Consider the following 53,874-nt stretch of genomic DNA (forward strand, 5'->3'; position numbering starts at 1 on the left):
ATGAAAATCAAAGAGCAAACTAGGAAGCTAGCCGCAGGTTGCTCAAAACACTGTTTTGAGGTTGCAGATAGAGCTGACGTGGTTTGAATTTGATTTTCGAAGAGTATCAGTAAATACTTTTATTCTGTTCTATCCATGAAACCAACATACTTACGTTTCAATAGGTATCCTTCCAATTGTTTGATTCCTTCAATACCTGTAGAGATAATGATCAAGAGGCTTGTTCCTCCAAAAGCGACCGCTTCTGAAAGTCCGAAAACATCTTTTGCCACAATCGGTAAAATAGAAATCACACCAAGGAAGAGGGAACCAACAGTTGCAAGACGGCGAAGAAGTTTAGACATATATTCTTCTGTACCTTTACCAGGACGAACTCCGTGGATATAGGCACCGCTCTTTTGTAAGTTCTCTGCTGCTTTTTCAGGATTAATCTGTACAAACGTGTAGAAGAATGTAAAGAGAATAATCAACAAAGCATACATAGCAATACCAGTTGGTGAAGTTGTTGCCAGCATTTCTTGTGCTGTTCTTACCCAAGCCCAATCATGTCCTGTAGCGCTCAAAAACTGAAGAATAGCCGCCGGCGCTGCAGTAATCGAACTTGCAAAGATAACAGGGATAACTCCAGCAGGGTTTACCTTCAAAGGAAGGTAAGAGCTAGATGGAGCACCTTGTGCAACCTTAGTATATTGGATTGGAATTTTGTATTCTGCTTGTTGAACATAAGTTGTAAAATAAATGATCAACAATACAGTAATAATCAAAATGATTACGAAAATGATAGATGAAGTGATACGGCTACTTGGCACGTTCACAAAGTAGTCTACATAGATGCCCTGAATCATCTCTGGAATTGAGGCAACAATCCCGGCAAAGATAATCATGGAAACACCGTTTCCGTATCCCTTATCTGTAATTTGCTCTCCCAACCACGTGACAATCATACTACCAGCTGTTAAGATGATACCAATCGTCAGAAAAACTTGTGGAGTTAAAGCAGTTTTAATCAATTGAGCTCCAGCCAAGGTATTAAAACCAGCTGTAATCCCGATAGATTGCACAAAAGCGAGAACTAGAGCAATATAACGAGTAGCTTGATTCAATTTTCTTCGGCCTACTTCCCCTTGTTTACCCCACTCTACAAATTTGGGTAAAATATCCATTTGCAAGAGTTGGACAACGATAGAGGCCGTAATGTAGGGACTAACACCAAGAGCAAAAACTGAGAAGTTTTTCATGGCATTCCCTGACACCAAGCTCAACATGTTTAAGAAGGATAATCCACTTAAAGCATTCAAGCTATTGGCATTCACACCAGGAACTGTAATACTAGTTCCGATACGAAAGACCAAAACGATAAAAATTGTAAATAAAATTTTTGATCGAACCTGCTTGACTTTAAGAGCTTCTCTTAATAATTTAAAAAACATAGGTCACCTCTCTTAGATGACTTCTACTGAACCACCTTTAGCAGTGATAGCTTCTTCAGCTGATTTAGAGAATTTAGCTGCTTTCACAGTCAATTTCTTAGTCAACTCACCGTTACCAAGAACTTTAATACCTGATTTTTCAGCTTTAACAATTCCTGCTTCGATAAGAACAACTGGAGTAACTTCAGCACCATCTTCAAAGACGTTCAATTGGTCAAGGTTCACAATTGCGTATTCTTTAGCGTTGATGTTAGTGAATCCACGTTTTGGAAGACGACGGAACAATGGAGTTTGTCCACCTTCAAAACCAAGGCGAACTCCGCCACCGCTACGAGCTTTTTGACCTTTTTGACCACGACCAGATGTTTTACCGTTACCTGATGAAGTACCACGACCAACGCGGTTACGTACTTTACGAGAACCTTCTGCAGGTTTCAATTCATGAAGTTTCATTTTATTTTCTCCTCTTTTGTAAAATGCTAGCGCCGATAAGGGAGAAAAGGTTGTCTCCCCCATCAACTCGCCTATACGACGTCATCATAGATGACTATATCTAGTTTTAGGGGATGGTATAGTGCACATCCCCTAAAAATTCATTAGTTTACTTCTTCAACTGTTACCAAGTGAGATACTGCTGTGATCATACCACGGATAGCAGCGTTGTCTTCTTTAATAACAGAGCTGTTCAATTTGCCAAGTCCAAGTGCTACAACAGTTTTACGTTGTGATGGAATGCGTCCGATTGGAGACTTAGTCAAAGTAATTTTAATTTGAGCCATTTTATCCCCTTTCTTATGCCAAATCAGAAACTGAAATACCACGAAGGGCAGCAACTTCTTCAGCGCGTTTCAATTGTTTCAAACCTTCAACAGTTGCACGAACAATGTTGATTGGAGTGTTAGAACCAAGTGATTTAGATGTAATATCTGCCACACCTGCCAATTCCACAACGGCACGAACTGCACCACCAGCGGCAACTCCAGAACCTTCTACAGCAGGTTTCAACAATACTTTAGCTCCACCGAATTCTGAAAGAACTTCGTGTGGGATTGTTGTTCCAACCATAGGAACTTCGATTAAGTTTTTCTTAGCATCATCTACTGCTTTACGGATTGCTTCTGGAACTTCTTGAGCTTTACCAGTACCAAATCCTACGCGACCGTTGTGGTCACCAACAACAACAAGAGCTGCGAAACGAAGACGACGTCCACCTTTAACAACTTTTGTAACACGGTTGACAGCAACTACGCGTTCTTCTAATTCAACTGCATTGTCTTTAAATGCCATTTTCTAGTGTCCTCCTATTAGAATTTCAATCCGTTTTCACGAGCTGCATCAGCCAAAGCTTTCACACGTCCGTGATATAGATATCCACCGCGGTCGAACACCACTTCTGAAATACCTTTAGCGTTTGCACGTTCTGCAACGAGTTTACCGACAGCAACGGCTTGTTCAGTTTTAGTTCCTTTTGAAACTTCTTTGTCAAGAGTTGAAGCACTTGCGAGCGTTACACCCGCTACGTCATCAATCACTTGAGCGTAGATGCCTGTATTAGAACGGAATACGTTCAAACGTGGGCGATCAGCAGTTCCAGAGAGTTTTCCGCGAACGCGACGGTGGCGTTTTTGGCGGAGTTTGTTTTTATCTGGTTTTGAAATCACAGTTTTCACCTCTTTAGTTTTAAATCGTGTGCTATGCACAAAGTTGGAAAATAGGTTGGTGGTTGAGAATCAACCACTCAACATTATTTACCTGTTTTACCTTCTTTACGGCGAACGAATTCACCAACGTAACGGATACCTTTACCTTTATATGGTTCTGGTGAACGAAGGCTACGTACGTAAGCAGCTGTTTGACCAACTACTTCTTTTGAAATTCCGCTAACAACAATTGTTGTTGGGTTTGGAAGTTCAAAAGTAATTCCTTCTGGAGCTTCAACTTCGTCTGGATGAGATTTACCAACAGCCAAAACAAGTTTAGATCCTTGAAGTTGTGCACGGTAACCAACCCCGCGCATTTCAAGTTCTTTCTTGAATCCTTCTGATACACCAACAACCATGTTGTTCAAAAGGGCACGAGTAGTTCCGTGGATAGTTTTCATTTCTTTTGAATCGTTTGGACGGTGAAGACTTACTTCAGTACCTTCCACACGGATTTCAATATCTTTTGAGAACTCACGAGTAAGTTCTCCTTTAGGTCCTTTTACAGTTACAACGTTGTCATTGTTAGTGAGTTCAACACCAGCAGGCAACACGATAACTTTATTACCAATACGTGACATGTTTATTTTCTCCTGTTAGATTGTCAGGCCAGAACGGCCAGTTTTCACGGGGTTCAGATACTTATTTAGTTCAAGAGCTGAACTGAACACGCTCTAAGAACTGTGCAAAATAGATAAGTTGGCTTGTTTGTAAACAAACTTCTCCAACTTTCTAATTTTGCTTTGTTCTTTACGAGCTTTTTATCTTGATTTTACCAAACGTAAGCGATAACTTCTCCACCAACATTCTTTTGGCGTGCTTCTTTATCAGTAAGCAAACCTTCAGAAGTTGAAAGGATAGCAATTCCAAGTCCGTTAAGAACTTTTGGAAGGTCTTCACGTTTTTTGTAGACACGAAGTCCTGGTTTAGAAACACGTTTCAAGTTAGTGATAACTTTTTCACCGTTTGGTCCGTATTTAAGGAATACACGGATGATGCCTTGTTTGTCATCTTCGATGATTTCAACGTTTTTTACAAAACCTTCGCGTTTAAGGATTTCAGCAATCCCTTTTTTGATGTTTGATGCAGGTACTTCAAGTACTTCGTGTTTCGCTTGGTTAGCGTTACGAATACGAGTTAGGAAGTCTGCGATTGGGTCAGTCATAACCATTTTATTTTTCTCCTCTTACTAGTAGTTTGCAAGTTGCACTTGCTAGTTAATACATGATACAAAGAGCGTAAGAGCAAGAGCAAAAATAGGCAATTTGATGTAGGAGCGATGCTCCAAAGAAAATTGGTCTTTTTTGCCAAAGCTCTAGCTCGTGTTCAAATTGGCAAGTCCAACTGAACCCGGGCTAAACTCTGTGTGAAAAAGATAAACTATCCAAGAAACTTCAGTTTCTTCGTCAAATTTCCTATTTTCACTTAGAGTTTTGACGTCCTTGATATCTTAAATTACCAAGATGCTTTTGTTACACCAGGGATTTGTCCTTTGTAAGCTAATTCACGGAAGCAAACACGGCAAAGTTTAAATTTGCGGTAAACTGAATGTGGACGACCACATTTTTCACAACGAGTATAAGCTTGAGTAGAGAACTTCGCTGGACGTTTGTTCTTAGCAATCATTGATTTTTTAGCCATTAGATTTACCTCCTATATTATTTTGCAAAAGGCATTCCAAGGCCTGTAAGCAATGCACGTGACTCTTCGTCAGTGTTAGCAGTTGTTACGATAACGATGTCAAGACCACGAGTTTTGTCAACGTCATCGAAGTTGATTTCTGGGAAGATCAATTGTTCTTTCACACCAAGTGTGTAGTTTCCGCGTCCATCAAATGATTTTGTTGGAACACCGTGGAAGTCACGTACACGTGGAAGTGAAACTGAAACCAATTTATCCAAGAATTCGTACATACGTTCACCACGAAGGGTAACTTTTGCACCGATCGCAACACCTTCACGAAGACGGAAGCCGGCGATTGATTTTTTAGCTTTAGTGATAAGTGGTTTTTGACCTGAGATAAGTGCCAATTCTTCAGCAGCTTTTTCAAGGCTTTTAGCGTTTGATACAGCTTCACCAACACCCATGTTCAAAACGATCTTATCTACTTTAGGCACAGCCATCACTGATGAGTAGTTGAATTGTTCTGTCAAAGCAGGAACTACTTCATTAAGATATTTTTCTTTTAAACGATTTGCCATTATACTTCTCCTTTCCTTCGTGATTAATCAAGCACTTCGCCTGATTTTTTGTTGTAGCGAACTTTTTTACCGTCTACAAATTTGTAACCAACACGACCAGCTACACCATTTTTGTCCAAAACTTGAACGTTTGATACGTGGATAGCTGCTTCTTTCTCGATGATACCACCTTGAGGAAGCTCGTTAGTTGGACGTTGGTGTTTCTTAACGATGTTAACACCTTCAACGATAACTTTGTTTACTTTTGGAAGGGCAGTAAGGACAACAGCTTCTGTTCCCTTATCTTTACCAGCGATTACGCGAACTTTGTCGCCTTTTTTTACAAACATTAGGTTTCTCCTTGATTTTTCTTACGCCCATAAGGGCACCCTGGAGGTAAATCCAGGGGACTAGTTTGTTTCTAAAAATTAAAGTACTTCTGGAGCAAGTGACACGATCTTCATGAAGCCACCTTCACGTAATTCACGTGCAACTGGGCCAAAGATACGTGTTCCGCGAGGAGTTTTGTCTTCACGGATGATAACTGCTGCGTTTTCGTCAAATTTGATGTATGAACCATCAGCACGACGAGCACCTGATTTAGTACGAACGATAACTGCTTTAACAACGTCACCTTTTTTAACCGCACCACCAGGAGTAGCTTGTTTTACAGATGCCACGATAACATCACCGATGTTTGCAAATTTACGTCCTGAACCACCAAGAACTTTGATAGTCAAGATTTCGCGAGCACCGCTGTTGTCTGCGACTTTCAAACGAGTTTCTGTTTGAATCATTTCAGTTTTCTCCTTTCAGGTTTGATTAGATGATGACCGCTTCTTCAACAACTTCTACAAGACGGAAACGTTTTGTAGCTGAAAGCGGGCGAGTTTCCATGATACGTACGATATCGCCTTCTTTGGCAACATTGTTTTCATCATGAGCTTTGTATTTTTTAGAGTAGTTAATACGTTTACCATAGACTGGGTGGTTACGTTTTGTTTCAACTACAACTGTGATTGTCTTGTCCATTTTGTCAGATACAACACGTCCAACAAGAACTTTACGATTATTGCGTTCCATTGAAATTTCTCCTTCCCTAGTCTATTATTTCGCTTCAGATTGAACTGTTTTGATACGAGCGATTTGTTTTTTAACTTCTTTCAAGCGAGCTGTTTGTTCCAATTGACCAGTAGCAGCTTGGAAACGAAGTTCAAACAATTCTTTTTTCAATTCGTTTTCGCGCTTCGCGAGTTCTTCTTGAGAAAGACCACGAAGTTCTTTAACAAATTCTTTTACTTCATTAAGTTTCATGCCTTCTCCTTATTCTGCTTCACGTTTTACGAATTTACATTTAACTGGCAATTTGTGGCTAGCAAGACGAAGCGCTTCGCGAGCGATCTCTTCAGATACACCAGCGATTTCGAACATCACTTTACCACGTTTAACTGGTGCTACCCAACCTTCAGGTGCCCCTTTACCAGATCCCATACGCACACCGATAGCTTTAGCAGTGTATGATTTGTGTGGGAAGATTTTAATCCAAACTTTACCACCACGTTTCATGTAACGAGTCATGGCGATACGAGCAGCTTCGATTTGGCGGTTAGTGATCCAGTGGCTAGTTGTAGCTTGAAGACCGTATTCACCGAATGCTACTTCTTTTCCACCTTTTGCTTCACCGCGCATTTTTCCACGGAATTCACGACGGTGTTTAACACGTTTAGGTACTAACATTGGTTATTTACCTCCTTTAGTGTTTTTGCGAGCTGGAAGAACTTCACCACGGTAGATCCATACTTTAACACCAAGTTTACCGTATGTAGTATCTGCTTCTTCCCAAGCGTAATCGATATCTGCACGAAGTGTGTGAAGTGGAACAGTTCCTTCAGAGTATCCTTCAGCACGGGCGATATCTGCACCGTTCAAACGACCTGATACTTGAGTTTTGATTCCTTTAGCTCCAGCACGCATTGCACGTTGGATTGCTTGTTTTTGTGCACGACGGAAAGCAACACGTTGCTCCAATTGACGAGCAATACCTTCACCTACAAGGTGAGCATCCAAATCAGGTTGTTTGATTTCGATGATGTTGATGTGTACTTGTTTTCCAGTCAATTTGTTAAGTTTTGCACGGAGTGCATCAACGTTAGCACCACCTTTACCGATTACCATACCTGGTTTAGCAGTGTGAAGTGAAACGTTAACTTTGTTTACTGCGCGTTCGATTTCGATAGTTGAAACTGCTGCGTCAGCAAGTTCTTTTTGAACGAATTTACGGATTGCAAGATCTTCATGAAGGTAATCCGCGTATTCTTTTTCAGCATACCATTTGGCATCCCAATCACGGATGATGCCGACACGCATACCAATTGGATGTACTTTTTGACCCACGATTTTACCTCCTTATTTTTCTGCAACAGCTACAGTGATGTGAGCTGTACGTTTGTTGATTGGTGAAGCTGAACCTTTCGCACGTGGACGGAAACGTTTCATAGTTGGTCCTTCGTTTGCGAATGCTTCAGATACTACCAAGTTAGCTTTATCCAAACCAAAGTTGTTTTCAGCGTTAGCTACAGCTGAGTTCAAAACTTTCAAGATGATTTCAGCAGCTTTGTTTGGAGTGAATGTCAAGATTGCGATTGCATCGGCTACGCTTTTACCACGGATGTTATCAAGAACAAGACGTGATTTACGAGGTGAAACACGTACTGTACGAGCCATTGCTTTAGCTGAAGTAATTTCTGCCATTTATGTTCTCCTTATTTTCTACGTGTTTTCTTGTCGTCTGCAGCGTGACCTTTGTAAGTACGAGTTGGTGCAAATTCACCAAGTTTGTGACCTACCATGTCTTCTTGGATGTAAACAGGTACGTGTTTACGTCCGTCATAAACTGCGATAGTGTAACCAATGAAACTTGGGAAGATCGTTGAACGACGTGACCAAGTTTTAATAACTTTTTTCTTTTCGTCGTTAGCTTGAGCTTCAACTTTTTTCATCAAATGCTCATCGACGAAAGGTCCTTTTTTAAGACTGCGTCCCATTTTTATATTTTCTCCTTTAAATGTTGTACCACAGCGGCTTGCGCTCACATGGAGCGCTACCGAGCTGGCGGATTTACTAGTTACTTAAGCGACTAGTTTAATATTATTTCTCGTTGCGACGACGAACGATAAGTTTGTCAGATTTCGCTTTCTTGTTACGAGTTTTAAGACCAAGAGCAGGTTTGCCCCATGGAGTAGATGGTGCTTTACGACCAACTGGTGCTTTACCTTCACCACCACCGTGTGGGTGATCGTTAGGGTTCATTACAGAACCACGAACTGTTGGGCGGATACCTTTCCAACGGCTACGTCCTGCTTTACCAAGGTTTACAAGTCCATGTTGTTCGTTTCCGACAACACCAACTGTAGCACGGCAAGTTCCAAGAATCATACGAACTTCACCTGATTGAAGACGAACAAGAACGTATTTACCTTCTTGACCCAATACTTGAGCAGATGCACCAGCAGCACGTACCAATTCACCACCACGACCTGGTTTCAACTCGATGTTGTGGATCAAAGTACCAACCGGGATGTTAGCAAGTGGAAGAGCGTTTCCGACTTTGATATCTGCTTCTGGACCTGAAACGATACGTTGACCTACTTCAAGACCTTTTGGAGCGATGATGTATGCTTTCACACCGTCAGTGTAGTGTACAAGAGCGATGTTTGCAGAACGGTTTGGATCGTACTCGATTGTTTTAACAACTGCTTCAACGTTGTCTTTGTTGCGTTTGAAGTCAACCAAACGGTAGAAACGTTTGTGTCCACCACCTTGGTGACGAACTGTGATACGACCGTTGTTGTTACGACCAGCCTTGCTCTTCAATGCAACAAGCAATGATTTTTCAGGAGTGCTTGTTGTGATTTCAGCGAAATCCAAAGAAGTCATATTACGGCGACCGTTTGTTGTTGGTTTATAAACACGAATTCCCACGATATTTCCTCCTTAGATTATTCAGCTTCAGCAGCAAACAACTCGATTGCTTTTGAATCAGCTGTAAGTGTGATGATAGCTTTTTTAGTTTTGTTAGTAAAACCAGTGTAACGTCCAACACGTTTAGCTTTTGGTTTTACGTTGATTGTGTTAACGTTGGCAACTTTAACACCTTCGAAAGCAGCTTCAACAGCTTGCTTGATCAAAAGTTTGTGTGCACGAGTGTCAACTTCAAATACATATTTCCCTGCTTCAAGTTGAGCCATTGAGCTTTCAGTGATGACAGGTTTTTTGATAACATCATACAAATTCATTATGCAAGAACCTCCTCGATTTTAGAGATAGCTGCTTGTGTGACAAGAAGTTTGTCGCTATTTGCGATGTCAAGAACACTTGCAGTTGTAGCAGTTGCAACTTTCACGTTTGGAAGGTTACGAGCTGAAAGAGCTGCGAATTCATTTCCTTCTTCAAGGATAACAAGAACTTTAGAATCGATGCTCAATGCTGCAAGAACTTTTGCAAATTCAGCAGTTTTTGGAGCTGTAAATGAAAGAGCGTCTACAGCTACGAATTTGTTTTCAGCGACTTTTTCAGAGTAAACTGATTTAAGAGCTAGGCGACGAACTTTTTGTGGAAGTTTGTAGCCGTATGAACGTGGAGTTGGTCCGAAGACAACACCACCACCACGCCATTGTGGTGAGCGGATAGAACCTTGACGAGCACGTCCAGTTCCTTTTTGACGCCATGGTTTGCGTCCACCACCTGATACTGCAGAGCGGTTTTTAACAGCGTGTGTTCCTTGACGAAGGCTTGCGCGTTGGCTGATGATCACATCAAACACAACTGATTCATTTGGTTCAATACCAAATACTGCATCGTTAAGAACAACTTGGCCAGCTTCTTTACCAGTTTGGTCAAATAATGTTACGTTTGCCATTGTGACTGATTTCCCCTTTCTTTATTATTTACCAGCTTTAACTGCTGATTTGATAGTGATAAGAGATTTCTTAGCACCTGGTACGTTACCTTTGATAAGGATAACGTTCTTTTCTGGAACAACTTGTACAACTTCAAGGTTTTGAATTGTTACGCGGTCGCCACCCATACGTCCTGCAAGGTTTTTACCTTTGAATACGCGGTTAGGTGCAACAGGTCCCATAGAACCTGGACGACGATGGTAACGAGAACCGTGAGCCATTGGTCCACGTGATTGTCCGTGGCGTTTGATAACACCTTGGAAACCTTTACCTTTAGAAGTACCAGTTACGTCAACAACGTCTCCAGCTGCGAATGTTTCAACTGTGATTTCAGCACCAACTTCCAAGCCTTCAACGTTTTTGAATTCACGAATGAAGCGCTTAGGAGCCGTGTTAGCTTTCGCTACATGTCCTTTAGCAGGTTTGTTGCTCAATACTTCGCGTTTGTCATCGAAACCAACTTGGATAGCGTTGTATCCGTCTGTTTCAACAGTTTTAACTTGAAGAACAACGTTTGGAGTTGCTTCAATAACTGTTACAGGGATCAATTCGCCAGCTTCAGTGAAGATTTGAGTCATTCCCACTTTTTTCCCTAAGATTCCTTTTGTCATGAGAAAATAGTTCCTTTTCTATATTTTTTATTCAAAAAGTTTTTAACGAGCGTTTTTTATGCTCAAGGTATCAAGCTTTAAATTAAAGTTTGATTTCTACGTTTACACCACTTGGAAGATCCAATTTCATCAAGGCGTCAACTGTTTTTTGAGTTGGGTTAACGATATCGATCAAACGTTTGTGTGTACGCATTTCAAATTGTTCGCGAGAGTCTTTGTATTTGTGAGTCGCACGAATAATTGTGTAGAGGCTACGTTCAGTTGGAAGTGGGATTGGACCCGCAACTTGTGCACCTGTACGAGTAGCTGATTCTACGATTTTTGCAGCCGCTGTGTCAAGCGTACGGTGTTCGTAAGCTTTCAAACGGATACGGATTTTTTTGTTTGCCATCTTTTTTCTCCTTTTCGTCTATTTAAGATAATAGGCTAGCTCCACAAGAAAACCGACGCGGTGTTGCGTGGCAATGCAACCGAGCGTGTCGCAACCTCTTGCATCAAAGCTAAAGCTGTAATTTACAGCACCATAATAGAATAACACAAAGCCCCTGCGATTGCAAGGGATTTGTTGCTATTTTTTAAAATTTTTAACATGAAAATGTTTTCTTTTTTGACAGGTCATTTATTTAAGTATTTTATGGAAGAAAATTATTCTCTCTTCACCTGTTCATAGCTTTCTTTTCCATCATTGAGTTTGTCCCAAATCACCACTTGCCCACTTTTGAGGGATTTTTGTACATCAATAATTCGTTGGTTGGACGAACCTCGAAACTGGAGCATAAGATTTCTCTTAGTTCGATCATACCGTCCATCGACAAGAATGTCAATCAGTGATAAGAGTTCCAGTTTATCCGGAGTTTCCAGCATCATTTCTTCCCAAGTGTAGCCCGTCCAGGACCAGATATCTTTGTCTGGCAATTCCTTTCGGATGCGTTTAACGAGCGGCAAGAGAATACCCGTATTGAGAAAAGGTTCTCCTCCCAACAAAGTCAAGCCTTGAACATAAGGTTGAGCAAGATCTGCCATGATTTGTTCTTCTAATTCTGCTGTATAGGGAATGCCCGCATTAAAAGACCAAGTCGCAACATTATAACATCCCTCACAATGAAACATGCAACCTGATACATAGAGAGAGTTGCGCACTCCTTCTCCATCTACAAAGTTAAAGGCCTTGTAGTCAATGATACGCCCTTGACTAAGCTCCTCGCTTTTCCATTCTTGTGGTTTTGGATTATTCATTCGCTACCTCTATCCAATAACGCTCAACTCCATTACGAACATCTTCAAGAATCCCTCCATTTGCTAGAATGACTGCTCTGCTAGCAGGATTATTCACGCTACAGGTCACAAGAGCTTTCTTGATGTTCTTTTCCTTAGCAACTTGCAAGCCCTGACGGAGAGTTTCCTTAGCATAACCTTTGCCTCTTTCAGACGGTCGGATAGAATAGCCTATATTCCCTGCATAATTCAGCAGTCCCTCATTCAGTCTCAATCGCAAGTTTAAAAACCCTAAAGCACGACCTGATTCACCAAACAATACGAACTGTATCGATGGAACGCGATTTTCAGGCAAGTGAATTCCCATCTCTTTTTGCATATTTGTTTCCAACCAGTCTTCATACACAAAGTTCTCTGTATCCCAAAATCCTCCATCATGGGCTGATTGGCTCTTTTCAAACTCTGCCATCATCTCTAAAACTGTTTCTTTATCTGCTAATCTTGGTCTGCGTAATTCCATCCTTACCTCCCACTATGAGAAAAGCGAGAGCTGACTCTCACTTTTATTTTTTCTTATTCTTGTTTAAAAATTGTTCTCTGAGGCTGAGCAAACGTTCTTTTTTACCAGCTCCACCTTTAGAGTGTTTCTCGTGATAACGGGTCACTTGTGCTCGACCCTTATCATCTAATTGATATTTTCCCATTTCATTTCTTTCTAATTTGTTACTTGATGTCCAGCTATTTTAATCGTTGAGCCATTCATGTGTTTGACACGCGCTGCGATTTCCTTGTGACGTCCATTAACCATCGGACGCGCTTGAGGATTGCCTAAATAGCCACAAGTTCGTTTAACAACGTCTACTGTTTTAGGGTCGCTATTGCCACAGTTTGGACAAGCAAATCCTCTCTCAGTTGGTTCAAAATCCCCTTCAAAGTCACACTTGTAGCAACGGTCAATCGGAGTATTGGTGCCTAGATAGCCTACACGGTCATAAGCGTAATCCCAGACAGCTTCCAAGGCTTTAGGATTTTGCTGAAGGACTGGATACTCACAATAATGGATGAAACCACCTGACGCACCTGCTTCTGGATAAACTTTCTCAAAGTCTAATTTTTCAAACGGTGTTGGATTTTTACGAACATCGTAATGGAAAGAGTTGGTGTAGTATTCCTTGTCAGTAATATCTGGAATAGAGCCAAACTTGTCTGTATCTAGTCGGCAGAAACGATCTGTCAAACTTTCAGATGGTGTTGAGTAGATAGAGAAATGATAGCCATATTGGTCAGACCACTCTTCTACACGGCGTTTCATATCGCGAATGATGTCTAGCGTGAATTCCTTAGCATCTGGATTGCTTTCCCAGCTGTTACCAAAGAAAACAGTCGCTACTTCATACAAACCGATATAGCCCAGCGAAACTGTTGCCCGACGGTTCTTAAAGAGCTGGTCAACGCTTTCTTCTTTACCTAGACGATGGCCAAAAGCACCGTACTGATAAAGGATAGGAGCATTGGCTGGTGTCGCCTCTTTAGTGCGTTCGACACGGTAAACAAGAGCATCTTCAGCGATATTCATCCGCTCGTTGAAGATTTCCCAGAACTTATTCATGTCACCATCAGACTCGAGGGCGATGCGAGGAAGGTTAACCGTCACAACACCTAGATTCATCCGACCTGAATTGACTTCTACGCCATTCTCGTCTTTCCATCCTTGAAGGAAAGAACGACAACCCATAGGAACTTTGAAAGAACCTGTCAAATCAACAATCTTATCATAGGACAAGACGTCTGGATACATTCGCTTGGTTGCGCACTCTAGAGCCAATTGCTTGATATCGTAGTTGGGTGTCCCTTCCTCTAAGTTAAGGCCTCTTTTAAGCGTGAAAATAAGTTTAGGAAAGATAGCTGTACGGTGTTCTGAACCAAGCCCATTGATACGAATGTTTAAAATTGCCTTTTGAATTTCACGTTCAAAACGACTAGTTCCTAGACCAAAACCTAGCGAAGTAAAAGGTGTTTGGCCATTTGAAGTGAAGAGAGTATTGATTTCATACTCGAGAGATTGCATGGCATCATAGATGTCCTTTTGAGTTTTCTTCCAAGCGTAATCTTCCCGTTTGTCAGGTAAGACCCACTCTTCCGCTTCCTTAAGGTGTTTTTGATAATTCTTCTCTGCATAAGGCGCCAAGACTTCATCGATACGGTCAGCTGAACATCCCCCGTACTGGCTAGAAGCAACGTTGGCGATGATTTGGGAAATCTGAGCTGTCGCAGTCTGGATAGACTTGGGACTTTCTACCTCTGCATTTCCAATCTTAAAACCATTTTCCAACATCCCCTTGAAATCAATCAAACAGCAGTTGGTCATAGGTGTATAGGGACTGTAGTCCAAATCGTGATAGTGGATATCCCCTTTTTGGTGGGCATTGGCTACGTGCTTAGGAAGCATTTGCAGTCCGATTGATTTTCCAACGATGCCCGCTGTCAAATCACGCTGGGTATTAAAGACATCGCTGTCTTTATTAGCGTTTTCATTGACAACTGCTTGATCTTTGTTGAGAAGCTTATGGATACTAAAGTTGATATCCGTCGCTTTTGAGCGCTCAAAATCCCTTTGTGTCCGATAAGTAATATACTCCTCAGCCAGCGCATATTCTTTGGCTTCAAGCAATTCATGTTCTACGATATTTTGAATTTCGTAAATCTTAACCCCCTGTGGAAAGCGACTATGAATTTCTGTGACAATTCGCTCGGTCAGAGCATTGAGGCGCTTTTCAACCAAGGGTGTCACATCCATAACCTTGTCAGCCGCCTTGTGGAGAGCCTTGTCAATCTTGTCCACATCAAATACAACACGTCTCCCATCTCGTTTCTCGACGAAGAGAGTTGGCAAAATTGTAATTTTTTCTTCTAGTGCAATCATATGCATACTCTTTTCTAAATTGTTCTTTCTAAAAAGTATTATACCACTCTAAAAAGAAAAATCAATATCTTGTGTTAAAAATCCTAAAATTTTTAAAAATACACAAGATATTGATTTAGTTATTTGATTTTATAGACTTTGAATTCTGAGTAATCTGTCTTTACTGGTTGGTAATTTTCTTTCAAAATTGTTTCCACTTCAGACCAGACTGCTACCTTATCATTCACCACAATCACCTTGGGTTGTTTTTCTTTCAAGTCATTGAGTAGCTTATTCCGATTTTCCTCAGTTGCTGTATAGTGCAACGGGGACAAAATAGCCGATGGCGACAAGCGATCACTCTTACGATAAAGAGTTGCAGTACCATCCCATGCATAGATAGCATCTTCCGTATTCGTCTCCTCTTTTACCAAATCAGCAAGACGATTACGTTCTTGATAAGGTACCGGATAAAGGACAAACTTCATCAAAAAAGGAACAGACAAAAGATAGACAAGCCCTAAAACTGGCAGATATAGATTTCCTTTGAAGAAACGACTCCATAGGCTAACTGGCGTTTCTCTTCGTCTTCTTCTAACACTACGCCCCCTCTGTTGACTCTTAATATTGGTTACCAATAAAAGTAGGAAAACAGGGAAGACGACCATCAAATAAGAAGCGTGCACAGGCTCTTGTGAAAAGAAAAGTAAAATCAAACCTAAAATTGTCACAAGACTTGCAGGAACCGAAATGACGTATAGTTTAGAGGGTTTGGATTGAAAGAGACCTAAAAAGATACAAACCACAAATCCCAAACCAAGGGACAACAAGCCATAAAAAGCCATATTCTCTAAAATTTTAGAAGTGAAATCAAAGCGAATACTGTCAATAGGATAACGAATACCACTAATCGCATCCCCAAAACTTCCTGTTGCAACACTATAGTAGGCAGTTGGATAAAAGACAAGTGAAAAACCTAAAGCCACTGCAAGAAACTGATAAAATCCATGTGCAAAACGTCTATGCCCAAGGTTAAAGACCAACAAGCCTAAACTCACTACAGCAATAAACAGGAGCGATGACAAGGGAGCAAAGAAAAATCCGCCTGCCAAAGCCAGCCCAATCCGTACAAATCCCTTGTCATGGCTTGGATTGCTTAGGTAAGCCGCAACTAAACTAAAGGCCGCGAATAAAAAGGGAAGCGCTAAAAGAGTCGCATAACCTCCACCAAACGCAAGACCTGTAACTAGCATGTAAAAAATAGTCACCACTTGTCCAGCTTGGTCTCCTTGCTCTGTCAAGGTATCCGCCGATTTAAAGAGGAAAAATCCGCCTGCTACCAAGGCTAACCACTCAAAGATGGCAAAGAAAAATCCGCCCTGAGTCACGTAAGTCAGCAAATAATAAAGCAAACCTTGACTTCCATAATAGTCGCTGTAAATTTTCCCGGTCTGATGAAGCGCCCAACCTGTATAAAAATCCTGCACTTCTTGTGCACTCATTAAATCAAGTAATAGCGGTACTCCTAGAGTTATTCCTGTTACAAGCATACTCCATAGTAAAATTTTTACCAAAGGAAGACGACTTGATTCACGATGATGCGATTCTTGTTCGATTTGGTATTCTAGAGGTTCACGATTCTCCTGATGAACTTCTTCTACTCTACCATACACACTCATATCGTTTCTCCTATTCAATTTATCTGTCTTAGTATATCAAAAAGTCCTAGGATTGTCAGCTTGCGATGGCTGTTTGAGTGATTTTTTGCATAGTTTCACAAAGGTTTCAATTTCCCGAAATCGGTGTAAATGCGTCTGTTTAAATGTCGTGATATAGTTTAATTCTTTCTGAGTCAGCATCTTCCCTCCTACATCTTCTTATTCGTAAAAGACAAGAAAAAGAGGACTGGTTTGTGTCCTCAGTCCTCGATTTCTTATAAGATAGGGGCGAATAACTGGGCAATTTCCTTAATCAATTTCTGATACCAGCTATTTTTTATCGTATGAGGGAAAATTTCTTGCGATGCTGAAAAAATCTCTTGAAAATCTTTTTGAATCTCAGTGATTGATTCTGTTTTATATAGCAAGACTGCATTTTCATAGTGGTGAAGCAAACTTCTATAATCTAAGTTAATGGTCCCAACTGCAGCAAAGTCCTTATCCACTAGGATTTGTTTACTGTGGATAAAGCCTGGACTATACTCAAAAATCCTTACTCCCGCCGACAACAAATCCGAATAGGCCCCTCTTGTTATGAGCTGGATTAATTTCTTATCTGGAATGAAAGGGGTCACGATGCGGACATCAACACCCCTCATGGCTGCATTTTTAATACTCTCCGTTAAGTCATAGTCAATAATCAAATAGGGGGTTGTGATATAGACTGAATCGGTAGCCTGATTAATCAAACTTTGATAGACTTTTTTCCCTACCTGGGTACGGAAGATGGGCTTGGGTCCACTACCGTAAGGAATGCAGAGCCCTTGGCCAGAACAAGGCTGATTTTCCAAGTGATACTGGTCAAAATCGCTGATTTTCCCACGATTGATGTACCAAGTCATCAAAAAGAGACGGGTTAGAGCCTTGACACCAGGGCCATCTATGCGAATCCCACTGTCCTTCCAATATCCAAAGCGTTCTACATGATTGATGTACTCATCGGCTAAGTTAATACCTCCTGTATAAGCTACCTGACCATCTATGACAAGGATTTTCCGATGATCCCGATTGTTGTAAGCCACCGTCAAACGAGGGATCACCTTGTTAAACTTATGGGCTTCAATCCCTCGACTACGAAGCTGAATAGTATAATCTCCAGGCAAAGTCGCCATACAGCCGATATCATCATAGAGCATCTTGATCTCTACACCTTGAGCTGCCTTTTGCTCTAGTATGTCTAGTATGCTATTCCACATTAGACCTTCTTCGACAATATAATACTCTAGAAAGATAAACTTTTCAGCTTTCTTGAGGTCTTCCAACATATATTGCCACATACTTTCACCCGAAGAAAAGAATTGTGAGTCTGTTCGATTATAGACGTCGGCATTGCTATCCATACTTAACAAAGATTTGATAACTCCGTAAGCCGCCTTATCATCTTCCTTCAATTTCTGGCGGAGAGCTTTACTGTTATCCTCCCGAAAATGCATGGAACCAAGTTTGTCCAACTGCTTGATTTCTTTTTTGGACAATCGCCTTTCACCAAACATCAGATAAAGCAAAGGACCAATGACAGGAACAAAAGTCACCACTAACCACATTACTTTGCTTTCAGGCGCCATGGAGCGATTGACAATTGCGACAATAGTCGCCATACTCATAAAGATCAAGACAATTACCCATAGAATAGGAGCCATGCGCCCTAAATAAAGAAAGAGACCAAAAACAAGAGAAAGTTCAAGTAGCATAATCGAAAGACTAAAGCCATACTTGGACATCAATAATTGAAATTTCCTATATTTCATATCCCCTCCTTGATATTTTGATACTCAATGAAAATCAAAGAGAAAACTAGGAAGCTAGCCGCAAGCTGCTCAAAACAATGTTTTGAGGTTGCAGATGGAAGCTGATGTAGTTTGAAGAAATTTTCGAAGAGTATGATACTAGTATAACTCAGGTATTCGGTAGAAGGCAAGTATTTATAATCATTTTTCTGAGTAATCATAAAAAAGACCGAAAAATCCAGTCTCCTTCTAATCTATTTTGATAAAACGATGCGATCAGACGCTTCTCTATCCATATCGTCAATAATCATCTGATTGCCATTGATTGTATAAATCTTAGCATCATCACCAATAATCATACGTTGATTAGCGGCGTCGAAGCTAACCTGTTTGATTTCTTGATCTCCGTCAGTTTCTACCTGTGTCCATGTACCAGTTGTTCCAGTTACCACTAAAGTGATACGGTCCCCTTCGTCCTGACCGGTATAAGTTCCATCAATATTAGTTGGTTGAGCCTCAGGCGCATTTTGTGAAGAACTTGTTGCTGGCTGGTTTGTGTTTTCTGTAGACGATGAAGCAGCAGATTGTGATTGCTGAGTTTGTTGTGTTTGCGGTTAAGCTGATGGTTGTTGAACGTGTTGAGGTCTTTGTGAACAAGCTACTAAGAGACTAAGACTTGCTAGAGAAGCAAGAGAAAGTGTGAATCTTTTTAATTTCATGATGAATTTCCTTTCTGCTACCAATTTAGAGAATTTTCTTCTAACTGGTAGTTCCCCTAGTATAACAAGCTCAAAAAAGGTGGTCAATTTATCTACTCATGCCCCAGTAGGTAGCCCCGTACTTCTGAGATAAAATAGAGAGAGCCTGTAACGAACAGCAAATCCTGCGCGTCAGTTCTTTCTTCAAAACTACTAATAAATTCTCGGTAGGAAGGAACTATATCGTAACCTGTTACATCTGTCTCATCTAAAGAACCTTGATAGTCAAAGCCAGTCACCTTGAGTTCCACCTGAGGCAAATTTTCAGTCAGATAAGCCAACATTCCCTGATAATCCTTCCGTTTCAAGGCTCCAAAGAGGATTTGAGGTCGATATCCTTCCTGCACTTTTTCTTTGATAAATTCAACCAAGCGAGTCAAGGCAGGGAGGTTATGAGCACCGTCCAAGTAAATCTGAGGACGAATACGCTCCAAACGCCCAGCCCAATGGGTCTTCTCCAAAGTCTGTCTTACAACCTGCTCATCAACAGCTTCCTTTCCTTCTCTCATAAAGAGAAGAAACGTTTGTAGCGCCAAGGCCGCATTTTCCTGCTGATAAGTTCCTTCTAAACCTATTTTCAACTGTGAAAGGTTACCCAAAGAGCTTGAAAAATCCCCATTCAGCATTGAAAAATCCTGACCTGCCTGGTAAAGGTCAACAGCTAAAGAGGCTGCTTTTTTCTGACAGACAAGTCTAGCTTCTGAAGGCAACTTAGCAATCACTGCCTTTTTACCAGCCTTGAAAATACCAGCTTTCTGCTCTGCAATTGCTGCTATACTGTCACCCAGAGTCTCCTGATGGTCAAGTCCGATGGAGGTGATGACAGCAAGCTCTCCAGTTACCACATTAGTCGTGTCAAGTAAGCCGCCAATTCCCACTTCTAGTAAAACCAAATCCACCTCTTGCTCTCTAAAATAAAGAAAAGCAATCAAGGTCAGCAATTCAAAAAAGGACAACTGGTCATGGGTTTGCAGAAGCGTTTTTTCCATCTCCTTGACCTGCTCAGCTAAACGGATGAAGTCTGTGTCTGCTATAGGTTGCCCACTAATGCAGATTCGGTCATTGATGGAAATGATATGAGGGGAGGTAAAGGTCGCAACTTTTTTGCCATGCCCCATAAATAACTCCCTCATAAAAGCAATGGTAGATCCTTTCCCATTAGTCCCTGTTACGTGGATAATAGGGTAAGACTGCTCAGGATTTCCTAACAAATCCACCGCTTGTTGCATTCGGCCTAAACCTGATCGAAAATTCAAACCAATCCTACTATGGAGCCATTCTTCTACTTCAAACATACACATCTCCTTGATAAAAGTCTAATCAATTACCTAGCAAAATTCCGTAGATAACAAAACGAGGCCAGGATTTTCGTCCCGACCTCTCACCTGGTTAGCTAATAACTAGCTACTATAAATGTTAACGTGGGCTAAAAACATCCACTGGATGTTCCAACTCTTCTAATTTCTAGGAGTTAGGGTGATACAGTCTCCCAGACTTACTTACGGTCTTTATTTTTAGCGTCAGGCTAAAAACGTCCCCCGGACTTACCAGTGCTCTCTTATTTAAAGGAACTGGGGTAAAAATGTTCACTGAACATTTTTACTCCTCCATAAAGCTGTTGAAGACTTCTTCAATCATGTTCCATTCGTCTTCTGAGTCTTCTGGGATTGGTTGCAATTCGCCTTCTGTTCCATCTTCGTTTTCGATGAATGAGTAAGCTTGGATTTCAACTTGTCCGTCTTCGTCTTCTTCTGCGTTAACTGGTACTAGAAGAACATAGTTTTTACCAAATTCTTCTTTTCCGTCAATCGTCAAAAGGATTTCAAACAAGGTTTCATTTCCTTGCTCATCTACTAGTGTGATTAGTTCACGTTCTTCGTGGTCGTGGTTATGATCGTGTGACATAGCCTCTCCTTTATATTAAAATTTTCTATCTAAATAATTTTGTAAAATCAGCTGAGCTGCTAACTTATCAATGACTTTCTTTCGCTTATTGCGACTGATATCTGCTTGTTCAATCAACATGCGCTCAGCAGCCACTGTTGTCAAGCGTTCATCTTGATAGTCTACTGGTAAACCAAAAAGCTCTTCTAGCTTTGCTCCGTATGCTTGACTAGCTTCCACGCGCGGTCCGCTTGTATTGTTCATGTTTTTAGGCAAGCCCACTACAAATCGTTCCACCTTGTAAGTATCAACCAACTCCTTAACGCGGTCAAAACCAAATTGGCCTTGCTCCTCATTGATTTGGATGATTTCAAGCCCTTGAGCTGTAAAACCGAGCGGATCGCTAATAGCCACCCCTACCGTTTTTGAACCGACGTCCAATCCCATAATTCTCATAGGTTATAGATCGACTCCTTGTCCTTTTAGGTAGTAGCGAACCAATTCCTCAACGATTTCATCACGCTCATATTTACGGATTTGATTTCGTGCATTATTATAACGAGGAACGTAGGCAGGGTCTCCACTCAATACGTAGCCTACGATTTGGTTAATTGGGTTGTAGCCCTTATCGTTCAACGAAGCATAGACATCAGTCAAAGTTTCGCTAATTTCTTTTTTATTGGAATCGTCCAATTTAAAACGTACTGTTTCTTCAGTAAATCCCATTCTAACACCCTCTTTCCTTAGAATAGTACTATTATAGCATAATTCCTTACGTTCTACAATTCAGGCAGTCTATTTATTTGGATTTTCTACTGTTCTGTCGCACCATTTGCTAATCTGTCTGAAATATATTTGCTTGGTTCATTCTTCAAGAGAGTTTCTAAACCAATGTTCTTCAAATATTCTAACTGAGAAGCCTTCTTGACATCCAGAACTTGAAAATCAAAACTAGTCGTTGTTTGAAGTTCTGTTGCACTCAATAGTTTTGTTTCAAGCTTAAAGCCTGCCAATTTACGAGCTTCTATGATGGACTCATCCTTCTCCTCCGCCTCAAGGAGAGCTTTTTGAGTTTCTTCCACACCATGTTGGTCAATATAGGTCTTCAACTCATCTGAGACTGGACGTTTTTGTTGAATGGTTAGGTTCAAAAAAGTCTTGTCTTTATAAGTAATGGTTTGGGTTTGCTGGCTACCATCATCTGACTTGGGCAAGATCAAAGTCTTGGTTACAACTGTATTCTTCTCAGCATTTTCAATAACTGGCAATGCCGACTGAAGCGTATCCTTTTCTGTTTTTGTAGCTGGTCCAGTTTCTTTTTTCTGTCCGCAACCAACCAGGACAAAAAGGAAAGCTAGACTAACAAGAACTATTTTTTTCATTTCTTTCTTCTTTCTTTTTGAAATTAAAATAGAATAAGACTGGGAGTTGCTCCCAGCCTTGATGTTTATAGAGCTGCACGCAAACGTGCTTCTGCATTTTCTACATTACGGACAGAGCGTGGTAGGAAGGCACGAATATCATCTTCCTTATAGCCAACTTGCAGGCGTTTTTCATCTACAAGAATTGGGCTCTTTAAAATTCTCGGTGTTTCCATAATCAGATTGAGGACTTCGTTGACACTCAAATCTTCAATATCCACTCCAAGGGCTTTGGCATAGCGATTTTTAGATGAAACAATGCTGGCTATTCCGTTATCTGTTTTTGTCAGAATATCCAGTAATTCTTCTCGCGTAATTCCTTCTTTACCAAGGTTTTGTTCTTTATAACTTAACTGGTGGGCATTGAGCCAGGTTTTTGCTTTTTTACAGCTAGTACAACTTGAGACTGTATAAATTTTAATCATGTACCTACCCCTTTCGCTACATGTTACTATCAGTTTAGTCTATTATACCATAAAAAACATCCGACTTGCGACCTATTTTTAAATTTTTTTGACTTTTTTCGTCATTTTCGTACTTTTTTCTTGACAAAATGAAATTTACAGCCATTCTTTATATTTCTTGATATAGATTTTTTTCACAATTGTCACGCTAATCATATACAAAATAATGATGAAAAGCAAAAAGATGAAATAAATCGGTTTTAAAGGAGTTAAATGAAGTAGGATTGCGAGTGGACTGTAGGGAAGGAAGGTCACAAAGGCTGCAGCCAATAAGGTTGTCACAAGGACTAGCCAAGCTGGACGACTTTGTAAAAAGGGAATTTTGGCTGAACGCAGCATATGGATAACCATGGTCTGTGACCACATGGACTCGATAAACCAACCTGTCTGAAACAAGACAATAAATCCTACGGCAGACTCCGCTCCATGGACATAGGCTTGACCTGTCGTCATGGGTACAATGATAAAATAAAGCAAACTGAAGGTCAAAATATCAAAGGCAGAAGAGATAGGCCCCATCCAAACCATGAAACGTGTGATGGACTTAGCTTCCCAGGTATGCGGATTTCTCAAAAAATCTTTATCCACCTTGTCAAAAGGCAAGGCAATACAAGACAAATCATAGACTAGATTTAGGATAATCAAATGGACTGGTGCCATTGGTAAAAATGGCAAAAAGATTCCAGAGACCAATAGGGATAAGATATTTCCAAAATTAGAACTCACTGTCATTTTGATATATTTAGTCATATTAGCATAGACCTTACGCCCTTCAACAAGTCCTTTTTCAAGCACCATGAGATCCTTATCAAGTAGGATAACATCAGCCATTTCTTTGGCAATATCTACTGCTGTATCAACAGAAATCCCCACATCTGCAACTTTCATAGAAGGAGCATCATTGATTCCATCTCCCATATAGCCTACAGCATGACCATTAGCCTTAAATTGCAAAATAATCCTCGCTTTTTGGTCAGGTGAAAGTTTGGCAAAGACGGTTACCTCCTCTACGGCTTGGGCCAATTCTTGATCACTCATCTGGTCAATTTCAGACCCCAACAGCATCTGATTAATATCCAAACCAACCTTTTCACAGACTGCTTGGGTAACTTTTTCGTTGTCTCCCGTCAAAATCTTTGTTTGAACCCCATGTTCTAACAGAGCCTTAATTGCTGGTGCTGCAGATGGTTTAGGAGGATCTAGGAAGGCTAAATAACCAGTTAGAATCATATCCCCTTCATCATCAACTGTATAGGCATGACCTTCCCTCAAACCTGACTTATAGGCCACTCCTAAGACACGCAAACCTTGTTGATTTAGTTGTCTGACTTCTGTTAAAATTTCTTCTCTAATACCATCTGTCAAAGGAGTAATCACTCCTTGGTATTCCGCATAACTGGAAATCGTCAACATTTCCTCTAGGGCACCCTTGGTTACCAAACTAACAACTTTGTGTTCATCCTTAACGATAACACTCATCCGTCTACGTTCAAAATCAAAGGGAAGCTCATCTATTTTTTGAAAAGTTTGAGCCAAATTTTGCAAGAGGGTGTGTTCTTTGGCTTCCTTTTCAGTCCGTTTGATGATGGCTCTGTCCATCAAATTTTTCAAGCCCGTTTGAAAATAAGAATTGAGATAAGCTCGTCTCAAGACGGTCAAATCCAAGCGTCCGTGGATGTCCAAGGGATATTCAAGGACAATTTCGTCTTGGGTTAGAGTTCCTGTCTTATCTGTACACAAAATATCAATCGCCCCTAAGTCCTGTATGGCATTGAGTTTCTTGATAACCACTTTTTCCTTGGCCATAATGATGGAGCCCTTTGCTAGACTGGCCGTGATAATCATAGGAAGCATCTCAGGTGTCAATCCAACACCAACACTCAAAGCAAATACGCCAGCTTCTAACCAATCTCCATCTGTTAAACCATTGGACAAGAAAACGATGGGCACCATGACCAGCATCAAACGAATCAAGAGCCACGAAATACTATTCATCTCCCGCTCAAACGAAGTAGGTTCATCATAGGTGTTCAAAGTCTGCTCAATGGCCCCCATCATGGTATCATCACCAACTGCTAAAACCACGGCCTTGGCACTACCAGATAAGACATTGGTTCCCATAAAGGCGAGCGCTTCTGCTTCTAGCAGACTATCAGATTGTTGAACTGTTGCCTTGGTCAAGGCCAATTTTTCAACCGATTCACTTTCACCTGTCAAGCCAGACTGTTGTACAAAGAAATCACGCGACTCAAATAAAAGAAGATCTGCTGGAATCATGTCTCCAGCGCTTAATTTAACCACGTCACCCACTACCAAATCATCGATAGGTACTTCTTGAATTTCTCCTTGACGAATGACAGTCGCTGTGTTGACAATCATTTTTGATAGATTGGTCGCAGCCTTATCACTACGGAGTTCTTGGACAAAGCGTATGCCACCAGAAATGAGGACTAGGACAACGATGATAATGGAAGTTGTCGGATCTTCTTGACCTGGTTTTGCCAACCAGACATTGGTCACCAAGGAAATCACGGCGATGACCAGTAAGATAATCGTAAAAGGATTGATAATGGATTCGTAAATCTTTTTGAGGATACTGTCTTCTTGACCCTTTGTGATGGTATTTTCACCATATAGGTCACGATTTTTCTCCACCTGCTCCTCAGTCAAGCCTGTTAGACTTGTCTTATAAAAAGATAGAGTTTCGTTTAAAGCTGTATGAATAGCTGTTGCTAATCTTTCTTTTGTAGTTTTCATTGGTTTCTCCTATCTGTATGAATGATGTGTTTCATACACAGAGACCAATCGCTTTATAAAGGCAGAACGACACAAATCAGCGATTGGCTGTGTATGTGCGGTTCCGGATGATCGTCAATTTGCATCGTTTATCTCCTTTCTTTGATTTAAACAGTAGAAAATCCCACCATAAAATGGCAGGATTAAAAAACTAACTATCTGTTTTTCGTTCAAGCTTTAACTCCATAGGGCAATGTAATGAGCTTAGTCTTGGCCTTCGCGACCAGGACTGTTGACCAACGAGTAGTGTCTCCACTGCTTTGCGGTAGTCATCCGTATCCCTATGGTAGCCTCACCTACCGTTTTCGTCTTTCAGTATAAACCTTTAAAATTTAAAAGTCAATCATTTGAGTTGTTTAACTCTTAAATAACTATCAACTCTTTTGGAGCTAGGGTCAATAATTCACAACCTGTCTCCGTAATCAGGATATCATCCTCAATACGAACGCCATATTTACCTTCGATATAGATACCCGGTTCATCGGTTAAGGCCATACCTGCCTTAATAGTTTCTGTAGAAGTTTGGCTAAAGTAAGGCTCTTCATGGATATCCAGCCCAATACCGTGTCCGATACCGTGAGTAAAGTAGTCGCCATAGCCTGCCTCGATGATGATATCACGAGGAATTTTGTCAAAGTCTCGGAAACCTAATCCTGCCTTAGCCTGGTCAATCAAGGCTTGGTTAGCTTTCAAAACCGTATTGTAAATCTCTGCTTGCTCGTCGCTAACATGCCCCAGATAGATAGTCCGTGTCATATCACTGACATAGTGGTCATAAAGGCAACCGAAGTCCATTGTAATGGCTTCTCCTAGCTCCACTGGTTTGTGCATAGGATGGGCATGGGGTTTGGAAGAATTGATACCGCTAGCTAGAATTGTGTCAAAAGACAAGCCAGATGCTCCCAACTCACGCATGCGGAAGTCAAGGAAGTTGGCAATTTCAATTTCAGTTTTTCCTGGTTTGATAAAGTCAAGCGCATCACGGAAAGCTTGGTCTGAGATAGAACAAGCCTTGCGAATAGCTGCAATCTCCGCTTCATCCTTAATCATTCGAAGACCTTCAACAAACTGAGTCTGTGGAAGCAAGTCAATTCCTTCAAAGGTTGCCTGCATACGGTGATAATAAGAGACTGAAATCTCATCCTCAAAACCGATACGAGACAAGCCCATGTCCTTGACAATTCCTGCAATGACAGCCAGTTCATCGCGATCTGCTACGATTTCAAAACCACTGGTTTCTTGCTTGGCTGCAATGATATAGCGAGAGTCTGTCACCAAGACCTGACGGTCGCGGCTGATAAAGACTGTTCCGTTTGAGCCCCAAAAACCAGTCAAGTAGTAGACGTTTTTAAGATTGTTGATGATGATACCATCTAGTTCTTTTTCTTGCATTTTAGCTAGAAATGCTTGTACGCGTTTATTCATGATGTAATTTTCCTTTCAAATACTGTCCTGTGTAGCTGGCTTCGTTGGCCGCTACTTCTTCTGGAGTTCCTGTTGCGATGATGGTTCCACCGCCGACACCGCCCTCAGGTCCCAAGTCAATAATATGGTCTGCCGTCTTGATAACATCCAGATTGTGCTCAATGACAAGAACTGTATTGCCATCATCGACAAAGCGAGCTAAAACCTTGAGCAAGCGAGCGATGTCCTCGGTATGAAGTCCTGTCGTTGGCTCGTCCAGAATGTAGAAAGATTTTCCTGTCGATCGTTTGTGGAGTTCACTAGCCAGCTTCATACGCTGGGCTTCTCCCCCAGAAAGGGTGGTAGCTGGTTGCCCTAGCGTTACATATCCCAGTCCCACATCCTTGATGGTCTGAAGTTTGCGTTGAATCTTGGGAATGTGTTGGAAGAATTCTACCGCATCGTTGACGGTCATATCCAAGACCTGCGAGATATTTTTTTCCTTGTAGTGGACTTCTAGGGTCTCACTGTTGTAGCGGGTCCCGTGGCAGACTTCACAAGCCACGTAAACATCTGGCAAGAAGTGCATCTCAATCTTGATAATCCCGTCACCTGAGCAGGCTTCACAACGACCACCCTTGACATTGAAACTGAAACGACCCTTCTTGTAGCCTCGAATCTTGGCTTCATTAGTCTGAGCAAAGAGGTCACGTATATCGTCAAAAACTCCTGTATAGGTAGCTGGGTTAGACCTTGGCGTTCGTCCAATTGGACTCTGGTCAATGTCAATCAAACGGTCTACATGCTCAATCCCTGTAATCGTTTTAAACTTACCAGGTTTGTCTGAATTGCGATTGAGCTTCTGGGCAATAGCTTTTTTGAGAATGCTATTGATTAGGGTCGATTTCCCTGAGCCCGACACACCTGTAACAGCGATGAATTTTCCTAGTGGAAAGCGAGCTGTGACATTTTGCAGGTTGTTCTCACGCGCTCCTGTCACTTCGATAAAACGACCATTTCCCACACGGCGCTCGTCTGGTACTGGAATGGCACGTTTGCCTGACAAGTACTGGCCTGTGATAGACTTACTGTTACGAGCTACCTGTTTAGGCGTACCTGCCGCAACAATTTCCCCACCAAAAACACCCGCACCAGGACCAACGTCAATCAGATAATCCGCCTCACGCATGGTATCTTCATCGTGTTCTACCACGATGAGAGTATTGCCCAAATCACGCATCTTTTTGAGACTGGCAATCAAACGGTCATTATCCCTCTGGTGAAGACCGATTGACGGCTCATCTAGAATATAAAGAACACCTGATAGGTTAGAACCAATCTGGGTTGCCAAACGAATACGCTGACTTTCCCCACCTGAAAGGGTTCCTGCTGAACGAGACAGGGTCAGATAGTTAAGCCCCACGTTATTGAGGAAAGTCAAACGGTCCTTGATTTCTTTGAGAATGGGACGAGCAATGATGGCTTCATTTTCAGACAAGGTCAGCTGGCTCACCAAGTCCAAGTGGTCTGCGATAGACAGGTCTGAAATTTCTCCGATATGTGGTCCTTGCTCGCCACCCACACGGACAGACAAGGCCTGATCATTGAGACGATAGCCGTGACAGGTTCCACAAGTCAGCTCATTCATGTAAAGACGCATCTGGGTGCGCGTGTAATCGCTGTTTGTCTCGTGATAGCGACGTTTGATATTATTGACAACTCCCTCAAAAGGAATATCGATATCGCGCACGCCACCAAATTCATTCTCATAGTGGAAATGGAATTCCTTACCATCTGACCCATAGAGAATCAAGTTCTTGTCTTCTTCTGCCAAGTCCTCAAAAGGCTTATCCATATCCACTCCAAAGGCCGTCATAGCCTGCTCTAGCATGTTTGGATAGTAGTTGGATGAGATAGGATTCCAAGGTGCCAGCGCCCCCTCACGTAGCGTTTTGCTGGCATCTGGCACTACCAAATCAGTATCCACCTCCAACTTGATGCCCAAGCCGTCACACTCACTACAAGAGCCAAAAGGAGCATTGAAGGAGAAGAGACGCGGCTCTAACTCTGGAACAGTAAAGCCACAAACTGGACAGGCATAATGCTCAGAGAAGAGCAACTCAGAGGCGTCCATGGTGTCGATAATGACATAACCTTCTGCAATACGAAGGGCAGCCTCAATGGAATCAAAGAGACGACTACGAATGCCCTCCTTGATAACGATACGGTCAACTACGACATCGATATTGTGTTGCTTACTCTTAGACAGCTCAGGCACTTCGGTCACATCATAGACTTCCCCATCCACACGGACACGGACATACCCATCTTTCTGAACCTTCTCGATAACACTCTTATGTTGGCCTTTTTTCTTACGAATGACTGGTGCTAAAATTTGTAGGCGCTGGCGTTCAGGTAACTCCAAAACCTTATCCACGATTTGCTCCACAGAAGAAGCCTTGATAGCTCCATGCCCGTTGATACAGTAAGGCGTCCCCACACGTGCGTAGAGGAGACGCAGATAGTCATTGATTTCAGTCGTTGTTCCCACCGTCGAGCGAGGATTTTTACTAGTCGTTTTCTGGTCGATAGAAATAGCTGGACTGAGGCCATCAATGGCATCTACATCAGGCTTCTCCATATTTCCCAAGAATTGACGAGCGTAGGCTGACAAACTCTCCACATAGCGACGTTGTCCCTCCGCATAGAGGGTATCAAAGGCCAGACTGGATTTCCCTGAACCTGACAAACCTGTCACAACAACTAGCTTGTCTCGTGGAATCTCCACATCAATATTTTTTAAATTATGGGCACGCGCCCCATGAATGACAATTTTATCTTGCATCTTTGTTCTTTCTAGTCCATTATTGCTTACCATTATACCAAAAAAAGTGAGATTCTATTACCCAAAAGGCTGAATTTGTAGTATAATCAAGAACTGCTTGTTTTATGTTTCTTTAGAGCTTCCTAACCCTTATATCACGCGCTTTTTAATAAAAATTACTAACATTACTATTTACTACTTGCTCCCCTAAAGTACGCAAAAAGGGGAGCAAAAAAGCCCTCGAAAGGGCTAGGATTTGATGAGTTCAGCAGGCAAGAAACTAGCACGGTCAAACGTGCTTTTTTTATTGCTAGTTGCTGATAGGTATATTATACCATGAAGCGCGTGGTTTATAAGATTATGACCTCACAAAAGCCCCCAGATTCGTTTCTGAGAGCTTCTAGTTTATCCATGGTGTTTTAGTTGTCCAGTACGAAACCAAGTGAAATAGGGGCGAATATGAAGCCTACGCCTACATTTGCCAACATTTACGCTTCTAATTCTTGTAGTAAGGTTAAATCTAAACCATCAAGGTCAACATCTATTTCAAAATCCATGTTTAAATCTATCTCCATACCCTCTAATTGGATATTCTCCAAATCAATCAAAAAATCTTCAATCATTTCATCCCCCCTCACTTAAATCTCAACATTTCTCAACAAAACACCACAAATGCCTACTTATATGCTTCTAGCTCTCCGTTCTGGTGGATTCTCGCAAAGTTTAAGACGGCTATCTGTTTATATCGGTGGTAGCTAGTGGATTTTGTCCCAGCAATTTCTAAACATTCGCTTACTGTTTTCTTCCTCATGTAGCAATAATGGATAATAAAGTATTTTCTGGCTCGCTTGTTCTCTATGCCATTGATGTCTTGGGCGAATATTTCCAACCCCTCACGGATTGCTTTTTCATGCTCACCGCTCAAATTCCACTGATCAGGTAAGACAAGTTCCCAAGCCTCTTCATCTATCGTAACTTGGTTTTCACTCCCTGCCATCCTCTGGAATCTCAGAAAGTAAGTCATCCGCTCTCTGACGTTCATCATCGTTTTAAACTTATCCAGCTCCATTAGTTCGCTCCTTCCACCTTGCTCAAGTGTTCTATAGCTTCCTGCTTTACTCGATATACTGTAGTCTTTGATTTATCTATTTCCTCAGCAACCTGCCAAGCGTCTAGATTATTCAAATAAAAAAGTCTTAGAACAGAACGCTCAAGCGGATTGACCAACTTATCAATCAGCCTAGATATTTCCGTTCTCTCTTCAGTAAGTCGCTCAATCCTCTGAAGCGTATCCTCTTTTAGTTTTAGAACACTTATAAGATTGTTCTCTGTCTTGTTCTCTCTGCTTGCCTGTACCCTGCTATGGCTTAGTGTTGGCTTTTTGATAATACCACCTTCCAGGGCCTCCAATTCCAAATATAAGCCTTTGATTTCCTTGCTTATCCACTTAACGCCCTCTAGTTTTTCTTTTACCCGCTCTGGTGTCATACCTCGGCCTCCTCTATGATATAATATTTTTATCGGATATATCACAAAGGAGTCAGCCCTGTGCTGGCTTTTTTTGCATTTTCTCGGCGTTCGCTCGGAGTTCAACACACATAACCCTGCCATTTGTCAGGCATATTTACTGCCACTACCTAACCAAAACCTTACCATTTTTTGGAACGCTTACCGCACCCTTTTTTGGAACGCTCTACTTACTTAAATCCTTGATATATCTAGCTTTTTTAACATTCAAACCGTCTAATATGTAGTATTTGTTTGTTTTGTAAATTGCACACTACTTCATATTGTCTCACAATCTCGAACCATTCAGCCAAAATCTATCCCCTTTTTCAATATACTTCAAAAACTTCTTATAGTGCTTATGATACCTGTCACGTTTCATATACCTTGGTCTTTCAGGGAAACCATCAAACATATATCCACCACGTCTAGGACTCCACCCTGGTTCTACCTTTCTGGCTTCTTTTAGCGCAAGCTCCCAGTAGTATTGGCAATCCGTTTTACTACGGTTCAGGGTGTGCTTGTGGATATCTAGACAAGTACCGCAACTAAAATACAAATACCGTTTATAAAGCAACCTGCACCGTCTACCACAATCAGGGCAAAGAAAGAAATATCGATTACCTCCCTTAGTTCCTGCTATTCTGTCTAATTCAAATGACTCTCCACCAAAATCAATCATTAAATTATCCAAATCAATCTCTAAACGTTGACCGTCCAACTCTGCTATACCCTTAGATATTCCTCTCAGCTTCATTGGTTTAGTGATTGTTTCTATTGCTAACTGCTTCATTATTTCCCCCTATATGGAAAAACCCAAATTGATTGGGTTCAGTAGTAGTGAAAGCACAAAAAGAGGCAATGCCCCTTTGATACTATTCTTCACTGAGTAAGCCACTTACTACCACATCACGGACAAATTGAGCTTGTTTTTCTTTGGGTAGTTGCAAAGCTTCAAGTAAAGACTCTAGAACTTGCTTGTCAGTTCCTGCAATCAACTTCTTAATGATATTCTGGAATTGTCCTTCCAAGTACTCGCAAAAATGTATCCGCTGTGCTTGTGTCGGCTGCACTGGTACTGGTGAACTATCTGCAATCAGCAAGAAGCAGGCTTCCGCGATTTGGGCGAATAACTTTGCACGCGCTTCAGGGTGTCTGTATAACTCATAGGCATTTATGCTGGTGTCTTCCGTCCGGAGCTTCTCACCTAGTTCAATCAGTTTAGGCGTATCTTCAAGACATACTGGTGTAGCATCCGCCATAAAATCGTCACGTTTGCGATTGAGTTCCTCCAGTTCCTGATCTGCCTGTTCAAAGTATGCTGGTTCTATCATGGGGCTTTCTCCTTTCTTTATTTGGTTAAAAATTGCGCTTCATCCTCTTATCTTTAATGTCTGTAATAATAAATACGTTCCCCTCTGATTGTTTTCCAATGCGACTGACTAGCTTATCATTATAGATTCTGGCCAGCTCTTTTCCGTTGTGATTGGTGTTGATGATAGTTGTGTCTCGCTTATCAAAAATCTTGAAAAGAAAGGCCTGTACCCAATTATTAGCTTCATTTTTTTGGTTGTTCATAACGCTTTCTGTTCCTAAATCATCAATAAAGAGATAGTCAACCTCAGTCAGCAACTTCAAGGCGTCATACTCTGTAAAATCACTCTGTCTATACTGCCAACCTGACTGAATGCGCGTGATAATCTCAGTAATACTGACAAAAAGCACACTCTTAGGCTCATTCCTAGACTTATAGCCCTCGTTAATGGCTTTGGCCATAGAATAGCATAAATGACTTTTGCCCGTACCTGGATTGCCCATAATTAGCGTGTTTCCTGTCATACCGTTTAGGTACTCCTTAGCTTGTTTGATAGCAAACTCCTTGGCCTCGTGTTCCTCTTTTGTCTCGGCTTTGAAAGTGCTAAAAGAGGCCTCTCTCAGCTCATTTGATACCGTACTTTCACGCGCTAGCACATCATAGGTTGAAGAGTCCAGATCATGGCCCAGGGCTTTTTCTATGCCCTCTAGCTCCGTCTGTTTGATGTTCTCCCTAGTACATTCCATGCAGTAGGGTGATGTATAACCATCTGGCTTTTTGAATTGTACTAGGTTAATCTGATGGGTTGGGCAAAGCTCATCAGTGACCTTTATTTTTTCATTGAGCTGGTCTGTATTCAGTAATTCCATTGTTTCTCCTCTCCGTCAGTAGATAAACGGATCTTGAATATCATCGTCAGACTGACCTTGTTTCTTTTGCTGAAACAGTCTCTGTTCATCTTCGACTTGTACCATGGTTCTAATACCATTCTGTCTCCAGTTCTTGAGTATTGAATTGATATAGCTAAAAGATCGCTTGCCGTTATCTGCAGCCTTGTCTATAGCAATCTTGATAACCTCTAGCTCCATACCGTCAAGAGTGAGATAGTCAGTCAGTATTTGATATTGTTGCCCATCCATAACCCCTATACGCTTTTGGTAATAGTTAGAGATTTCAGCAGTAGGAGCAGAAGAAGTTTTTTTCTCTATCTCTTCTTCTATCTCTATCTCTTTTTCTTTCTCTATCTCTGTCTTACATGTAGTTAACAATGTAAGATTGTCAGATGACATTGTAAGATTTTCCTTTTGTTCTCGTTGCTGTTTCCGATATTCTCGCATGTATGCTGCTTGGTTGGTTTCCTGCTGTACCAAGGCTTTTGCCTGCGGTAGTTCTGCGTTTTTATCTTCATCAACTTGTATTAGACCACACTTAGTAAAGTATGCCATGGTCATATCTATATCATCTTCCGATACGTCTAATTTTAGGGCTAACTCTTCCTTGAGATTGTCAAAGTAACCCTCATAGTATAAAATACAGTCACTTTCTAAGCTCTCTAGCATGAGCCTAATATAAATCACCGTCATAGTGTACCCACCAGGTACCGTTTTTAGTCTCTTGATAAAAATATTATCAAAAAATTTCTTATCAATTTTTAGCCAAAAATATATTTTAGTTTTTGCCATTCTCCACCCCCATAAACTTCCAGATGTCCGTAACTTTGTAATAGATTTTCCTAGTATCTTCTAGTGGGGGCTGGTATCGTCTTAGCCCTGCTTTTTCCCACTTTTGGAGTGTCATGTATTTTATATCTAACTCGTCCATGACTTCCTGGGCTGATATTAAGCCTGTCAGTCGTGGTTTGACTGTATCACGCGCTTCAAGGTATCTTTCCACTACCTCCAGAATGCCATGCGCTAGATCTTGCTCGCTTTCTCGGCTTAGGCTAAACATATCCGCCCACCTCCTTCAAGGTTTCTTTGTAACTTTCTAGGTCGCTGTTCATCAACACCGCTAGGCGCTTTTCTTCTTCTCGTATCTGATTGTAAAATGTTTTTGCACCGTCCAGTAGCTCCTCTTTGTTAGCTGGGATAAAATATCCTCTAAATGTCCCATGGCGAACCCCAACAATAGGAACACTATGGCGCGTGATTAGACGGCTGATAATATCTTGCACGGTTCTTTCTGCTAGCTTAGTGATCAGGCTGATTTCTGCCCCTGTTATGGAGTTCTCAGCCCCTATCTTGATTAGTCTTAATACTCTCTTATCATTCTCTGATAGGCTCATTCAGTTCCTCCTCTCCTTTGCTTTTATTCACAAAGGTTATTTGTCCGCTCGCTCCCCCTTGCAAAATATCTTTTTGAGTTTCTATGATTGTATCCAAGGTTTTCAAAATAGCTGTCTTAGTCTCTAAATCAAACGCTTGTTTTGTCAACAAGCCCATAGTTACAGCTAACTTTGTTGCATTGTCCATACACGTAGCTAGAAAAATCTCTTTAGTAAAATAAGGTTCATCTGGTATTTTTTCACTATCAAGGTATATCTTCACTATGTAACTCATTTCATCCCTCCGTAAACTCTTACCCCTGCAAGCTGGATATATCGCCCATATTCAGGGTTTAAATCCTCGCTAGGTGTTTCTATCGTCTGTTGGTTTTCTCGCTCAAATTGGGCGCTTTTTTTGCGGTCTAGGTGGTTTATATAAAGCAGTAAGCCAATCAATACCACCATAGAGACAACCGCTTGTGTATTGGTCAAATCTAATTCATTCATGTCATGCCCTCGCTTTGTAATTCTTGATATAGTCCACTTGTTTAGGTTGTTCCATATTCAGCAAGTCGTCTTCGGCTTGTGCCATTTCTTTAATATCTTTAGTCATGGTATGCCTCCAGCTCTTTAGCGTCGTCATTGTTCAAAAGCAAAAAGGCTATTTCATTTAGACGATCGTATAGCTTTTCATTCTGGGCGTATGCTGTATCAGTGTATTTTTTAGCAAGCCATAAGAACATGGTTGTATCTTTCTGTAGTGCAAACTCAAGCCCTTCAAGAGCTAGGTTATTCATTTCTAAAACATTCATGATGTCGGTTAATTCGTTCCCTAATTCTGCTAGTTTCTTAGCCGATAATAGAACTTGTTGGCTTGATGTTGCTTTTTTTGTTGTCATGTTTTTTACCTCTTTTTCTATCTTTTTATACTTGCAACGATGGCTTTTTAATACTTTTTTTCTTGCCTACAGCCCCACGCTCAGACTCGCCAAATTGAAAGCGTGAGAAAGTACCAGTTTTAAGAGTTGGCGCTCTCCGTATGGTCAAATTGCCCTAAATATGCTATAATCTAGGTATAAATCTTTACTAAAACCTCTTTGATAATAGCTTGCCTGCTTTTTGTTAAATTCGTTTTAGTGTTAGTGTGAAAGGCTTTGCTGATTGGTCTCGGTAAGCCTTTTTTGTTGCTCTCACGCGCTTCTTTGGCGTGTTTTTTTATTTCTGAATGCCATAGCCTTGATTTCTTGGTAACTCATATTCAAGCCAATCATGGCTATTACCATATCCTCAAATGCTTGGTATTGCTCCAGCTCGTCACTGGTCAAGCTATCAATGCCATTGTATCCCCCACGTTCTTCCCTTAACTGCTTAGCGTTCCTGTCGGTTACTGCCTTCAGTAGCAAGTTGTTCATGGTGCTATGCGCGTGCTTTGGGGCATTAGTCCATGTCTCAATACTGTCATGCAGTGTTTTTCTTTTTGGCTTTTCTAGCTCCCTCTGCATACGAAACTTAGAAAGTTCCTCACGCATTTCAAAGAATGCTTTGACTAGGTTCATCTTAAAACGCCTTACTGGTTCGGTGTTCTTTAAGTAAGTGATCAGCAAAGTAGCTTGTTGTTCATTTAAGCGATAGATTTTCATTGGTCGCCCTCGCCCATCTAATTTACGGATTTCAAATCCGATTATTCCGTAGCTTTCAAAATCCTCTTGATGATTTCTTATTAAGCTTTGTACTGTATCGTGTTTAACCTCAGCGCATTCAGCAATGATCTCGCTTGTAGTATACGGCTCTTTCTTGCCGTCCATGTAAACAATGTTCATGGTGTCCCTCCTAATCTTCAACGGTAAGTAGTTCGTCAATGGTAACGCCTAGATACTCGGCTACCTTTTGCAAGGTTTCAATATCTGGGCGCTTTGTGCGTTCATAGTATAGTGATATGAGTGCGCTTTTTGATATGCCTGTTTCCTTGTGAACGTCACTAACTTTTTTACGTTGTTTTGCTAATATGACACGAAAATTATTGTTCATATCGTCAACCCCTCTCGTTATTATTCTATGCAATAATTATCGCATAGAATAATAATAACCAATAAAAAATAAATTGTCAACAAAAAAATTATTCTTTGCGATAATTTTTTATTGTGTATTTCAGAAGATAATTGTAAAATGTATCTAAGGAGGGATGGTTGTGATAAAAAATAATTTAGCAAATATCTTGAAGACAAAAGAAAAAACAGCTGCATGGCTATCAGTTAAAACTGGAATAACTCCAGCAGCCTTGTCTAAAATTGTTAATAACAGCAGTACAAAAATAGATTACATAACATTAAATAAAATTTGTTTGGCGCTAAAAATAGAACCAAAGGATTTTTTTGACTTTTTACCCTATGATTACGAAGTAGAAAGTATATACGATAATAAAGATATAAAAGTTTCTCTAAAATCATTTGAATTAGATGAAAAGCCTAACAGTTCTCAAATAGAGAGTTTGGATTTTTATCAGCATCAAGCAGATAATATAGATATTGAAGTTAGTTGTGATTTTGGGTTAGAAGTTAATTTTATGAATACCCCAATGGGAGATAATTTTAGTATCTGGTATATTTCAGCTTACTTTTATGATTTGGATTATAATTCATTTACTGTTAGCATAGATATTGATGATGATAGTATAGGCTTTCTAAAAAAATACATTGCACCATATGATAAGGGCGAATTATTTAAAATAATTAAGCGTGAAATAATTTCAAAAATTCAATCCAATTATTTCGATTGGTTCGAAAATCAATATGGAAAAGTTAGTAAAGAAGAATATGGATTTTTAAAATCATTAAATTGGTGGATTGGTGAAGGTACTCAGGATTACAAAGTGAATGATGAAGATATTCAAATAATGATTGATATTGAAAAGAAAGACTAACCCACGCGCCACAATGTTCAACAATCCTGAAGCGCGTGCTTTCTCGTGGTTCGCTCGTGCTTAAACTAAAAACCCCATTGTTGAGCATTTTGTTGATGTCAACAAATGTCAACTACTCACAATATTTTAGAAAGGATCTCATGAACGAATTACAATTCTTAATCTATACTGCTGAAAACGATAGCGAGACAGCTAGTGTCATCATCAAAGGCGAAACAATTTGGGCTAGTCAGAAAGAAATGGCTCGCTTGTTTGATGTCGGTGTTCCTGCAATTAGTAAACACCTAAAAAATATCTTTGAAGAGGGCGAATTAGAAGAAAAAGCAACTATTTCCAAAATGGAAACAGTTCAAATAGAGGGTAGTCGTGAAGTTGTACGCCAAGTTGATTTCTATAACCTTGACGCCATCATTTCAGTTGGTTACCGTGTCAATTCCCAAAAAGCTACGAGATTTAGACAGTGGGCTACTTCGGTACTTCGTGAGTACATGATAAAAGGGTTCGCCATGGATGACAACCGTCTGAAACAAGGCGAAAACTTGCTGGAAAAAGACTATTTCCGTGAGCTCTTGGAGCGCGTGCGCTCTATCCGAGCTAGTGAGCGTCGTATATGGTTACAGATTACAGATATTTTTGCAGAAATCTCTATTGACTATGACCCACAAAGTACATTGACTAAGCAATTCTATGCTGATGTACAGAATAAGTTTCATTATGCAATCACTGGCCAAACTGCTGCGGAAATTATCTACACGAAAGCAGACCATACAAAAGACAACATGGGACTGACAACATGGAAAAACTCCCCTAACGGTCGCATACTGCAAGCAGATACTCAAATAGCAAAGAATTACCTTTCAGAAACAGAAATCCGTTCCCTTGAAAGAGGAATATCTAGCTATTTTGATTACCTGGAAAGACAGATAGAACAGCGAAAAGCTCAGACAATGCAACAACTAGCCCAAAGCATTGACCGCTTTTTAACTTTCCAAGAATACGATATTTTAGAAGGTCATGGGAAAATCACTTCCAAGGTTGCGAAAGATAAAGCAAAAGCAGAATACCAGCTATTCAACAAAACCCAAAAGATAAACTCGGATTTTGAAAAAACTTTAAAACGGCTAACTGACGATAAAAAACTTTAAATACAGGCCTGCTTACTATAAACAAGCCCATAATAGCCCTATATCCGCCTTGTTTCCAACTCTGGTATTATTTACCGCCTGACTCTTTAAAATCGAATACAGGGCAATCTGTGAAGCCCTAGCATGATATAAAACCTTTTTGATAATGGCTTGCCTGCTGATGTATTTTAGAAAGGTTTATCATCATGAAAATAACTGAAGTTATAAAAAAAGACGGTAGTAAAGTTTACCGTGCTAATGTATATCTAGGAGTTGACCAGGTAACAGGAAAGAAAGTTAAAACTAAGGTAACGGGGCGGACACAAAAGGAAGTTAAGCAGAAAGCTACTCAAGAAAAAATTGCTTTTCAGAAAGCAGGATCTACTAGACAAAAGGCTAGCACCATAAAAAACTATCAAGAATTAGCCAATCTCTGGTTAGAAAGTTATAAGAATACGGTTAAGCCAAACACTCAAGGCAATGTTAGAAAGTTAATTGATAATCATATATTGCCTATTTTGGGGGCTTATAAGCTCGATAAGCTCACTACTCCACTTATCCAGTCTATTATCAACGAACTTGCTGACAAGACCAATAGAGGGGAAAAAGGGGCTTTTCTACATTATGACAAGATACACGCTTTAAACAAACGTATCTTACAGTATGGCGTAACCATGCAAGCTATACCGTCCAATCCTGCGCGTGATGTTGTTTTACCTCGTAACACTCAGAAAGCAAAGCGCCAAAAGGTAAAACACTTTGAAAATCAAGAACTAAAAAAATTTCTTGGTTATCTCGATAATTTAGATACTCATAGATACCGTTATTACTATGAGACAACACTCTATAAGTTCCTATTGGCTACTGGTTGCCGTATCAACGAAGCTTTAGCTCTTTCCTGGTCTGATATAGATTTAGATAATGCCGTGGTACATGTCACCAAAACACTAAATCGTGATTTAGAAATTAATAGCCCAAAATCTAAGGCTAGTCATCGGGATATAGATATAGATCAAGCGACTGTTAGCATGCTAAAACAGTACAAACTACGCCAAACTAAAGAGGCCTGGAAGATAAGACAACGTGAAAGCGTGGTATTTTCTGACTTCATTCATGAGTATCCTAGCAGTTCAAGACTTAAAAGAAGACTGCAAACACATTTTAAGCGTGCTGACGTTCCTAACATTGGCTTTCACGGATTCCGTCACACTCACGCTAGTCTCTTGCTTAACTCTGGAATACCATACAAGGAACTCCAGTACCGCCTAGGTCATTCCACTTTATCAATGACCATGGATATATACAGCCACCTCTCAAAAGAGAACGCAAAAAAAGCAGTATCATTCTACGAAACTGCACTAAAAGCACTATAGGGGGAGCAAAAAGGGGAGCAAATTTAAAAATCAACATTTCAAGACAAAGTAAAAATCCAATAGCAACAGGATTTTTGTTAGATTTATTTTGAAAAAGGCCGATTTTGTAGTATAATAGTACGGTGTGAAAAAATCTGAAAAATGAGAAAGGATAAGGGATATGAAACAAGTTTTTCTCTCTACAACAACTGAATTTAAAGAGATAGATACGCTTGAACCGGGTACTTGGATCAATCTCGTTAATCCGACTCAAAATGAATCACTCGAAATCGCTAACGCCTTCGATATTGATATCGCTGACCTTCGAGCACCGCTCGATGCGGAAGAAATGTCTCGTATTACCATTGAAGACGAATATACCCTGATTATCGTAGACGTGCCGGTCACAGAGGAAAGAAATAACCGCACCTACTACGTCACCATCCCGCTTGGTATTATCATCACTGAGGAAACCATTATCACTACGTGTTTGGAACCATTACCGGTCCTCGATGTCTTTATCAACCGTCGCTTGCGTAATTTCTATACCTTCATGCGTTCGCGTTTTATCTTTCAGATTCTTTATCGCAATGCAGAGCTTTACCTAACAGCCCTTCGTTCGATTGACCGTAAGAGTGAACAAATCGAAAGTCAACTGCATCAATCAACTCGTAATGAAGAATTGATTGAGCTCATGGAATTGGAAAAAACCATTGTCTATTTCAAGGCCTCCCTCAAAACCAATGAGCGCGTGATTAAGAAATTGACTAGCTCAACCAGCAATATCAAGAAATACCTTGAGGACGAAGACCTGCTTGAAGATACCCTGATTGAAACCCAACAGGCCATTGAGATGGCAGACATTTATGGAAACGTCTTGCATTCTATGACGGAGACCTTCGCCTCTATCATTTCCAACAACCAGAACAACATCATGAAAACCTTGGCCCTTGTGACCATCGTTATGTCCATCCCAACCATGGTCTTTTCTGCCTACGGGATGAACTTTAAGGATAATGAAATCCCCCTAAACGGTGAACCGAATGCCTTCTGGTTAATCGTCTTTATCGCCTTTGCTATGAGTGTCTCACTCACTCTCTATCTCATCCATAAAAAATGGTTCTAAGAGGAATACTTATGTCTCAGATTGATCTACAAAAATTAACAAAGAAAAACCAAGAGTTTGTCCACATCGCTACCCAACAATTCATCAAAGATGGAAAAACAGACGCTGAAATCAAGGCTATTTTTGAGGAAGTCATTCCCAAAATCCTTGAAGGGCAAGCCAAGGGTACGACTGCTCGCTCCCTCTATGGCGCGCCAACTCATTGGGCTCATAGTTTCACTGTCAAAGAGCAGTACGAAAAAGAGCATCCAAAAGAAAATGATGATCCAAAACTGATGATTATGGACTCAGCTCTTTTCATCACTAGCCTCTTTGCCCTCGTCAGCGCCCTCACAACTTTCTTTGCGGCAGATCAGGCTTTTGGCTATGGATTTGTCACTCTCCTATTAGTTGGACTGGTTGGTGGATTTGCCTTCTACTTGATGTACTACTTCGTTTACCAATATTATGGACCAGATATGGACCGCAGTCAACGTCCACCTTTCTGGAAATCTGTACTAGTTATCCTAGCTTCTATGTTCCTTTGGTTGCTTGTCTTCTTTGCAACAAGCTTCCTACCAGCTAGCCTTAACCCAGTCCTTGCTCCAGTGCCACTGGCTATTATCGGAGCAGCCCTCCTAGCCCTTCGCTTCTATCTCAAGAAACGCTTGAATATCCGTAGCGCAAGTGCAGGACCAACACGCTATTAAGAAGAACGATAAAAGCAACTGCAGGTGCGGTTGCTTTTTCACTTACTTTTTTGATTTTAAAGTATTCTTCTGACATCCCACATGGATTTCTCTTATCTTTTGTGATAAAATAGGCTCAATCTATTTCTAGGAGGATAAGATATGATTTCTACTATTGGTATTGTGAGCTTGTCTAGTGGCATTATCGGAGAGGACTTTGTCAAACACGAAGTGGACTTGGGTGTCCAACGTCTTAAGAACCTAGGAGTCAATCCTATCTTTTTACCTCATTCTCTAAAAGGCTTAGACTTTATCAAGGACCATCCTGAAGCTCGTGCAGAGGATTTGATTCATGCCTTTTCTGATGATAGCATCGACATGATCCTATGCGCCATTGGTGGAGACGATACCTATCGCTTGCTACCCTACCTCTTTGAAAATGACCAACTACAAAAGGTTATCAAACAAAAGATTTTTCTTGGCTTCTCGGATACAACCATGAACCATCTCATGTTGCATAAACTAGGAATCAAGACTTTTTATGGTCAATCCTTTTTAGCAGACATTTGTGAATTAGACAAAGAAATGCTAGCCTATAGCCTTCACTACTTCAAAGAATTGATTGAGACGGGAAGAATCTCAGAAATCCGCCCTAGTGACGTTTGGTATGAGGAAAGGACTGACTTCAGTCCCAAGGCTCTGGGGACACCTCGTGTCAGGCATGCAAATACCGGTTTTGAGTTGTTGCAAGGAAATGCCCAGTTCGAGGGAAAAATCCTCGGTGGTTGCCTCGAATCCCTCTACGATATCTTTGACAACTCTCGATACACAGATAGCACGGACCTCTGCCAAAAGTACAAACTTTTCCCTGACTTATCAGACTGGGAAGGAAAACTCCTCTTGCTAGAAACAAGCGAAGAAAAGCCTGAGCCAGAAGACTTCAAAAAGATGTTGCGGACTTTAAAGGACACTGGCATATTCGCGGTCATCAGTGGACTACTGGTCGGAAAACCTATGGATGAAACTTTCTATGACGACTATAAAGAGGCACTATTGGATATTATTGACAGCAATATCCCGATTGTCTATAATCTGAATATCGGCCACGCAACTCCAAGAGCCATTGTTCCCTTTGGAGTCCACGCCCATGTAGATGCAAAGGAGCAAATCATTCGCTTTGACTATAACAAAAAATAAATAGTTTCTCTATTTTTGTGCTTTTGTATTCGTTTTCGTTACAATTTGTATCTGAATTTATTGCATTTCGCTAATTTCTATGATATCCTTTTGAAGGAGGTGTATATGACAAAACAAAAAATTAATCGAATCGTAGGTTCTATTGGTGCCTTTATTGGAATTATAGTATTTATTGCCTACATACCTCAAATTATCGCTAATTTACAGGGAAATAAAGCTCAACCATTTCAACCTTTATCAGCTGCTATATCTTGCTTAATCTGGGTTATTTATGGATGGACAAAGGAACCTAAGAAGGATTGGATACTAATCATTCCAAATTCAGCTGGTGTTATTTTAGGTGGAATCACTTTTTTGACTTCACTCTAACAAATCTAATAGTATATATAAAAAGCTGGGAAAAATTTCTCAGCTTTTTTCTATATTCTCAGATATGCTAGTTACCTGTACACACTAATTCCTGCTTTTCCATTCACAATCATTCTCGTGGTCATCAACTAGCCCTGCAGCCTGTAGAAAAGACAAGACAGCGACTGGTCCTGTGAACTTGAAGCCTCGTTTTTTGAGATCTTTGGCTAATTTCTCAGACAAAGGTGTTTTAGCTGGGGCTTGGCGGTAATCGGGAACATCGTTAACAATCGTTTTCCCCTCAACAAAAGACCAAAGATAGGCATCAAAAGAGCCATGGTCTTCCTGTAGTCGTAGAAAGGCTTGGGCGTTAGCGCGTGTAGCAAAAATCTTGGCTCTATTTCGGATGATGGCTGGATTATCCAGCAAGTCTTCCAATTCAGTATCGGTCATTTCTGCGACCGCTTGAATTTGATAGCCATAAAATGCTTCTCGGAAAGCTTGACGTTTGTTGAGCACCGTTTCCCAAGACAGACCATGTTGAGGCGGTAAGTTTGCTAGTCAAGGAGTAAAACGACGAAGATTAGCATTTACTTCCGCCCATGCGATAGCTGTCCGTGATTGACAAGTGCTAGCACGCAGACAGAACGGAGATAGCGAACCGCTGAGTGTGTCGCTCTGCTCGTAAAAGCTTAGAAACCTTTGAACGAAAGGGATAATGAAAGCCTTGATTGCAAGGCTTTTTGCTTTATGGTGGGTAAGTATCAGAGTGAGAAAATTTTTGGAATGAGTAGAAGTGATAGCTAGAAATTATCAGTTTCTATTTCCATTTACCCTGTGGGTACGTGTTTGTTTCCATTGACAAGGAGTTTGTGGGAATAGAAATGTACCCACCTTGTTTGAATCAAGTGAAGTGTAGTTGAAGGAAATCTGTTGAAAGCAATACTTCATTTTACCGAATAAGTAATAATTTAGGCAACTTCAAATCGATTAAAAAAAACTATTTTAAAGGTTAAGAGTAGACAAAAATTGTCCACTCTTTTTTGCAAACTCAATTTATCAATAAATGAAATGAGGGAATGTAAAATGAAATATTTTGAGGTTGAGTTAGAAAATCCTGATGAATTTTTAAAACTACAAACAGAAGATTTTGTGAAAGCTAATCGCTTGCTACTAAGGAAGATAATCCAGAGCGTTACAGTCTATGAAGAAAACTTCGTCATATCCTTTAAATCTGGCATCGAATTGGAAGTATGAGTCTCATTCCATAACTTTTATATTGAACATATCATCTTGTTGTGTTATACTATAAATTGATATAAACAAAGATGTAGGAGGAACCGAAACTATGACAGCCTCAATGCGTTTAAGATAAGCTGGCAATAAAAAAAGCAGAATCTATACCCGATGATAGGCTTTTTTGTTGTGCTTATTTATACGATATTGAGCATTCATTAGTTACGGTGAGGATATTGGTTATTTAACTATACCTTTATTTAACTATGTCTTTAATATGAATGTTTCCAAATTGTATGTATGCAGACCAAAAGCCACATTGTGGGGTTTGGCCTGCATTTTTTATTGCCTAGAATGCTATTCAAAATAGAAATTCAAGCAAAATAATATGCAGGAGATAATATAAATGGAAAAATACAACAATTGGAAACGAAAATTTTATGCAATATGGGCAGGGCAAGCAGTATCATTAATCACTAGTGCCATCCTGCAAATGGCGATTATTTTTTACCTTACAGAAAAAACAGGATCTGCGATGGTCTTGTCTATGGCTTCATTAGTAGGTTTTTTACCCTATGCGATTTTGGGACCTGCCATTGGTGTGCTAGTGGATCGTCATGATAGGAAGAAGATAATGATTGGTGCCGATTTAATTATCGCAGCAGCTGGTGCAGTGCTTGCTATTGTTGCATTCTGTATGGAGCTACCTGTCTGGATGATTATGATAGTATTGTTTATCCGTAGCATTGGAACAGCTTTTCATACCCCAGCACTCAATGCGGTTACACCACTTTTAGTACCAGAAGAACAGCTAACGAAATGCGCAGGCTATAGTCAGTCTTTGCAGTCTATAAGCTATATTGTTAGTCCGGCAGTTGCAGCACTCTTATACTCCGTTTGGGATTTAAATGCTATTATTGCCATCGACGTATTGGGTGCTGTGATTGCATCTATTACGGTAGCAATTGTACGTATACCTAAGCTGGGTAATCAAGTGCAAAGTTTAGAACCAAATTTCATAAGGGAGATGAAAGAAGGAGTTGTGGTTCTGAGACAAAACAAAGGATTGTTTGCCTTATTACTCTTAGGAACACTATATACTTTTGTTTATATGCCAATCAATGCACTATTTCCTTTAATAAGCATGGAACACTTTAATGGAACGCCTGTGCATATTTCTATTACGGAAATTTCCTTTGCATTTGGGATGCTAGCAGGAGGCTTATTATTAGGAAGATTAGGGGGCTTCGAAAAGCATGTATTACTAATAACAAGTTCATTTTTTATAATGGGGACCAGTTTAGCCGTTTCGGGAATACTTCCTCCAAATGGATTTGTAATATTCGTAGTTTGCTGTGCAATAATGGGGCTTTCGGTGCCATTTTATAGCGGTGTGCAAACAGCTCTTTTTCAGGAGAAAATTAAGCCTGAATATTTAGGACGTGTATTTTCTTTGATCGGAAGTATCATGTCACTTGCTATGCCAATTGGGTTAATTCTTTCTGGATTCTTTGCTGATAAAATCGGTGTAAATCATTGGTTTTTACTATCAGGTATTTTAATTATTGGCATTGCTATAGTTTGCCAAATGATAACTGAGGTTAGAAAATTAGATTTAAAATAAACAATATTGGAGGAAATGTTATGGAATTAATATTAAAAGCAAAAGACATTCGTGTGGAATTCAAAGGACGCGATGTTTTAGATATAAATGAATTAGAAGTATATGATTATGACCGTATTGGTTTAGTAGGAGCAAATGGTGCTGGAAAAAGCACTTTACTCAGGGTACTTTTAGGAGAATTAACTCCCCCAGGATGTAAAATGAATCGTCTGGGTGAACTTGCCTATATTCCCCAGTTGGACGAAGTAACTCTGCAGGAGGAAAAAGATTTTGCACTTGTAGGCAAGCTAGGTGTTGAGCAATTAAATATACAGACTATGAGCGGTGGTGAAGAAACAAGGCTTAAAATAGCACAGGCCTTATCGGCACAGGTTCATGGTATTTTAGCGGATGAACCTACGAGCCATTTAGACCGTGAAGGAATTGATTTTCTAATAGGACAGCTAAAATATTTTACAGGTGCACTGTTAGTTATTAGCCATGACCGCTATTTTCTTGATGAAATAGTAGATAAAATATGGGAACTGAAAGATGGCAAAATCACTGAGTATTGGGGAAACTATTCTGATTATCTTCGTCAGAAAGAGGAAGAACGTAAGAGCCAAGCTGCAGAATACGAACAATTTATTGCGGAACGTGCCCGATTGGAAAGGGCTGCGGAGGAAAAGCGAAAACAGGCTCGTAAAATAGAACAGAAGGCAAAAGGTTCTTCAAAGAAAAAAAGTACTGAAGACGGAGGGCGTTTAGCTCATCAAAAATCAATAGGAAGTAAGGAAAAAAAGATGTATAATGCTGCTAAAACCCTAGAGCACAGGATTGCGGCCTTAGGAAAAGTAGAAGCTCCGGAAGGCATTCGCAGAATTCGTTTCAGGCAAAGTAAAGCATTGGAGCTCCATAATCCATACCCTATAGTCGGTGCAGAAATTAATAAAGTATTTGGGGATAAGGCTCTGTTTGAAAATGCATCTTTTCAAATTCCGTTAGGAGCAAAAGTGGCGTTAACTGGTGGTAATGGAATCGGAAAAACAACTTTAATCCAAATGATCTTAAACCATGAAGAAGGAATTTCTATTTCGCCTAAGGCAAAAATAGGTTACTTTGCACAGAATGGTTACAAGTACAACAGTAATCAGAATGTTATGGAGTTTATGCAGAAGGATTGTGACTACAATATATCAGAAATTCGTTCAGTGCTAGCATCTATGGGGTTCAAACAGAACGATATTGGAAAAAGTTTATCTGTTTTAAGCGGTGGAGAAATTATAAAATTGTTGCTTGCTAAAATGCTCATGGGTAGATATAACATCCTAATAATGGATGAACCCAGTAACTTCCTTGACATACCAAGTTTAGAGGCTTTGGAAATACTAATGAAGGAGTACACCGGAACTATCGTGTTTATCACCCACGATAAACGATTACTCGAAAATGTAGCAGATGTAGTTTATGAAATTAGAGATAAGAAAATAAATCTGAAACATTAAATTTAAGGTAGTCGCTGGTCAGTATAGTCTGTTCTGGTTGGCGACTCCATTGTTAAAGAGTATAAAGACTTTAGATTTTATGAATATTAAAAATAGGAACAGTCAATTGAACTGCTCCTATTTTTCTGCTAAATATATTGTAGTTTTCTTATATGTATAATGATAGATTAGCGGATTCTCATCTACGGTACTTACTTCAAATATGAAGAAGTGATCGCGGTTATCTCTGGACTTTTCCTTATTGAGGACAAAGTAATTCTTACGTGAAGTCGCCATTGTTTTTAGGATATCATCAGTTAGGAAGGTCAATGGAATATTCATGTTAGAGTAGCGGTAGAAGTCACGTTCAAAATCTTGGTAGCTCTCGCTATAATAGTCCATTTGTAGGTGATTACGCTGAAACTCAAGCTGATTCATAGAGCACCTCCTCGACAAGTTCAATACTAATAATGTCTTTTAATTTCAAATTGATGTGACCTGTTGTAGTTTTTATCAAAATGAAATCTTTGGTCAGACTTGGTATTGTTCCAGTGTAGGAAACACGCTTGTTTTTTTCAATCACTTGAATGCGTGTGCGTAGCTGCCCGGCGTATACTTGACTGAGGAGTAATAATTTCTTCTCTAGTGATAAGTCAGACATGTACGTTACTTTGTTTGTATCATCAGAGAGTGCTGATGCATGTTCAGATAGGAAAAAGCCCATCCATTTTTGCATCTTTGTATCCTGGTACTCTCTTGCTGATTGAAATGGTAAATATGAACGGTCAATCATATCAAATCCTTTCTATGCAGAGGCAAGGGTATTTTTATCAAATTGAATCGTAAAACCTTGAATTCCCCCACCTGTGTAACATTCTTTAAAGCGATTGATTACCTCAGTATAGATTATCACAGATGAGCTTGTTGGCTTAATGCTAAATGTAAATTCCAATGGTAATCGGTTTTCAGATTTAGCATGTACTAGTCGTATCGATATTTCAGTTGTTTTGAGTTTTCTCTGACGAAGTTTTGAAGTTGCTGTTTCAACGATTCCATGTAAAAATCTTTCAAGCATTTCAATATCATTACATCCTTTGCTACGGATTTCTGAAAATTGTACTGTATTTTTTTCTTGTTTCATTTTAATCCCTCCAATCCACCCGCGGAATGACCACCGATAAGTTTACTGCGTTCAATATTTCTGGAACCTTCAGTTAGGACGGTTCCTTTTTGTATGGCTAAAAAACCAAACTGTTCTCTGACAACATCAATAGCTGTCTGAAGTCTATTATCTTTTTCAATTTGTTCTACATCATCAAAGAGTGATAGTAGAGTATAGCTTTCATCTACGAAGCCACTATAAGATACACCAATTTGTCTCACTGCACCAGAGGTGTATTTTTTCGGAATAATACAAGTACATGACTCACCATTGTTTTGGGGAGATTTGCGGGTTCAATTTTATTCTGAGCATTTATAGATTTTTTCATCTCAGTCCTAGAATAGCCAATATGAATAGAAACGACAGTAGTCAATACTAGGGCTACTGTTCCGTTCCACAGTATCATTTAAAAATCATTTTCACACCCTTTCGTCTATTAGTATAGAAGAAAGCTCTCAGCACAGCCTGATAGGTTTCCATACACAACAACTCAAACAATGCTTGGTCATCATGGAGGGGTTGACCCCACTCCTCATCATGATAGGCAATGTAGAGCGGATTGGTCACCTTGACCCACGAACAACGTTTTGTCATGCTCTGCTCCTATTTGACCAACATTTTAAGGGCCGACTTGATATAGTTCTCAGCTGTATCTGTCGTTCCTTCAAAGAATTTCTTGATTTTCTTGAGTTCGGTCGCCTTGTATCCCAGTGCCAACATGGCTTCCATAGCTTCTTCCAATTCTTGGTTTTCAGCGCTTGCTTGCACTGCGACCTTAGCAGGAAGGTCATCTCCAGCAACTACTACCTTGCCTTCCAAGTCCAGCACCATCTGCTGGGCTGTTTTCTTGCCAATTTTAGGGAACTTGGTCAAGTAGGTAATATTCTTGGTTTCGATGGCTTGAACCAAGCCAGCATTGTCATCAGCAGCGATAATAGCAAGAGCTGATACAGGACCAATCCCAGAGACCGAAATCAGACTGAGAAAGAGCTTTTTCTCGTCTTCTGAGCGAAATCCATAAAGCAGATGAGCGTCCTCACGCACGACTTGATGCACATAAATTTGAGTTTCTTGGTTGACCTGTCCTGAGTAAGCATAGGGATTAGCCACATGCAGGATATAACCGATACCATTGATTTCAATAACAATGTATTTGGCAGTGATTTTGGTAATGATTCCTTTTAAATATTCGTACATAGTTTTCCTTTTAGTTTAATATTTCCCCAACTCACGGAGACTGGTGTGATTTTCCTGAATACGTCGGAACATCTTTTCCATATCCGACTTGGTGAAGTGCACCAAAACAGGACGTCCGTGGGGACAGTTGTAGGGATTATCACACTGAGAGAGCTGATAGAGGAGTTGTCTAGCTGAATGGTCATCGATACGATGGTTGGCCTTGATAGACCGCTTGCAGGACATCATAATGGCCAGCTCTGCTCGATATTTCTTGATAGAAACTTCCTTGGTCAAGAGTAGCATATCACACATCTCATAGATGCCTGACTCAATCTCTTCTTCTGCCATCCAAATAGGATGTTCGCGTAAGATGAATTGATTTTCTCCGTACTCTGCTAGAAAGACCCCAACTTCCTCCAAAAGTGCCATTCTTTCCTTGAGACGCAGGGCATCATCCGCTGGAAATTCAAAGATGTAGGGCACTAGAAGTTGCTGCTGACTCTGGTCAACATTGCCAATGCTTTCACGGTACTCCTCGTACTTAACCCGTTCCTGAGCCGCATGTTGGTCTATGATGTAGAGTCCATCTCGCCCTTGGGCAAAGAGATAAGTCCCGTGCATTTGCCCGAAAAATTCCAACTCTGGGAAGCTTGATGATTCTTCTCGCTCCAGCTTGTCATAGGCCTTATCCAGACTGGCTAAATCTAACTCTGGATGATCTAGCTGGTCGTAGTTAGCAGGCTTTCTCTCTGCAAAATGCAGTTTTGCTGGCTTGGTCAATCGGTCCAAGGTTTCCTTGGCAAACAGGGTCAAATCCTGTCCTTCATCAGTCAATTCAACCTGATAATCAGCCACCTCAGCTTGGCTAGGTCTTGTCGGCTCAGTTTGCTCATAGTAGAGCGTATTTTCTTTGAGTGGGAGAATAGTTTGCTCCACCTTCTCACGATTGCGCACGGTCGATTTAGCAAGATTTTCCAAGGCATCTGGAATCAAGGTTTGTTCCTTGAGACTATTTGCAATAGCTTCTGAAACCAAGGTCATCAGTTCTTTTTCCTTGGAAATCCGCACCTCTTGCTTGGTCGGATGCACATTGACATCCGCTAGATAGGGGTCAATATGGATATGAATGACAGCCAGTGGAAAACGCCCCACCATGAGCTTACTACCATAACCGTCAAGAATAGCACGATTGAGTAAAAAGTTCTTGATATAACGGCCATTGATGAAGAGACTGATATAATTGCGATTGGCCCGAGTTAACTCAGGCAAGGACACAAAACCTGAAATTTCGAAATCCAGGTCAGAATTCTCAATTTCAATCATCTTCTTAGCACTCGCCAAACCGTAAATCCCTGCGATAGCTTGGCGCAATTGACCTGTTCCCGCTGTTCGCGTCATTTCCTTGCCATCACTAATCAAGCTGAAAGAAATCTCAGGATGGGCCAAGCCCAGACGGTTGACAATATCAATGATATGAGATAGCTCCGCTTGCTGGCTCTTCATATACTTGAGACGGGCAGGCGTGTTAAAGAAGAGATCCTCCACACAAACCTTGGTTCCCACAGGACTAGTCGCTGGGATGACTTCTTCAACTTCTCCCCCACGCGCAACGAGCTTAGTCCCATGACTTGCGCCCTCAACTGCTGTCAAAAGAGTTAAAACGCTGACGGATGCGATAGAAGGCAAAGCTTCACCACGAAAACCAAGTGTCCGAATCCGAAAGAGGTCTGCTTGATTTTTTATCTTACTGGTCGCATGACGACGCAGGGCCAATTCCACCTCATCGTGGGCAATTCCATGTCCATTATCTGTGATTTGGATTTTCTTGAGACCTGCTTCCTCAATCTCAATGATAATCTGGTTAGAGCCAGCGTCAATGGCATTTTCTACCAGCTCCTTAACAACGCTAGCTGGACGCTCGATAACCTCCCCAGCTGCAATCTGGTTTGCCAGCACCTCTGGCAATTCAATAATATGAGACATCTTTCAGCCCCTTTCTGTATCTATTTTTCTAGAAATTGATTAGTGCTATTATACCATATTTCAGAAAGGACAGAAAAGCAAGCACCACATAGGAACCAAATCCCTCCACATAGACAAAGTCCCTTGCAAGGGAGCATAAAATAGTGGTATACTCAATAAAAATCAAAGAGCAAACTAGAAAGCTAGGCGTAGACAGTACTTTAGTACGGCAAGACGACGCTGACGTAGTTTGAATTTGATTTTTGAAGAGTATTAATAAAGGTGTACAAGAAGTGAGATTAATTTTGTATGAAAAACAAGGAGAGACGTTTATGAAAGTAGAACTACAGATTAGCGAGACTTACGAGGAAGAAAAGCTGATTGTTCAAGCACCTCAAGAAACCGAAAAAGTTCAGAAAGTCATCGAATTTGCACAAAATCTGGACCGAAGAGAAAAAATCAAAGGGAAAATCGAAAATCAGGTCTATCTCGTTGAGATTGGCAAGATTCAACGCTTTTATATCGAGAATCGGAAGGTTCTAGCAGAAACTGAATCTCAGACCTACACCATTGATTTACGACTCTATCAGGTCCTTGAAGTCTTACCAACCAATTTTATCCAAATTTCCCAATCAGAAATCATCAATATCAACTCCATCTCTCATCTCAAGCTAACTCCCAACGGTCTGGTAGAAATCTTTCTAAAAAACGAAAGCTTCACCTACTCTTCACGCCGTTACCTAAAAACCATCAAGGAGAAATTAGAACTATGAAAAAACAAATCTTTCACGATGCTGCTGCTGGTATTCTCATCGGCCTCATCCTATCTATTATCTTTTCACTCATTTATGCCCCAAATACCTATGCCCCACTAAGTCCCGAGTCTCTCATCGGCCAAGTAATGGTTCAAAATCAAGTTCACGGTGCCCTGGTCTTGCTCTACTGCACACTTATCTGGGCAGCCATCGGTATTCTCTTCAACTTTGGTAAACGATTATTCAGTCGTGACTGGAGCTTGCTCCGTGCGACTCTCACTCATTTCTTCCTTATGCTGGCTGGCTTTGTCCCACTAGCAACTCTGGCAGGTTGGTTCCCCTTCCACTGGATTTTCTACCTCCAGCTCATTATCGAATTTGCGATTGTCTACCTCATCATTTGGACTATTTCCTATAAAAGAGCATCAAAAAAAGTAGACCATATCAATCAACTCTTGGAGCATAGAAAATAGGAACCTCATAATATGCAAATCCGAGAAAGAAACTTCTCGGTTTTTCTTCACCCTGCTGCGCCTTGCTATCATAGCAGTTGTTTTCAGATATTCTCTGTAAATTTTCTATCTTTTTTTCAAAATATTCTTGCATTTTCCCAAAGTTTTTTGTAGAATATAGATTACATATCCAGATTATTCTGAAAATTCAAAAAGGAGTATCTATCATG

Annotated in this window: 70 protein-coding genes, 3 pseudogenes and 1 riboswitch (1 of these 74 only partly in view); of the genes and pseudogenes, 13 read left to right on the forward strand and 60 right to left on the reverse strand. The window is 40.6% G+C overall.

The window, feature by feature from the left end; genetic code table 11:
* Positions 1 to 119: 119 nt before the first annotated feature.
* From secY to ADI86_RS04465, 52 genes and pseudogenes are all read right to left on the reverse strand, one after another.
* Entirely contained in the window at positions 120 to 1,430 is a 1,311-nt protein-coding gene (gene secY, locus ADI86_RS04200) for a preprotein translocase subunit SecY (RefSeq protein ID WP_049531925.1), read from the reverse strand.
* A gap of 12 nt (positions 1,431 to 1,442) precedes the next feature.
* Positions 1,443 to 1,883, reverse strand: coding sequence for a 50S ribosomal protein L15 (gene rplO, locus ADI86_RS04205; protein WP_000766088.1), 441 nt, complete (start codon positions 1,881 to 1,883; stop codon positions 1,443 to 1,445).
* A gap of 143 nt (positions 1,884 to 2,026) precedes the next feature.
* On the reverse strand, positions 2,027 to 2,209 hold the full coding sequence (gene rpmD / locus ADI86_RS04210; RefSeq protein WP_000057241.1) for a 50S ribosomal protein L30: 183 nt from the start codon (positions 2,207 to 2,209) through the stop codon (positions 2,027 to 2,029).
* A gap of 13 nt (positions 2,210 to 2,222) precedes the next feature.
* Positions 2,223 to 2,717 carry a 30S ribosomal protein S5 gene (rpsE, locus tag ADI86_RS04215; RefSeq protein ID WP_000874202.1) on the reverse strand — a complete coding sequence of 165 codons (495 nt, stop codon included), beginning with the start codon at positions 2,715 to 2,717 and terminating at the stop codon, positions 2,223 to 2,225.
* 17 nt (positions 2,718 to 2,734) lie between these two features.
* Positions 2,735 to 3,091 (reverse strand): 50S ribosomal protein L18, encoded by a 357-nt coding sequence (rplR, locus tag ADI86_RS04220; RefSeq protein ID WP_000624044.1) that lies wholly within the window; start codon positions 3,089 to 3,091, stop codon positions 2,735 to 2,737.
* Positions 3,092 to 3,174: 83 nt separating this feature from the next.
* Complete coding sequence (rplF, locus tag ADI86_RS04225; protein ID WP_049531926.1) at positions 3,175 to 3,711, reverse strand: 50S ribosomal protein L6; 537 nt, start codon at positions 3,709 to 3,711, stop codon at positions 3,175 to 3,177.
* A 191-nt stretch (positions 3,712 to 3,902) separates the two neighbouring features.
* Complete coding sequence (gene rpsH / locus ADI86_RS04230; protein WP_000245504.1) at positions 3,903 to 4,301, reverse strand: 30S ribosomal protein S8; 399 nt, start codon at positions 4,299 to 4,301, stop codon at positions 3,903 to 3,905.
* 284 nt (positions 4,302 to 4,585) lie between these two features.
* Positions 4,586 to 4,771 (reverse strand): type Z 30S ribosomal protein S14, encoded by a 186-nt coding sequence (locus ADI86_RS04235; RefSeq protein ID WP_001085697.1) that lies wholly within the window; start codon positions 4,769 to 4,771, stop codon positions 4,586 to 4,588.
* A gap of 17 nt (positions 4,772 to 4,788) precedes the next feature.
* Positions 4,789 to 5,331: a 50S ribosomal protein L5 gene (rplE, locus tag ADI86_RS04240; RefSeq protein ID WP_000013542.1), complete on the reverse strand. Its 543-nt coding sequence runs from the start codon at positions 5,329 to 5,331 to the stop codon at positions 4,789 to 4,791.
* 23 nt (positions 5,332 to 5,354) lie between these two features.
* Positions 5,355 to 5,660, reverse strand: coding sequence for a 50S ribosomal protein L24 (gene rplX, locus ADI86_RS04245; RefSeq protein ID WP_000497691.1), 306 nt, complete (start codon positions 5,658 to 5,660; stop codon positions 5,355 to 5,357).
* Positions 5,661 to 5,738: 78 nt separating this feature from the next.
* Positions 5,739 to 6,107 carry a 50S ribosomal protein L14 gene (gene rplN, locus ADI86_RS04250; RefSeq protein WP_000616545.1) on the reverse strand — a complete coding sequence of 123 codons (369 nt, stop codon included), beginning with the start codon at positions 6,105 to 6,107 and terminating at the stop codon, positions 5,739 to 5,741.
* Positions 6,108 to 6,132: 25 nt separating this feature from the next.
* Entirely contained in the window at positions 6,133 to 6,393 is a 261-nt protein-coding gene (gene rpsQ / locus ADI86_RS04255; protein WP_000440801.1) for a 30S ribosomal protein S17, read from the reverse strand.
* Positions 6,394 to 6,417: 24 nt separating this feature from the next.
* On the reverse strand, positions 6,418 to 6,624 hold the full coding sequence (gene rpmC, locus ADI86_RS04260) for a 50S ribosomal protein L29 (RefSeq protein WP_000772918.1): 207 nt from the start codon (positions 6,622 to 6,624) through the stop codon (positions 6,418 to 6,420).
* Positions 6,625 to 6,633: 9 nt separating this feature from the next.
* Positions 6,634 to 7,047, reverse strand: a complete 414-nt coding sequence (gene rplP, locus ADI86_RS04265) for a 50S ribosomal protein L16 (protein WP_000960946.1) — start codon at positions 7,045 to 7,047, stop codon at positions 6,634 to 6,636.
* A gap of 3 nt (positions 7,048 to 7,050) precedes the next feature.
* A complete protein-coding gene (gene rpsC / locus ADI86_RS04270; protein WP_000529936.1) occupies positions 7,051 to 7,704 on the reverse strand; it encodes a 30S ribosomal protein S3 in 654 nt (217 codons plus the stop codon).
* A 12-nt stretch (positions 7,705 to 7,716) separates the two neighbouring features.
* Positions 7,717 to 8,061 (reverse strand): 50S ribosomal protein L22, encoded by a 345-nt coding sequence (gene rplV, locus ADI86_RS04275; protein ID WP_000818137.1) that lies wholly within the window; start codon positions 8,059 to 8,061, stop codon positions 7,717 to 7,719.
* Positions 8,062 to 8,072: 11 nt separating this feature from the next.
* Entirely contained in the window at positions 8,073 to 8,354 is a 282-nt protein-coding gene (rpsS, locus tag ADI86_RS04280; RefSeq protein WP_000533766.1) for a 30S ribosomal protein S19, read from the reverse strand.
* Between the two features lie 103 nt (positions 8,355 to 8,457).
* The gene (gene rplB / locus ADI86_RS04285; protein WP_000512910.1) at positions 8,458 to 9,291 is read right to left on the reverse strand and encodes a 50S ribosomal protein L2; all 834 of its coding nucleotides are present in this window, start codon (positions 9,289 to 9,291) and stop codon (positions 8,458 to 8,460) included.
* Positions 9,292 to 9,308: 17 nt separating this feature from the next.
* Positions 9,309 to 9,605: a 50S ribosomal protein L23 gene (locus ADI86_RS04290; protein WP_001055347.1), complete on the reverse strand. Its 297-nt coding sequence runs from the start codon at positions 9,603 to 9,605 to the stop codon at positions 9,309 to 9,311.
* Positions 9,605 to 10,228, reverse strand: a complete 624-nt coding sequence (gene rplD / locus ADI86_RS04295) for a 50S ribosomal protein L4 (RefSeq protein WP_000024537.1) — start codon at positions 10,226 to 10,228, stop codon at positions 9,605 to 9,607. Before rplD ends, ADI86_RS04290 begins: the two co-directional genes overlap by 1 nt.
* Before the next feature lie 24 nt (positions 10,229 to 10,252).
* On the reverse strand, positions 10,253 to 10,879 hold the full coding sequence (gene rplC, locus ADI86_RS04300) for a 50S ribosomal protein L3 (protein WP_000160197.1): 627 nt from the start codon (positions 10,877 to 10,879) through the stop codon (positions 10,253 to 10,255).
* Positions 10,880 to 10,961: 82 nt separating this feature from the next.
* Positions 10,962 to 11,270, reverse strand: coding sequence for a 30S ribosomal protein S10 (gene rpsJ, locus ADI86_RS04305; protein WP_001284513.1), 309 nt, complete (start codon positions 11,268 to 11,270; stop codon positions 10,962 to 10,964).
* Positions 11,271 to 11,524: 254 nt separating this feature from the next.
* On the reverse strand, positions 11,525 to 12,115 hold the full coding sequence (gene nrdG, locus ADI86_RS04310) for an anaerobic ribonucleoside-triphosphate reductase activating protein (RefSeq protein ID WP_001064217.1): 591 nt from the start codon (positions 12,113 to 12,115) through the stop codon (positions 11,525 to 11,527).
* The gene (locus ADI86_RS04315; protein ID WP_049531927.1) at positions 12,108 to 12,614 is read right to left on the reverse strand and encodes a GNAT family N-acetyltransferase; all 507 of its coding nucleotides are present in this window, start codon (positions 12,612 to 12,614) and stop codon (positions 12,108 to 12,110) included. Before ADI86_RS04315 ends, nrdG begins: the two co-directional genes overlap by 8 nt.
* A gap of 43 nt (positions 12,615 to 12,657) precedes the next feature.
* The gene (locus tag ADI86_RS12000) at positions 12,658 to 12,798 is read right to left on the reverse strand and encodes a hypothetical protein (protein WP_000521621.1); all 141 of its coding nucleotides are present in this window, start codon (positions 12,796 to 12,798) and stop codon (positions 12,658 to 12,660) included.
* An 11-nt stretch (positions 12,799 to 12,809) separates the two neighbouring features.
* Positions 12,810 to 15,017, reverse strand: a complete 2,208-nt coding sequence (gene nrdD, locus ADI86_RS04325; RefSeq protein WP_049531928.1) for an anaerobic ribonucleoside-triphosphate reductase — start codon at positions 15,015 to 15,017, stop codon at positions 12,810 to 12,812.
* A 119-nt stretch (positions 15,018 to 15,136) separates the two neighbouring features.
* Entirely contained in the window at positions 15,137 to 16,675 is a 1,539-nt protein-coding gene (locus ADI86_RS04330) for a hypothetical protein (RefSeq protein ID WP_049531929.1), read from the reverse strand.
* A 254-nt stretch (positions 16,676 to 16,929) separates the two neighbouring features.
* Complete coding sequence (gene cls / locus ADI86_RS04340; RefSeq protein WP_049531931.1) at positions 16,930 to 18,462, reverse strand: cardiolipin synthase; 1,533 nt, start codon at positions 18,460 to 18,462, stop codon at positions 16,930 to 16,932.
* Positions 18,463 to 18,695: 233 nt separating this feature from the next.
* Positions 18,696 to 19,160 (reverse strand): annotated as a pseudogene (locus ADI86_RS04350) (SP_0198 family lipoprotein).
* Positions 19,161 to 19,252: 92 nt separating this feature from the next.
* Positions 19,253 to 20,494, reverse strand: coding sequence for a folylpolyglutamate synthase/dihydrofolate synthase family protein (locus tag ADI86_RS04355; protein ID WP_049531933.1), 1,242 nt, complete (start codon positions 20,492 to 20,494; stop codon positions 19,253 to 19,255).
* Between the two features lie 304 nt (positions 20,495 to 20,798).
* On the reverse strand, positions 20,799 to 21,104 hold the full coding sequence (locus ADI86_RS04360) for a DUF1292 domain-containing protein (RefSeq protein WP_000017620.1): 306 nt from the start codon (positions 21,102 to 21,104) through the stop codon (positions 20,799 to 20,801).
* Positions 21,105 to 21,119: 15 nt separating this feature from the next.
* Positions 21,120 to 21,539 (reverse strand): Holliday junction resolvase RuvX, encoded by a 420-nt coding sequence (ruvX, locus tag ADI86_RS04365; RefSeq protein WP_004239076.1) that lies wholly within the window; start codon positions 21,537 to 21,539, stop codon positions 21,120 to 21,122.
* 3 nt (positions 21,540 to 21,542) lie between these two features.
* Complete coding sequence (locus tag ADI86_RS04370) at positions 21,543 to 21,809, reverse strand: IreB family regulatory phosphoprotein (RefSeq protein ID WP_000507059.1); 267 nt, start codon at positions 21,807 to 21,809, stop codon at positions 21,543 to 21,545.
* Between the two features lie 86 nt (positions 21,810 to 21,895).
* The gene (locus ADI86_RS04375; protein WP_049531934.1) at positions 21,896 to 22,465 is read right to left on the reverse strand and encodes an SP0191 family lipoprotein; all 570 of its coding nucleotides are present in this window, start codon (positions 22,463 to 22,465) and stop codon (positions 21,896 to 21,898) included.
* Between the two features lie 65 nt (positions 22,466 to 22,530).
* Positions 22,531 to 22,929, reverse strand: coding sequence for a transcriptional regulator Spx (gene spx, locus ADI86_RS04380; RefSeq protein ID WP_000591165.1), 399 nt, complete (start codon positions 22,927 to 22,929; stop codon positions 22,531 to 22,533).
* 135 nt (positions 22,930 to 23,064) lie between these two features.
* Positions 23,065 to 25,725, reverse strand: coding sequence for a magnesium-translocating P-type ATPase (mgtA, locus tag ADI86_RS04390; protein WP_049531935.1), 2,661 nt, complete (start codon positions 25,723 to 25,725; stop codon positions 23,065 to 23,067).
* A gap of 193 nt (positions 25,726 to 25,918) precedes the next feature.
* Positions 25,919 to 26,071: riboswitch (M-box (ykoK) riboswitch) on the reverse strand.
* 56 nt (positions 26,072 to 26,127) lie between these two features.
* Positions 26,128 to 27,189, reverse strand: a complete 1,062-nt coding sequence (locus tag ADI86_RS04395) for a M24 family metallopeptidase (RefSeq protein WP_049515513.1) — start codon at positions 27,187 to 27,189, stop codon at positions 26,128 to 26,130.
* Positions 27,182 to 30,013 carry an excinuclease ABC subunit UvrA gene (uvrA, locus tag ADI86_RS04400; protein WP_049531936.1) on the reverse strand — a complete coding sequence of 944 codons (2,832 nt, stop codon included), beginning with the start codon at positions 30,011 to 30,013 and terminating at the stop codon, positions 27,182 to 27,184. Before uvrA ends, ADI86_RS04395 begins: the two co-directional genes overlap by 8 nt.
* A 467-nt stretch (positions 30,014 to 30,480) precedes the next feature.
* The gene (locus ADI86_RS12430; RefSeq protein WP_000568699.1) at positions 30,481 to 30,615 is read right to left on the reverse strand and encodes a hypothetical protein; all 135 of its coding nucleotides are present in this window, start codon (positions 30,613 to 30,615) and stop codon (positions 30,481 to 30,483) included.
* 53 nt (positions 30,616 to 30,668) lie between these two features.
* A complete protein-coding gene (locus ADI86_RS04405; protein ID WP_049531937.1) occupies positions 30,669 to 31,061 on the reverse strand; it encodes a hypothetical protein in 393 nt (130 codons plus the stop codon).
* A complete protein-coding gene (locus ADI86_RS04410) occupies positions 31,061 to 31,480 on the reverse strand; it encodes a DUF1492 domain-containing protein (protein ID WP_049531938.1) in 420 nt (139 codons plus the stop codon). Before ADI86_RS04410 ends, ADI86_RS04405 begins: the two co-directional genes overlap by 1 nt.
* A 307-nt stretch (positions 31,481 to 31,787) precedes the next feature.
* Positions 31,788 to 32,291 (reverse strand): hypothetical protein, encoded by a 504-nt coding sequence (locus ADI86_RS04415; protein ID WP_049531939.1) that lies wholly within the window; start codon positions 32,289 to 32,291, stop codon positions 31,788 to 31,790.
* Positions 32,292 to 32,373: 82 nt separating this feature from the next.
* Positions 32,374 to 32,832 (reverse strand): hypothetical protein, encoded by a 459-nt coding sequence (locus ADI86_RS04420; RefSeq protein WP_049531940.1) that lies wholly within the window; start codon positions 32,830 to 32,832, stop codon positions 32,374 to 32,376.
* Between the two features lie 25 nt (positions 32,833 to 32,857).
* On the reverse strand, positions 32,858 to 33,682 hold the full coding sequence (locus ADI86_RS04425) for an ATP-binding protein (RefSeq protein ID WP_004255085.1): 825 nt from the start codon (positions 33,680 to 33,682) through the stop codon (positions 32,858 to 32,860).
* 15 nt (positions 33,683 to 33,697) lie between these two features.
* Positions 33,698 to 34,495: a DnaD domain protein gene (locus tag ADI86_RS04430; RefSeq protein WP_049531941.1), complete on the reverse strand. Its 798-nt coding sequence runs from the start codon at positions 34,493 to 34,495 to the stop codon at positions 33,698 to 33,700.
* Positions 34,482 to 34,763 (reverse strand): hypothetical protein, encoded by a 282-nt coding sequence (locus tag ADI86_RS04435; protein WP_000492138.1) that lies wholly within the window; start codon positions 34,761 to 34,763, stop codon positions 34,482 to 34,484. Before ADI86_RS04435 ends, ADI86_RS04430 begins: the two co-directional genes overlap by 14 nt.
* Positions 34,756 to 35,097, reverse strand: a complete 342-nt coding sequence (locus ADI86_RS04440; protein ID WP_049531942.1) for a hypothetical protein — start codon at positions 35,095 to 35,097, stop codon at positions 34,756 to 34,758. The genes ADI86_RS04435 and ADI86_RS04440 overlap by 8 nt, the downstream gene beginning before the upstream one ends.
* Entirely contained in the window at positions 35,078 to 35,371 is a 294-nt protein-coding gene (locus tag ADI86_RS04445) for a hypothetical protein (protein ID WP_049531943.1), read from the reverse strand. The genes ADI86_RS04440 and ADI86_RS04445 overlap by 20 nt, the downstream gene beginning before the upstream one ends.
* On the reverse strand, positions 35,368 to 35,583 hold the full coding sequence (locus tag ADI86_RS04450) for a hypothetical protein (RefSeq protein WP_049531944.1): 216 nt from the start codon (positions 35,581 to 35,583) through the stop codon (positions 35,368 to 35,370). Before ADI86_RS04450 ends, ADI86_RS04445 begins: the two co-directional genes overlap by 4 nt.
* Positions 35,584 to 35,681: 98 nt before the next feature.
* A complete protein-coding gene (locus ADI86_RS04455) occupies positions 35,682 to 35,975 on the reverse strand; it encodes a hypothetical protein (RefSeq protein ID WP_049531945.1) in 294 nt (97 codons plus the stop codon).
* 291 nt (positions 35,976 to 36,266) lie between these two features.
* Positions 36,267 to 36,896, reverse strand: a complete 630-nt coding sequence (locus tag ADI86_RS04460) for a Rha family transcriptional regulator (RefSeq protein WP_049531946.1) — start codon at positions 36,894 to 36,896, stop codon at positions 36,267 to 36,269.
* 10 nt (positions 36,897 to 36,906) lie between these two features.
* Positions 36,907 to 37,104: a helix-turn-helix domain-containing protein gene (locus tag ADI86_RS04465; RefSeq protein WP_049531947.1), complete on the reverse strand. Its 198-nt coding sequence runs from the start codon at positions 37,102 to 37,104 to the stop codon at positions 36,907 to 36,909.
* 160 nt (positions 37,105 to 37,264) lie between these two features.
* On the opposite strand from ADI86_RS04465, the gene ADI86_RS04470 reads away from it, so the two are divergent.
* The 7 genes from ADI86_RS04470 to ADI86_RS04500 all read left to right on the forward strand — a co-directional run bounded on the left by ADI86_RS04470 (position 37,265) and on the right by ADI86_RS04500 (position 43,832).
* Complete coding sequence (locus ADI86_RS04470) at positions 37,265 to 37,996, forward strand: helix-turn-helix domain-containing protein (protein WP_007284901.1); 732 nt, start codon at positions 37,265 to 37,267, stop codon at positions 37,994 to 37,996.
* A 140-nt stretch (positions 37,997 to 38,136) separates the two neighbouring features.
* Entirely contained in the window at positions 38,137 to 39,141 is a 1,005-nt protein-coding gene (locus ADI86_RS04475; protein WP_049531949.1) for a virulence RhuM family protein, read from the forward strand.
* Between the two features lie 185 nt (positions 39,142 to 39,326).
* Positions 39,327 to 40,493, forward strand: coding sequence for a tyrosine-type recombinase/integrase (locus ADI86_RS04480; RefSeq protein WP_049531950.1), 1,167 nt, complete (start codon positions 39,327 to 39,329; stop codon positions 40,491 to 40,493).
* 160 nt (positions 40,494 to 40,653) lie between these two features.
* Positions 40,654 to 41,598, forward strand: coding sequence for a magnesium transporter CorA family protein (locus ADI86_RS04485; RefSeq protein WP_000815623.1), 945 nt, complete (start codon positions 40,654 to 40,656; stop codon positions 41,596 to 41,598).
* Positions 41,599 to 41,609: 11 nt separating this feature from the next.
* On the forward strand, positions 41,610 to 42,287 hold the full coding sequence (locus ADI86_RS04490; protein WP_049531951.1) for a DUF1129 domain-containing protein: 678 nt from the start codon (positions 41,610 to 41,612) through the stop codon (positions 42,285 to 42,287).
* A 141-nt stretch (positions 42,288 to 42,428) separates the two neighbouring features.
* Complete coding sequence (locus ADI86_RS04495) at positions 42,429 to 43,463, forward strand: S66 family peptidase (RefSeq protein ID WP_049531952.1); 1,035 nt, start codon at positions 42,429 to 42,431, stop codon at positions 43,461 to 43,463.
* 105 nt (positions 43,464 to 43,568) lie between these two features.
* Entirely contained in the window at positions 43,569 to 43,832 is a 264-nt protein-coding gene (locus ADI86_RS04500; protein ID WP_000166114.1) for a SemiSWEET family transporter, read from the forward strand.
* A gap of 84 nt (positions 43,833 to 43,916) precedes the next feature.
* Here the strand turns inward: ADI86_RS04500 and ADI86_RS04505 are convergent.
* Positions 43,917 to 44,354, reverse strand: a pseudogene (locus ADI86_RS04505) (DNA-3-methyladenine glycosylase I); the annotation flags it as partial.
* 543 nt (positions 44,355 to 44,897) lie between these two features.
* Here ADI86_RS04505 and ADI86_RS04510 point away from each other — a divergent pair.
* The 3 genes from ADI86_RS04510 to msr(D) all read left to right on the forward strand — a co-directional run bounded on the left by ADI86_RS04510 (position 44,898) and on the right by msr(D) (position 48,155).
* Positions 44,898 to 45,068: a hypothetical protein gene (locus ADI86_RS04510; protein ID WP_000873143.1), complete on the forward strand. Its 171-nt coding sequence runs from the start codon at positions 44,898 to 44,900 to the stop codon at positions 45,066 to 45,068.
* Between the two features lie 385 nt (positions 45,069 to 45,453).
* The gene (gene mef(A), locus ADI86_RS04515; protein WP_000417519.1) at positions 45,454 to 46,671 is read left to right on the forward strand and encodes a macrolide efflux MFS transporter Mef(A); all 1,218 of its coding nucleotides are present in this window, start codon (positions 45,454 to 45,456) and stop codon (positions 46,669 to 46,671) included.
* Positions 46,672 to 46,691: 20 nt separating this feature from the next.
* Entirely contained in the window at positions 46,692 to 48,155 is a 1,464-nt protein-coding gene (gene msr(D), locus ADI86_RS04520; RefSeq protein ID WP_000420313.1) for an ABC-F type ribosomal protection protein Msr(D), read from the forward strand.
* A gap of 117 nt (positions 48,156 to 48,272) precedes the next feature.
* Here the strand turns inward: msr(D) and ADI86_RS04525 are convergent, their stop codons facing one another.
* From ADI86_RS04525 to mutL, 7 genes and pseudogenes are all read right to left on the reverse strand, one after another.
* Entirely contained in the window at positions 48,273 to 48,572 is a 300-nt protein-coding gene (locus tag ADI86_RS04525) for a DUF5960 family protein (protein ID WP_001072467.1), read from the reverse strand.
* Complete coding sequence (locus ADI86_RS04530; RefSeq protein ID WP_000567222.1) at positions 48,559 to 48,927, reverse strand: hypothetical protein; 369 nt, start codon at positions 48,925 to 48,927, stop codon at positions 48,559 to 48,561. Before ADI86_RS04530 ends, ADI86_RS04525 begins: the two co-directional genes overlap by 14 nt.
* A gap of 12 nt (positions 48,928 to 48,939) precedes the next feature.
* Positions 48,940 to 49,275: a hypothetical protein gene (locus tag ADI86_RS04535; RefSeq protein ID WP_000806926.1), complete on the reverse strand. Its 336-nt coding sequence runs from the start codon at positions 49,273 to 49,275 to the stop codon at positions 48,940 to 48,942.
* Entirely contained in the window at positions 49,272 to 49,517 is a 246-nt protein-coding gene (locus tag ADI86_RS04540; RefSeq protein ID WP_001813542.1) for a hypothetical protein, read from the reverse strand. Before ADI86_RS04540 ends, ADI86_RS04535 begins: the two co-directional genes overlap by 4 nt.
* A gap of 187 nt (positions 49,518 to 49,704) precedes the next feature.
* Positions 49,705 to 49,890, reverse strand: a pseudogene (locus tag ADI86_RS04550) (DNA-3-methyladenine glycosylase I); the annotation flags it as partial.
* Between the two features lie 9 nt (positions 49,891 to 49,899).
* Complete coding sequence (gene ruvA / locus ADI86_RS04555) at positions 49,900 to 50,493, reverse strand: Holliday junction branch migration protein RuvA (RefSeq protein WP_000273402.1); 594 nt, start codon at positions 50,491 to 50,493, stop codon at positions 49,900 to 49,902.
* Positions 50,494 to 50,508: 15 nt separating this feature from the next.
* Complete coding sequence (mutL, locus tag ADI86_RS04560; RefSeq protein ID WP_049531953.1) at positions 50,509 to 52,458, reverse strand: DNA mismatch repair endonuclease MutL; 1,950 nt, start codon at positions 52,456 to 52,458, stop codon at positions 50,509 to 50,511.
* A 311-nt stretch (positions 52,459 to 52,769) separates the two neighbouring features.
* Between mutL and ADI86_RS04565 the strand changes: the two genes are divergently transcribed.
* The 3 genes from ADI86_RS04565 to ADI86_RS04575 all read left to right on the forward strand — a co-directional run.
* A complete protein-coding gene (locus ADI86_RS04565) occupies positions 52,770 to 53,210 on the forward strand; it encodes a LytTR family DNA-binding domain-containing protein (RefSeq protein ID WP_049531954.1) in 441 nt (146 codons plus the stop codon).
* Positions 53,207 to 53,665, forward strand: coding sequence for a DUF3021 domain-containing protein (locus tag ADI86_RS04570; RefSeq protein ID WP_049531955.1), 459 nt, complete (start codon positions 53,207 to 53,209; stop codon positions 53,663 to 53,665). The genes ADI86_RS04565 and ADI86_RS04570 overlap by 4 nt, the downstream gene beginning before the upstream one ends.
* Positions 53,666 to 53,871: 206 nt before the next feature.
* A protein-coding gene (locus ADI86_RS04575) for an NRAMP family divalent metal transporter (protein WP_049531956.1) crosses the window boundary here: on the forward strand, positions 53,872 to 53,874 show its start. 1,260 nt of this gene lie beyond the right edge of the window; the window shows 3 of its 1,263 coding nt (coding positions 1-3); its start codon is at positions 53,872 to 53,874; its stop codon lies beyond the right edge, outside the window.

The organism is Streptococcus pseudopneumoniae (assembly GCF_001074975.1).
Classification (GTDB): domain Bacteria; phylum Bacillota; class Bacilli; order Lactobacillales; family Streptococcaceae; genus Streptococcus; species Streptococcus pseudopneumoniae_D.

What these genes read in the sequence shown, in the direction of transcription:
- secY (WP_049531925.1), bottom strand. Translation starts at nt 1,430, where the DNA reads ATGTTTTTTAAATTATTAAGAGAAGCTCTTAAAGTCAAGCAGGTTCGA.
- rplO (WP_000766088.1), bottom strand. Translation starts at nt 1,883, where the DNA reads ATGAAACTTCATGAATTGAAACCTGCAGAAGGTTCTCGTAAAGTACGT.
- rpmD (WP_000057241.1), bottom strand. Translation starts at nt 2,209, where the DNA reads ATGGCTCAAATTAAAATTACTTTGACTAAGTCTCCAATCGGACGCATT.
- rpsE (WP_000874202.1), bottom strand. Translation starts at nt 2,717, where the DNA reads ATGGCATTTAAAGACAATGCAGTTGAATTAGAAGAACGCGTAGTTGCT.
- rplF (WP_049531926.1), bottom strand. Translation starts at nt 3,711, where the DNA reads ATGTCACGTATTGGTAATAAAGTTATCGTGTTGCCTGCTGGTGTTGAA.
- rpsH (WP_000245504.1), bottom strand. Translation starts at nt 4,301, where the DNA reads ATGGTTATGACTGACCCAATCGCAGACTTCCTAACTCGTATTCGTAAC.
- ADI86_RS04235 (WP_001085697.1), bottom strand. Translation starts at nt 4,771, where the DNA reads ATGGCTAAAAAATCAATGATTGCTAAGAACAAACGTCCAGCGAAGTTC.
- rplE (WP_000013542.1), bottom strand. Translation starts at nt 5,331, where the DNA reads ATGGCAAATCGTTTAAAAGAAAAATATCTTAATGAAGTAGTTCCTGCT.
- rplX (WP_000497691.1), bottom strand. Translation starts at nt 5,660, where the DNA reads ATGTTTGTAAAAAAAGGCGACAAAGTTCGCGTAATCGCTGGTAAAGAT.
- rplN (WP_000616545.1), bottom strand. Translation starts at nt 6,107, where the DNA reads ATGATTCAAACAGAAACTCGTTTGAAAGTCGCAGACAACAGCGGTGCT.
- rpsQ (WP_000440801.1), bottom strand. Translation starts at nt 6,393, where the DNA reads ATGGAACGCAATAATCGTAAAGTTCTTGTTGGACGTGTTGTATCTGAC.
- rpmC (WP_000772918.1), bottom strand. Translation starts at nt 6,624, where the DNA reads ATGAAACTTAATGAAGTAAAAGAATTTGTTAAAGAACTTCGTGGTCTT.
- rplP (WP_000960946.1), bottom strand. Translation starts at nt 7,047, where the DNA reads ATGTTAGTACCTAAACGTGTTAAACACCGTCGTGAATTCCGTGGAAAA.
- rplV (WP_000818137.1), bottom strand. Translation starts at nt 8,061, where the DNA reads ATGGCAGAAATTACTTCAGCTAAAGCAATGGCTCGTACAGTACGTGTT.
- rpsS (WP_000533766.1), bottom strand. Translation starts at nt 8,354, where the DNA reads ATGGGACGCAGTCTTAAAAAAGGACCTTTCGTCGATGAGCATTTGATG.
- ADI86_RS04290 (WP_001055347.1), bottom strand. Translation starts at nt 9,605, where the DNA reads ATGAATTTGTATGATGTTATCAAAAAACCTGTCATCACTGAAAGCTCA.
- rplD (WP_000024537.1), bottom strand. Translation starts at nt 10,228, where the DNA reads ATGGCAAACGTAACATTATTTGACCAAACTGGTAAAGAAGCTGGCCAA.
- rplC (WP_000160197.1), bottom strand. Translation starts at nt 10,879, where the DNA reads ATGACAAAAGGAATCTTAGGGAAAAAAGTGGGAATGACTCAAATCTTC.
- rpsJ (WP_001284513.1), bottom strand. Translation starts at nt 11,270, where the DNA reads ATGGCAAACAAAAAAATCCGTATCCGTTTGAAAGCTTACGAACACCGT.
- nrdG (WP_001064217.1), bottom strand. Translation starts at nt 12,115, where the DNA reads ATGAATAATCCAAAACCACAAGAATGGAAAAGCGAGGAGCTTAGTCAA.
- ADI86_RS04315 (WP_049531927.1), bottom strand. Translation starts at nt 12,614, where the DNA reads ATGGAATTACGCAGACCAAGATTAGCAGATAAAGAAACAGTTTTAGAG.
- ADI86_RS12000 (WP_000521621.1), bottom strand. Translation starts at nt 12,798, where the DNA reads ATGGGAAAATATCAATTAGATGATAAGGGTCGAGCACAAGTGACCCGT.
- nrdD (WP_049531928.1), bottom strand. Translation starts at nt 15,017, where the DNA reads ATGATTGCACTAGAAGAAAAAATTACAATTTTGCCAACTCTCTTCGTC.
- ADI86_RS04330 (WP_049531929.1), bottom strand. Translation starts at nt 16,675, where the DNA reads ATGAGTGTGTATGGTAGAGTAGAAGAAGTTCATCAGGAGAATCGTGAA.
- cls (WP_049531931.1), bottom strand. Translation starts at nt 18,462, where the DNA reads ATGAAATATAGGAAATTTCAATTATTGATGTCCAAGTATGGCTTTAGT.
- ADI86_RS04355 (WP_049531933.1), bottom strand. Translation starts at nt 20,494, where the DNA reads ATGTTTGAAGTAGAAGAATGGCTCCATAGTAGGATTGGTTTGAATTTT.
- ADI86_RS04360 (WP_000017620.1), bottom strand. Translation starts at nt 21,104, where the DNA reads ATGTCACACGATCATAACCACGACCACGAAGAACGTGAACTAATCACA.
- ruvX (WP_004239076.1), bottom strand. Translation starts at nt 21,539, where the DNA reads ATGAGAATTATGGGATTGGACGTCGGTTCAAAAACGGTAGGGGTGGCT.
- ADI86_RS04370 (WP_000507059.1), bottom strand. Translation starts at nt 21,809, where the DNA reads ATGGGATTTACTGAAGAAACAGTACGTTTTAAATTGGACGATTCCAAT.
- ADI86_RS04375 (WP_049531934.1), bottom strand. Translation starts at nt 22,465, where the DNA reads ATGAAAAAAATAGTTCTTGTTAGTCTAGCTTTCCTTTTTGTCCTGGTT.
- spx (WP_000591165.1), bottom strand. Translation starts at nt 22,929, where the DNA reads ATGATTAAAATTTATACAGTCTCAAGTTGTACTAGCTGTAAAAAAGCA.
- mgtA (WP_049531935.1), bottom strand. Translation starts at nt 25,725, where the DNA reads ATGAAAACTACAAAAGAAAGATTAGCAACAGCTATTCATACAGCTTTA.
- ADI86_RS04395 (WP_049515513.1), bottom strand. Translation starts at nt 27,189, where the DNA reads ATGAATAAACGCGTACAAGCATTTCTAGCTAAAATGCAAGAAAAAGAA.
- uvrA (WP_049531936.1), bottom strand. Translation starts at nt 30,013, where the DNA reads ATGCAAGATAAAATTGTCATTCATGGGGCGCGTGCCCATAATTTAAAA.
- ADI86_RS12430 (WP_000568699.1), bottom strand. Translation starts at nt 30,615, where the DNA reads ATGATTGAAGATTTTTTGATTGATTTGGAGAATATCCAATTAGAGGGT.
- ADI86_RS04405 (WP_049531937.1), bottom strand. Translation starts at nt 31,061, where the DNA reads ATGGAGCTGGATAAGTTTAAAACGATGATGAACGTCAGAGAGCGGATG.
- ADI86_RS04410 (WP_049531938.1), bottom strand. Translation starts at nt 31,480, where the DNA reads ATGACACCAGAGCGGGTAAAAGAAAAACTAGAGGGCGTTAAGTGGATA.
- ADI86_RS04415 (WP_049531939.1), bottom strand. Translation starts at nt 32,291, where the DNA reads ATGAAGCAGTTAGCAATAGAAACAATCACTAAACCAATGAAGCTGAGA.
- ADI86_RS04420 (WP_049531940.1), bottom strand. Translation starts at nt 32,832, where the DNA reads ATGATAGAACCAGCATACTTTGAACAGGCAGATCAGGAACTGGAGGAA.
- ADI86_RS04425 (WP_004255085.1), bottom strand. Translation starts at nt 33,682, where the DNA reads ATGGAATTACTGAATACAGACCAGCTCAATGAAAAAATAAAGGTCACT.
- ADI86_RS04430 (WP_049531941.1), bottom strand. Translation starts at nt 34,495, where the DNA reads ATGGCAAAAACTAAAATATATTTTTGGCTAAAAATTGATAAGAAATTT.
- ADI86_RS04435 (WP_000492138.1), bottom strand. Translation starts at nt 34,763, where the DNA reads ATGTTTAGCCTAAGCCGAGAAAGCGAGCAAGATCTAGCGCATGGCATT.
- ADI86_RS04440 (WP_049531942.1), bottom strand. Translation starts at nt 35,097, where the DNA reads ATGAGCCTATCAGAGAATGATAAGAGAGTATTAAGACTAATCAAGATA.
- ADI86_RS04445 (WP_049531943.1), bottom strand. Translation starts at nt 35,371, where the DNA reads ATGAGTTACATAGTGAAGATATACCTTGATAGTGAAAAAATACCAGAT.
- ADI86_RS04450 (WP_049531944.1), bottom strand. Translation starts at nt 35,583, where the DNA reads ATGAATGAATTAGATTTGACCAATACACAAGCGGTTGTCTCTATGGTG.
- ADI86_RS04455 (WP_049531945.1), bottom strand. Translation starts at nt 35,975, where the DNA reads ATGACAACAAAAAAAGCAACATCAAGCCAACAAGTTCTATTATCGGCT.
- ADI86_RS04460 (WP_049531946.1), bottom strand. Translation starts at nt 36,896, where the DNA reads ATGAACATTGTTTACATGGACGGCAAGAAAGAGCCGTATACTACAAGC.
- ADI86_RS04465 (WP_049531947.1), bottom strand. Translation starts at nt 37,104, where the DNA reads ATGAACAATAATTTTCGTGTCATATTAGCAAAACAACGTAAAAAAGTT.
- ADI86_RS04475 (WP_049531949.1), top strand. Translation starts at nt 38,137, where the DNA reads ATGAACGAATTACAATTCTTAATCTATACTGCTGAAAACGATAGCGAG.
- ADI86_RS04480 (WP_049531950.1), top strand. Translation starts at nt 39,327, where the DNA reads ATGAAAATAACTGAAGTTATAAAAAAAGACGGTAGTAAAGTTTACCGT.
- ADI86_RS04485 (WP_000815623.1), top strand. Translation starts at nt 40,654, where the DNA reads ATGAAACAAGTTTTTCTCTCTACAACAACTGAATTTAAAGAGATAGAT.
- ADI86_RS04490 (WP_049531951.1), top strand. Translation starts at nt 41,610, where the DNA reads ATGTCTCAGATTGATCTACAAAAATTAACAAAGAAAAACCAAGAGTTT.
- ADI86_RS04495 (WP_049531952.1), top strand. Translation starts at nt 42,429, where the DNA reads ATGATTTCTACTATTGGTATTGTGAGCTTGTCTAGTGGCATTATCGGA.
- ADI86_RS04500 (WP_000166114.1), top strand. Translation starts at nt 43,569, where the DNA reads ATGACAAAACAAAAAATTAATCGAATCGTAGGTTCTATTGGTGCCTTT.
- ADI86_RS04510 (WP_000873143.1), top strand. Translation starts at nt 44,898, where the DNA reads ATGAAATATTTTGAGGTTGAGTTAGAAAATCCTGATGAATTTTTAAAA.
- ADI86_RS04525 (WP_001072467.1), bottom strand. Translation starts at nt 48,572, where the DNA reads ATGAATCAGCTTGAGTTTCAGCGTAATCACCTACAAATGGACTATTAT.
- ADI86_RS04530 (WP_000567222.1), bottom strand. Translation starts at nt 48,927, where the DNA reads ATGATTGACCGTTCATATTTACCATTTCAATCAGCAAGAGAGTACCAG.
- ADI86_RS04535 (WP_000806926.1), bottom strand. Translation starts at nt 49,275, where the DNA reads ATGAAACAAGAAAAAAATACAGTACAATTTTCAGAAATCCGTAGCAAA.
- ruvA (WP_000273402.1), bottom strand. Translation starts at nt 50,493, where the DNA reads ATGTACGAATATTTAAAAGGAATCATTACCAAAATCACTGCCAAATAC.
- mutL (WP_049531953.1), bottom strand. Translation starts at nt 52,458, where the DNA reads ATGTCTCATATTATTGAATTGCCAGAGGTGCTGGCAAACCAGATTGCA.
- ADI86_RS04565 (WP_049531954.1), top strand. Translation starts at nt 52,770, where the DNA reads ATGAAAGTAGAACTACAGATTAGCGAGACTTACGAGGAAGAAAAGCTG.
- ADI86_RS04570 (WP_049531955.1), top strand. Translation starts at nt 53,207, where the DNA reads ATGAAAAAACAAATCTTTCACGATGCTGCTGCTGGTATTCTCATCGGC.